Source organism: Serratia nevei (genome assembly GCF_037948395.1).
Classification (GTDB): Bacteria; Pseudomonadota; Gammaproteobacteria; order Enterobacterales; family Enterobacteriaceae; genus Serratia; species Serratia nevei.
In genome coordinates this window covers 1,886,025-1,940,748 of record NZ_CP149940.1, presented here as the reverse complement: position 1 = coordinate 1,940,748, position 54,724 = coordinate 1,886,025, and the positions used below count along the sequence as shown (strand labels likewise).

Annotated in this window: 66 protein-coding genes, 3 tRNA genes and 1 pseudogene (2 of these 70 only partly in view); 42 read left to right on the top strand and 28 right to left on the bottom strand. The window is 57.9% G+C overall.

The genetic code is table 11. The features are described from left to right. Positions 1-163 carry the end of an anaerobic C4-dicarboxylate transporter gene (locus V8N38_RS09220; protein WP_025302367.1) on the top strand. Its footprint begins 1,178 nt before the window's first position, so the window shows 163 of its 1,341 coding nt (coding positions 1,179-1,341); the start codon falls outside the window, past its left edge; it ends in the stop codon at positions 161-163. A 339-nt stretch (positions 164-502) separates the two neighbouring features. Here V8N38_RS09220 and V8N38_RS09215 read toward each other — a convergent pair whose 3' ends face one another. The 4 genes from V8N38_RS09215 to V8N38_RS09200 all read right to left on the bottom strand — a co-directional run bounded on the left by V8N38_RS09215 (position 503) and on the right by V8N38_RS09200 (position 3,362). Continuing rightward, on the bottom strand, positions 503-1,519 hold the full coding sequence (locus V8N38_RS09215) for a tyrosine-type recombinase/integrase (protein WP_149505968.1): 1,017 nt from the start codon (positions 1,517-1,519) through the stop codon (positions 503-505). A 10-nt stretch (positions 1,520-1,529) separates the two neighbouring features. Continuing rightward, positions 1,530-2,174 (bottom strand): type VI secretion system-associated protein TagO, encoded by a 645-nt coding sequence (locus V8N38_RS09210; RefSeq protein WP_149505969.1) that lies wholly within the window; start codon positions 2,172-2,174, stop codon positions 1,530-1,532. Positions 2,175-2,306: 132 nt separating this feature from the next. After that, the gene (locus V8N38_RS09205) at positions 2,307-2,951 is read right to left on the bottom strand and encodes a hypothetical protein (RefSeq protein WP_149505970.1); all 645 of its coding nucleotides are present in this window, start codon (positions 2,949-2,951) and stop codon (positions 2,307-2,309) included. 15 nt (positions 2,952-2,966) lie between these two features. Then, positions 2,967-3,362: a helix-turn-helix domain-containing protein gene (locus V8N38_RS09200; protein ID WP_149505971.1), complete on the bottom strand. Its 396-nt coding sequence runs from the start codon at positions 3,360-3,362 to the stop codon at positions 2,967-2,969. Positions 3,363-3,639: 277 nt separating this feature from the next. On the opposite strand from V8N38_RS09200, the gene V8N38_RS09195 reads away from it, so the two are divergent. From V8N38_RS09195 to V8N38_RS09130, 14 genes and pseudogenes are all read left to right on the top strand, one after another. After that, positions 3,640-3,843, top strand: a complete 204-nt coding sequence (locus tag V8N38_RS09195) for a hypothetical protein (protein ID WP_060436649.1) — start codon at positions 3,640-3,642, stop codon at positions 3,841-3,843. 9 nt (positions 3,844-3,852) lie between these two features. Then, positions 3,853-4,062, top strand: a complete 210-nt coding sequence (locus V8N38_RS09190; protein WP_060436647.1) for a DUF4761 family protein — start codon at positions 3,853-3,855, stop codon at positions 4,060-4,062. Beyond that, positions 4,059-4,307 (top strand): hypothetical protein, encoded by a 249-nt coding sequence (locus V8N38_RS09185; protein ID WP_149505972.1) that lies wholly within the window; start codon positions 4,059-4,061, stop codon positions 4,305-4,307. The genes V8N38_RS09190 and V8N38_RS09185 overlap by 4 nt, the downstream gene beginning before the upstream one ends. Next, on the top strand, positions 4,304-4,567 hold the full coding sequence (locus tag V8N38_RS09180) for a hypothetical protein (protein ID WP_149505973.1): 264 nt from the start codon (positions 4,304-4,306) through the stop codon (positions 4,565-4,567). Before V8N38_RS09185 ends, V8N38_RS09180 begins: the two co-directional genes overlap by 4 nt. 102 nt (positions 4,568-4,669) lie before the next feature. Continuing rightward, positions 4,670-4,978 carry a hypothetical protein gene (locus V8N38_RS09175; RefSeq protein WP_060447354.1) on the top strand — a complete coding sequence of 103 codons (309 nt, stop codon included), beginning with the start codon at positions 4,670-4,672 and terminating at the stop codon, positions 4,976-4,978. Between the two features lie 74 nt (positions 4,979-5,052). Further along, on the top strand, positions 5,053-5,250 hold the full coding sequence (locus V8N38_RS09170) for a hypothetical protein (RefSeq protein ID WP_149505974.1): 198 nt from the start codon (positions 5,053-5,055) through the stop codon (positions 5,248-5,250). Positions 5,251-5,411: 161 nt separating this feature from the next. After that, positions 5,412-6,260: a 3'-5' exonuclease gene (locus V8N38_RS09165; protein WP_149505975.1), complete on the top strand. Its 849-nt coding sequence runs from the start codon at positions 5,412-5,414 to the stop codon at positions 6,258-6,260. Beyond that, positions 6,257-7,078 carry a Dam family site-specific DNA-(adenine-N6)-methyltransferase gene (locus V8N38_RS09160; RefSeq protein ID WP_149505976.1) on the top strand — a complete coding sequence of 274 codons (822 nt, stop codon included), beginning with the start codon at positions 6,257-6,259 and terminating at the stop codon, positions 7,076-7,078. Before V8N38_RS09165 ends, V8N38_RS09160 begins: the two co-directional genes overlap by 4 nt. Beyond that, positions 7,075-7,992, top strand: a complete 918-nt coding sequence (locus tag V8N38_RS09155; RefSeq protein WP_149505977.1) for a DNA cytosine methyltransferase — start codon at positions 7,075-7,077, stop codon at positions 7,990-7,992. Before V8N38_RS09160 ends, V8N38_RS09155 begins: the two co-directional genes overlap by 4 nt. Further along, entirely contained in the window at positions 7,989-10,355 is a 2,367-nt protein-coding gene (locus V8N38_RS09150) for a replication endonuclease (protein ID WP_308375727.1), read from the top strand. Before V8N38_RS09155 ends, V8N38_RS09150 begins: the two co-directional genes overlap by 4 nt. A gap of 112 nt (positions 10,356-10,467) precedes the next feature. Then, the gene (locus tag V8N38_RS09145) at positions 10,468-11,163 is read left to right on the top strand and encodes a DNA adenine methylase (RefSeq protein WP_149505979.1); all 696 of its coding nucleotides are present in this window, start codon (positions 10,468-10,470) and stop codon (positions 11,161-11,163) included. Positions 11,164-11,355: 192 nt separating this feature from the next. Then, positions 11,356-11,529, top strand: a pseudogene (locus V8N38_RS09140) (ClpX C4-type zinc finger protein); the annotation flags it as partial. A gap of 105 nt (positions 11,530-11,634) precedes the next feature. Next, positions 11,635-11,910 carry a type II toxin-antitoxin system HicA family toxin gene (locus V8N38_RS09135; protein ID WP_049197967.1) on the top strand — a complete coding sequence of 92 codons (276 nt, stop codon included), beginning with the start codon at positions 11,635-11,637 and terminating at the stop codon, positions 11,908-11,910. Beyond that, positions 11,907-12,272, top strand: a complete 366-nt coding sequence (locus V8N38_RS09130) for a type II toxin-antitoxin system HicB family antitoxin (RefSeq protein ID WP_149505980.1) — start codon at positions 11,907-11,909, stop codon at positions 12,270-12,272. Before V8N38_RS09135 ends, V8N38_RS09130 begins: the two co-directional genes overlap by 4 nt. A gap of 833 nt (positions 12,273-13,105) precedes the next feature. Here V8N38_RS09130 and V8N38_RS09125 read toward each other — a convergent pair. Next, entirely contained in the window at positions 13,106-14,161 is a 1,056-nt protein-coding gene (locus tag V8N38_RS09125; RefSeq protein ID WP_149505981.1) for a phage portal protein, read from the bottom strand. Between the two features lies 1 nt (position 14,162). Beyond that, positions 14,163-15,884: a terminase large subunit domain-containing protein gene (locus V8N38_RS09120; RefSeq protein WP_033640706.1), complete on the bottom strand. Its 1,722-nt coding sequence runs from the start codon at positions 15,882-15,884 to the stop codon at positions 14,163-14,165. A gap of 159 nt (positions 15,885-16,043) precedes the next feature. Between V8N38_RS09120 and V8N38_RS09115 the strand changes: the two genes are divergently transcribed. The 18 genes from V8N38_RS09115 (at position 16,044) to V8N38_RS09030 (ending at position 28,173) form a co-directional block, all read left to right on the top strand. Beyond that, positions 16,044-16,877, top strand: a complete 834-nt coding sequence (locus V8N38_RS09115; RefSeq protein ID WP_308375726.1) for a GPO family capsid scaffolding protein — start codon at positions 16,044-16,046, stop codon at positions 16,875-16,877. A gap of 39 nt (positions 16,878-16,916) precedes the next feature. Continuing rightward, positions 16,917-17,963, top strand: coding sequence for a phage major capsid protein, P2 family (locus V8N38_RS09110; RefSeq protein ID WP_308375724.1), 1,047 nt, complete (start codon positions 16,917-16,919; stop codon positions 17,961-17,963). A 43-nt stretch (positions 17,964-18,006) separates the two neighbouring features. Continuing rightward, on the top strand, positions 18,007-18,876 hold the full coding sequence (gpM, locus tag V8N38_RS09105; protein ID WP_149505997.1) for a phage terminase small subunit: 870 nt from the start codon (positions 18,007-18,009) through the stop codon (positions 18,874-18,876). 103 nt (positions 18,877-18,979) lie between these two features. Next, positions 18,980-19,477, top strand: a complete 498-nt coding sequence (locus tag V8N38_RS09100; protein WP_149505996.1) for a head completion/stabilization protein — start codon at positions 18,980-18,982, stop codon at positions 19,475-19,477. Next, on the top strand, positions 19,477-19,677 hold the full coding sequence (locus tag V8N38_RS09095) for a tail protein X (protein ID WP_033640714.1): 201 nt from the start codon (positions 19,477-19,479) through the stop codon (positions 19,675-19,677). The genes V8N38_RS09100 and V8N38_RS09095 overlap by 1 nt, the downstream gene beginning before the upstream one ends. Next, positions 19,668-19,949 (top strand): hypothetical protein, encoded by a 282-nt coding sequence (locus tag V8N38_RS09090; protein ID WP_049200211.1) that lies wholly within the window; start codon positions 19,668-19,670, stop codon positions 19,947-19,949. Before V8N38_RS09095 ends, V8N38_RS09090 begins: the two co-directional genes overlap by 10 nt. Then, positions 19,946-20,500 (top strand): lysozyme, encoded by a 555-nt coding sequence (locus V8N38_RS09085; protein ID WP_149505995.1) that lies wholly within the window; start codon positions 19,946-19,948, stop codon positions 20,498-20,500. Before V8N38_RS09090 ends, V8N38_RS09085 begins: the two co-directional genes overlap by 4 nt. Beyond that, positions 20,497-20,880: a DUF2570 domain-containing protein gene (locus tag V8N38_RS09080; protein ID WP_149505994.1), complete on the top strand. Its 384-nt coding sequence runs from the start codon at positions 20,497-20,499 to the stop codon at positions 20,878-20,880. Before V8N38_RS09085 ends, V8N38_RS09080 begins: the two co-directional genes overlap by 4 nt. Positions 20,881-20,902: 22 nt before the next feature. Next, positions 20,903-21,025 carry a hypothetical protein gene (locus V8N38_RS09075; protein WP_255612211.1) on the top strand — a complete coding sequence of 41 codons (123 nt, stop codon included), beginning with the start codon at positions 20,903-20,905 and terminating at the stop codon, positions 21,023-21,025. Continuing rightward, entirely contained in the window at positions 21,022-21,483 is a 462-nt protein-coding gene (locus V8N38_RS09070; protein WP_149505993.1) for a phage tail protein, read from the top strand. Before V8N38_RS09075 ends, V8N38_RS09070 begins: the two co-directional genes overlap by 4 nt. After that, positions 21,480-22,118, top strand: a complete 639-nt coding sequence (locus tag V8N38_RS09065; protein ID WP_149505992.1) for a phage virion morphogenesis protein — start codon at positions 21,480-21,482, stop codon at positions 22,116-22,118. The genes V8N38_RS09070 and V8N38_RS09065 overlap by 4 nt, the downstream gene beginning before the upstream one ends. After that, positions 22,118-22,702 carry a phage baseplate assembly protein V gene (locus V8N38_RS09060; RefSeq protein ID WP_149505991.1) on the top strand — a complete coding sequence of 195 codons (585 nt, stop codon included), beginning with the start codon at positions 22,118-22,120 and terminating at the stop codon, positions 22,700-22,702. The genes V8N38_RS09065 and V8N38_RS09060 overlap by 1 nt, the downstream gene beginning before the upstream one ends. Beyond that, positions 22,699-23,067, top strand: coding sequence for a GPW/gp25 family protein (locus V8N38_RS09055; protein WP_149505990.1), 369 nt, complete (start codon positions 22,699-22,701; stop codon positions 23,065-23,067). The genes V8N38_RS09060 and V8N38_RS09055 overlap by 4 nt, the downstream gene beginning before the upstream one ends. Next, positions 23,054-23,953, top strand: a complete 900-nt coding sequence (locus V8N38_RS09050; RefSeq protein WP_149505989.1) for a baseplate J/gp47 family protein — start codon at positions 23,054-23,056, stop codon at positions 23,951-23,953. The genes V8N38_RS09055 and V8N38_RS09050 overlap by 14 nt, the downstream gene beginning before the upstream one ends. After that, positions 23,946-24,557, top strand: coding sequence for a phage tail protein I (locus tag V8N38_RS09045; RefSeq protein WP_149505988.1), 612 nt, complete (start codon positions 23,946-23,948; stop codon positions 24,555-24,557). Before V8N38_RS09050 ends, V8N38_RS09045 begins: the two co-directional genes overlap by 8 nt. Continuing rightward, a complete protein-coding gene (locus V8N38_RS09040; RefSeq protein ID WP_244952245.1) occupies positions 24,550-26,367 on the top strand; it encodes a GDSL-type esterase/lipase family protein in 1,818 nt (605 codons plus the stop codon). Before V8N38_RS09045 ends, V8N38_RS09040 begins: the two co-directional genes overlap by 8 nt. Then, a complete protein-coding gene (locus tag V8N38_RS09035) occupies positions 26,364-27,080 on the top strand; it encodes a LamG-like jellyroll fold domain-containing protein (RefSeq protein WP_149505987.1) in 717 nt (238 codons plus the stop codon). Before V8N38_RS09040 ends, V8N38_RS09035 begins: the two co-directional genes overlap by 4 nt. Positions 27,081-27,090: 10 nt before the next feature. Further along, positions 27,091-28,173: a phage tail protein gene (locus tag V8N38_RS09030; RefSeq protein WP_046687322.1), complete on the top strand. Its 1,083-nt coding sequence runs from the start codon at positions 27,091-27,093 to the stop codon at positions 28,171-28,173. 107 nt (positions 28,174-28,280) lie between these two features. Here the strand turns inward: V8N38_RS09030 and V8N38_RS09025 are convergent, their stop codons facing one another. Genes V8N38_RS09025 through V8N38_RS09000 form a run of 6 tightly spaced genes read right to left on the bottom strand, consistent with a single transcriptional unit; the run spans position 28,281 to position 33,974 of the window. Beyond that, complete coding sequence (locus tag V8N38_RS09025; protein WP_149505986.1) at positions 28,281-28,772, bottom strand: phage tail protein; 492 nt, start codon at positions 28,770-28,772, stop codon at positions 28,281-28,283. Between the two features lie 14 nt (positions 28,773-28,786). Then, positions 28,787-31,756, bottom strand: a complete 2,970-nt coding sequence (locus tag V8N38_RS09020; RefSeq protein WP_149505985.1) for a phage tail tape measure protein — start codon at positions 31,754-31,756, stop codon at positions 28,787-28,789. Beyond that, entirely contained in the window at positions 31,746-31,886 is a 141-nt protein-coding gene (locus tag V8N38_RS09015) for a GpE family phage tail protein (protein WP_071531441.1), read from the bottom strand. Before V8N38_RS09015 ends, V8N38_RS09020 begins: the two co-directional genes overlap by 11 nt. Before the next feature lie 32 nt (positions 31,887-31,918). Continuing rightward, complete coding sequence (locus V8N38_RS09010; RefSeq protein WP_048233363.1) at positions 31,919-32,218, bottom strand: tail protein; 300 nt, start codon at positions 32,216-32,218, stop codon at positions 31,919-31,921. 58 nt (positions 32,219-32,276) lie between these two features. Further along, positions 32,277-32,792, bottom strand: a complete 516-nt coding sequence (locus tag V8N38_RS09005) for a phage major tail tube protein (RefSeq protein ID WP_060436783.1) — start codon at positions 32,790-32,792, stop codon at positions 32,277-32,279. Continuing rightward, positions 32,793-33,974, bottom strand: coding sequence for a phage tail sheath subtilisin-like domain-containing protein (locus V8N38_RS09000; protein ID WP_149505984.1), 1,182 nt, complete (start codon positions 33,972-33,974; stop codon positions 32,793-32,795). It lies immediately after the preceding gene. Between the two features lie 151 nt (positions 33,975-34,125). On the opposite strand from V8N38_RS09000, the gene V8N38_RS08995 reads away from it, so the two are divergent. Further along, on the top strand, positions 34,126-35,280 hold the full coding sequence (locus V8N38_RS08995; RefSeq protein ID WP_149505999.1) for a phage late control D family protein: 1,155 nt from the start codon (positions 34,126-34,128) through the stop codon (positions 35,278-35,280). Between the two features lie 45 nt (positions 35,281-35,325). Next, a complete protein-coding gene (locus tag V8N38_RS08990; protein WP_072062302.1) occupies positions 35,326-35,574 on the top strand; it encodes an ogr/Delta-like zinc finger family protein in 249 nt (82 codons plus the stop codon). Between the two features lie 151 nt (positions 35,575-35,725). On the opposite strand, the gene V8N38_RS08985 is transcribed toward V8N38_RS08990, so the two are convergent. The 10 genes from V8N38_RS08985 to uvrY form a co-directional block, all read right to left on the bottom strand. Further along, a tRNA-Leu gene (locus tag V8N38_RS08985) sits at positions 35,726-35,811 on the bottom strand. Positions 35,812-35,821: 10 nt separating this feature from the next. Then, a tRNA-Cys gene (locus V8N38_RS08980) sits at positions 35,822-35,895 on the bottom strand. A gap of 361 nt (positions 35,896-36,256) precedes the next feature. Further along, entirely contained in the window at positions 36,257-36,709 is a 453-nt protein-coding gene (locus V8N38_RS08975; protein WP_102984888.1) for a hypothetical protein, read from the bottom strand. Between the two features lie 86 nt (positions 36,710-36,795). After that, positions 36,796-37,026, bottom strand: a complete 231-nt coding sequence (locus V8N38_RS08970) for a hypothetical protein (protein WP_147839477.1) — start codon at positions 37,024-37,026, stop codon at positions 36,796-36,798. 97 nt (positions 37,027-37,123) lie between these two features. Beyond that, a complete protein-coding gene (locus V8N38_RS08965) occupies positions 37,124-37,999 on the bottom strand; it encodes an alpha/beta fold hydrolase (protein ID WP_102984889.1) in 876 nt (291 codons plus the stop codon). A gap of 159 nt (positions 38,000-38,158) precedes the next feature. Then, positions 38,159-38,929 carry a hypothetical protein gene (locus tag V8N38_RS08960; protein ID WP_147839478.1) on the bottom strand — a complete coding sequence of 257 codons (771 nt, stop codon included), beginning with the start codon at positions 38,927-38,929 and terminating at the stop codon, positions 38,159-38,161. Positions 38,930-39,245: 316 nt separating this feature from the next. After that, a tRNA-Gly gene (locus V8N38_RS08955) sits at positions 39,246-39,321 on the bottom strand. Positions 39,322-39,465: 144 nt separating this feature from the next. Next, positions 39,466-40,014 (bottom strand): CDP-diacylglycerol--glycerol-3-phosphate 3-phosphatidyltransferase, encoded by a 549-nt coding sequence (gene pgsA, locus V8N38_RS08950; protein ID WP_033642639.1) that lies wholly within the window; start codon positions 40,012-40,014, stop codon positions 39,466-39,468. A 58-nt stretch (positions 40,015-40,072) separates the two neighbouring features. Further along, complete coding sequence (gene uvrC / locus V8N38_RS08945; protein WP_048233314.1) at positions 40,073-41,905, bottom strand: excinuclease ABC subunit UvrC; 1,833 nt, start codon at positions 41,903-41,905, stop codon at positions 40,073-40,075. Then, complete coding sequence (uvrY, locus tag V8N38_RS08940) at positions 41,898-42,554, bottom strand: UvrY/SirA/GacA family response regulator transcription factor (protein WP_004927947.1); 657 nt, start codon at positions 42,552-42,554, stop codon at positions 41,898-41,900. Before uvrY ends, uvrC begins: the two co-directional genes overlap by 8 nt. A gap of 704 nt (positions 42,555-43,258) precedes the next feature. Here uvrY and V8N38_RS08935 point away from each other — a divergent pair. After that, complete coding sequence (locus V8N38_RS08935; protein WP_004927950.1) at positions 43,259-43,483, top strand: DUF2594 family protein; 225 nt, start codon at positions 43,259-43,261, stop codon at positions 43,481-43,483. A gap of 121 nt (positions 43,484-43,604) precedes the next feature. After that, positions 43,605-43,946, top strand: a complete 342-nt coding sequence (locus V8N38_RS08930; RefSeq protein WP_038875376.1) for a GlpM family protein — start codon at positions 43,605-43,607, stop codon at positions 43,944-43,946. Between the two features lie 19 nt (positions 43,947-43,965). Here the strand turns inward: V8N38_RS08930 and V8N38_RS08925 are convergent, their stop codons facing one another. Together V8N38_RS08925 and V8N38_RS08920 are read right to left on the bottom strand one after the other, a co-directional pair. Next, positions 43,966-44,397, bottom strand: coding sequence for a hypothetical protein (locus V8N38_RS08925; protein WP_038875373.1), 432 nt, complete (start codon positions 44,395-44,397; stop codon positions 43,966-43,968). A gap of 170 nt (positions 44,398-44,567) precedes the next feature. Then, positions 44,568-44,882, bottom strand: a complete 315-nt coding sequence (locus V8N38_RS08920; protein ID WP_060419594.1) for a hypothetical protein — start codon at positions 44,880-44,882, stop codon at positions 44,568-44,570. Positions 44,883-45,422: 540 nt separating this feature from the next. On the opposite strand from V8N38_RS08920, the gene V8N38_RS08915 reads away from it, so the two are divergent. Next, positions 45,423-45,782, top strand: coding sequence for a hypothetical protein (locus V8N38_RS08915; RefSeq protein ID WP_004927961.1), 360 nt, complete (start codon positions 45,423-45,425; stop codon positions 45,780-45,782). 47 nt (positions 45,783-45,829) lie between these two features. Here V8N38_RS08915 and V8N38_RS08910 read toward each other — a convergent pair whose 3' ends face one another. The 4 genes from V8N38_RS08910 to V8N38_RS08895 are packed head-to-tail and all read right to left on the bottom strand — an operon-like array spanning position 45,830 to position 49,419. Then, on the bottom strand, positions 45,830-47,098 hold the full coding sequence (locus V8N38_RS08910) for an FAD/NAD(P)-binding oxidoreductase (protein ID WP_102984890.1): 1,269 nt from the start codon (positions 47,096-47,098) through the stop codon (positions 45,830-45,832). Then, a complete protein-coding gene (locus V8N38_RS08905) occupies positions 47,091-47,351 on the bottom strand; it encodes a (2Fe-2S)-binding protein (protein WP_072265404.1) in 261 nt (86 codons plus the stop codon). Before V8N38_RS08905 ends, V8N38_RS08910 begins: the two co-directional genes overlap by 8 nt. Then, positions 47,348-48,472 (bottom strand): NAD(P)/FAD-dependent oxidoreductase, encoded by a 1,125-nt coding sequence (locus V8N38_RS08900; protein WP_147839479.1) that lies wholly within the window; start codon positions 48,470-48,472, stop codon positions 47,348-47,350. Before V8N38_RS08900 ends, V8N38_RS08905 begins: the two co-directional genes overlap by 4 nt. After that, entirely contained in the window at positions 48,472-49,419 is a 948-nt protein-coding gene (locus V8N38_RS08895; protein ID WP_060419601.1) for a 4-hydroxyproline epimerase, read from the bottom strand. Before V8N38_RS08895 ends, V8N38_RS08900 begins: the two co-directional genes overlap by 1 nt. A gap of 389 nt (positions 49,420-49,808) precedes the next feature. Here V8N38_RS08895 and V8N38_RS08890 point away from each other — a divergent pair, with 389 nt between their 5' ends. The 4 genes from V8N38_RS08890 to V8N38_RS08875 all read left to right on the top strand — a co-directional run. Further along, positions 49,809-50,663, top strand: coding sequence for an AraC family transcriptional regulator (locus V8N38_RS08890; protein ID WP_060419604.1), 855 nt, complete (start codon positions 49,809-49,811; stop codon positions 50,661-50,663). Positions 50,664-50,872: 209 nt separating this feature from the next. Next, the gene (locus V8N38_RS08885; RefSeq protein ID WP_147839480.1) at positions 50,873-51,793 is read left to right on the top strand and encodes a dihydrodipicolinate synthase family protein; all 921 of its coding nucleotides are present in this window, start codon (positions 50,873-50,875) and stop codon (positions 51,791-51,793) included. Positions 51,794-51,848: 55 nt separating this feature from the next. After that, on the top strand, positions 51,849-53,465 hold the full coding sequence (locus V8N38_RS08880) for an aldehyde dehydrogenase (NADP(+)) (protein ID WP_147839481.1): 1,617 nt from the start codon (positions 51,849-51,851) through the stop codon (positions 53,463-53,465). Positions 53,466-53,509: 44 nt separating this feature from the next. Next, on the top strand, positions 53,510-54,724 hold the 5' portion of the coding sequence (locus tag V8N38_RS08875) for an APC family permease (protein ID WP_063989483.1). The gene runs 351 nt beyond the window's last position; the window shows 1,215 of its 1,566 coding nt (coding positions 1-1,215); the start codon lies at positions 53,510-53,512; the stop codon falls past the right edge of the window.

Here is a 54,724-nt window from a genome sequence, read left to right as displayed (position 1 = left end):
GACCTACCCCAGCGATCTGGCGGCGATCCAGTTCGACCGCTCCGGCACCACCCGCATCGGCCGCTTCGTGATCAACCACAGCTTTATTCTTCCCGGCCTGATCGGCGTCAGCGTCTCCTGCGTCTTCGGCTGGATCCTCGCCGCGGCGTTCGGTTTCTTATGAGTTGTATTTCGGAGCCCTGCGGGGCTCCTCCGTGCAGGCAGGCTGACAATCAAAGGGTATGAGCATGATAAGAAAGGAAAAAGTGCGGGTGCAATACGAATTTCAGGCACAAAAAAACCGCCTCTCGGCGGTCTACGACATTACTACTTATTGCTTTGATTATTCGGTATTTTCGTTCCCTGGTACCCGGGGCGGGACTTGAACCCGCACAGCCATAAGCCGAGGGATTTTAAAAACTATCCAAGGCTTTTAAAAATCATAACCTTATGATTTAAAAGATAAGGATGATTAGGCATAGTTGAGCTTTGTTGTGCGTATGCGATTTTTATCGCCACTGTTTTAAGCCTCCAAACGCTCAGCTCCTAGGCTGTCAAATGGATTGAGAGAAATCGCGGCCTCCAGGTGCTCAGGCGCAAAATGCGCGTATCTCATCGTCATTGTGATCGAGCTATGTCCCAGTATCTGCTGCAGCACCAGAATATTACCCCCGCGCATCATAAAATGACTTGCGAACGTGTGTCTTAAAACGTGAGTGCGCTGCCCTGCTGGAAGCTCAATGCCTGCACGCTTCAGAGCGGAACCGAAAGCCTCATAGCATGGGGTGAAAAGATTGCCTCTCTTTCTGGGTAGTAATGCCTGCACTTTGGCAGATATTGGAATGGTTCTATTCTTCTTGCTTTTTGTCTGGGTAAAGGTAAGGCGCCCGGGCATTACCTGAGATTGCTTTAAATCTTGAGCCTCACTCCAGCGCGCGCCAGTCGCTAGGCAAACGCGAACCACAGCACCAAGATCTTTATTTGCAGACTCGTCACAAGCATCAAGTAGGCGTTGAATCTCATCGTCATATAAAAATGCCAGCTCCTGATCGCCTTCGCGGAATTGACGAATGCCATCAAGTGGGTTATCCCCCTGCCACTCTCCGAGACGTTTCAATTCAGAGAATACAGCATGCAGGTATGAATATTCCCGATTAACTGTGGCCTCTTTCAGCTGTTTTTTCCCTTTCGGATTCCAATCACCGCGCAACCGACGCTCGCGGTAGATGGCAAACATGTTTTTATCGAATGTGTCGACCAGTGGATCACCAAGACGCTCACAGATGGCCTCCAGCTTAGCCTTTCTCTCTTCTCCAGAAGTGAGAGATTTGCCGTGCATTTCGTACCAACGTGAGACGAGATCAGATAGCTTTTGAGTGTTGGCCTCAATGTTTGAGCCATGAGCATCACTCATGATGCGGCGCTCATACGAGAGCGCCTCACCTTTCGTCGCTCGTGTTACCCGAATTCTCTTGCCAGAAGCACCGTAGGGGTAACACTCACAAAGCCATTTACCCGAAGGCAGTTTACGTACTGTCATATGTGTTTTGTCACCATTTGCACGCATGTCTGAGGGGTTTTATAGCCTCTGACAAGCCAGAAAGATCGAAAGTGGCATCAATGGCATTTTCACTATACGGTACAATTTGGAGATAGAGTTTCTTGCTATTCATTAGCTTCTTAATCGTGGGAATTGCATTTCCGCGGTAAAATACAGATTTATTATCTGTCGAAATTGTATACATTTTTTGAGTGGCCTTATCCGCATCAATCCGCTGAATCATCCTTGCTTGGTCTGTGCCTAAGAATACTCCCCAACTTACGAAAAGCTCTGTTTTAGCTTCTCTACAAACAGCATAAAGAGACGGGTTTAAATATTCGCCATACGGCGTTCTGATCGTATTGGTTGATGCAAGACTTACAAAAACATTCCACGAATCATCGATTTGGGACTGCATCTTCTCAATCTTCCATCCCCCAACATCTCCATCCGGAAGTCCTGACTGTAGGCCTTCGGGTTCTTTTTCTTTGGATGCATCGTTTTTAGACATCAAGTCATAGCATTGCAAGCGCTGGATGTTATCTTTTAGTGATCTGCATTCTGAAGCCGTCGGGTTCTGTGTGTCTTGTGCATAAACGTGTGAAGCATAAGAGAGGATTACCAAAGGTATAATTTTTGCTAATAATTTTTTCATTTATTCACCAATAAATAATAATGAAACTAAATTTTTCATGTGCAGTGGTTCTACGTCTTATACAATTTTGGGAGTCAGTGAAATATGAAGTTGTTCTCGGCAAAATTGTAATATCCACATTTAATCAATGAGCTAAATTCCAAGAATGATAAAGTCGATAATCACAGGGACGGAAAAGCCTAAGAGAAATAAAAATGCCGTGAAACCAGGGTTATCCCAAGCCAAACGCCCCCACTGCACAAACACGGGTACTTTTTTGGTAACCTCGTTGCTCATACCGCGTTCCTGATCCAGCCACAACAATGCTTGCTGAAGTTCGATGCGCTGAAGGTTTTTTAGGTGGCTTGAACCAAAACTTTTTCGGCAATACTGCAGAAGGTCATTGTAGCGATCTGTGTTGGCACTGATTTTTAGCAATGCAGATATCAGTTCATTCTTTTGGGATTTCTCTCGGCATAAATCCAATTGTGCCTGAAGGTAACTATAAGCAGGTTGATATTGACTAACAGTCATTTCTTCTACACTTCTGACGCCTATTTCTGCATGGACTCGATGCCATACCTCGTAACCTTCTTCATTCCCTGCTTCCGCTACAGCGAGAATCAATTGGTGGAGCTGTTTACGCTGAGCGGGAACCAATGGCCGAGTGTCTTTTTCTACAACAGGGGCAGTTATGTTGACAAAGTCCCTAGCTATATAATTTTCTGCCGTTATACGCTCTTCATGGAAATCGTTGCCAGCAACCCTGTTATGCCTACCCTTAGAATCACTCCCCATAGAGTCCCTCCTGAACTATTTATTCTTGTACTCATGAAAGTCACGTCCAGCAATCCTTTGGCCGCTTCCACCGCTTACGCTTATTGCTTTGGAATCTGCAACAGAGCTACCAGCGGTAAGAGCAGCAAGTGCAGCCGCCTTAACAGCCAGTGGGGCCGACCTGAAATGCCCAAGTAGTTCTTGCTCATCATTAGTTAAGGCTTCAGCAGACCGAACGCCAGTAACCACATACAGCACATCTAAGCCAAATTTTGACAATGCCAACAGATACTCAGCATCAGGACTGTTGTCGCCTTTTTCGTACTTGAGCTGGGTTTGTTTTCTAACGCCGCCAAGATCCCCCATGGCAACTTGTGTAAATCCTAGGCGCTCTCGTTCCTCTCTCAATCGAGTTCCGATACTTATTTTCATCTCTTTTCTCTTGACTGGTACGTTTTTTCGTACCAGAATGATTTTCACAGACACTTAGCAGATCACAATATACCACTATGAAACAAGAACTCCATGAGCCCCGCTCACGTTTGCCTCGTGGGATTGCTGCAAAAAATCCAATTCCTATGCGCTTGTCGGAGGATGAGCGCGCCGAACTCGAGGCAATCGCCACACGCGAAAGCCGATCCAGTTCAAGCATGGCGCGCCTGATCTTTCTTCGCGGGCTTGAGTCATTCACAGCTGAATGAGGCGTGGTATGGGAAACGTAACTATCAACATATCTGTACCAACCGGCTACGTCTCGCTCGAACGCTATGCCGAAATGGTTCAAATCCCGTTGGCCACCTGCCGCCGTATGGTTCGTGACGGAAGGATAATCATCCGCCCGAAAAATAAGGCAAAGGACAAGGTTGAGGTCAATCTCGTCGCCATGTTGAAAGATGCCATCGACAACAGCTGAGATCCCAATATGGACGCGCAAAACAAAGCATTGATACAGCTATCGAAACATACTTTCGTTTATCGCGGGTTCACGATTCAGAAGTGCCCGCGCCATAGCGAAACGAATCGCACGGCCTACCAGCTGGTTAGCAACGGGGATTACTTCGGTCGTGATTTCGCGCTGGCGGAAGCCATGCGCACCGTGGACAAGATGATCAACGGTAAGAGGCCAGCATGAGCGGCAACCCATTCTACGACGCAGCAAACGCCGTGATCGCTCAATACGACAAGCGCATGCAGTACATGAAACCAGCGCGCGCGGTCGGAGAATCGGCGAATGCTGTGCTCAATCTCGGACGTATCGCAGACGCCGCGCGCTATGCCGGCCACCCTGCTGCGAGCATCGTTATCGAGAACGCCGCGAAGTATTGGCAGTGCTACGGCAAAAAGCCGGCGACATTTTCAGAGGACACACCAGCATGAAACAGCCTTACCGCATTCTGATCAACACGCTGCTGCTGCAGTACCACACCAAAGCGACCAATCTGCACAGCGCTTCCGCTGTGGCGCCAGAGGTTCGCCAGGTATCACTGAACGATTACGCCTTCCGCCTGTGCATCGGCCTGACTGGCCTGTTGAGTACGGCAGAGGCTGCTGGCGATGGCCCGGCCGCCGCCGTTATCGATCACTTGATCATGCGCTGCAACAACGGCGATATTCCGCAACCTGAAATTTCAGCTTAGCCGGGTACACCCGGCCCTATCTGAGAGCGCATCTCAACCTTTAACGGTGGGTGATTGGCGTCACGGGATGCGCTCCCAGATAGGCAACAGTGTGAGGCTTTTATGAGCATGACAGTTGAGCAAATAAAATCCGGTGAGCGTTTCGTCAATAACGCCAAGTCATTACTGGCGCGCGCTAAAAACAAAAATCACACTGCCTGTTTTTATAACAAGCTGATGGCGAGTGAAAAAAAAGCCATTTGCACATTAGGTAATATTGATAGCCGCATAAAGTTAACGGCTCAACACATCGAAATGAAGTTCGAGGAAATGAGTTACGCAGAAAGGCGAGCCGTCTTCCGAGGAATAAAACTTCTACAAAAGTTAAATCGCGATATCCCGTCATTAATAAACATTACTGACTGCGATTAATTAAACCGCGTTGTTAAAAATAATGCCGCCTTCATGGTGGCGGGTTTCTTACACCCAGAAATCAGGAGGGGGATATGCAAGACGACGAATTACACAAAGCGTTTATGAATGCCCGCCGCTCTGAGCGGCTGCAACTGCTTGAGCTGTTGGAAAGCAAACTTGACCGACTGGCTGCGGATAACTTCACCCGCGACCAAGTATTAAACACGTTGAAGAACTGGATCAATATCCGCCGGTCTACCGACGCACCCAAAGTGGAGAAGCCTCAATGATGGCTTTCTGCTTCACTCTCGCCGCCATTTGGGCGGTTGTCGCATTTGGGTTGGTTGGCTGGGTTGCCTACCGCTATTGCAAATTCTGCCGCGCCTTTAATCGCGCGGCATCCGTTCCACCTGAATTACGTAATTACGATTAATTGAATCGGAGATATACCATGACACCACAACAGCAAGCACAGCAATGTTTAAATAGAAATTGCCTGGTTTTGGATACAGAAACCACGGGCCTCGATGATAAAGCCGAGATCATCGAGATAGCCGTAATTGACGCCACTGGCAAGGTACTGCTGAACACGCTGGTCAAGCCATCAAAACCTATTCCGGCAGAAGCTACCGCAATCCATGGAATCACTGATGAAATGGTAAAAGATGCCCCAACATGGCCGGAGGTCAACCCTCAGCTGTGCAGCTTAATCAGTGGAAAAACGATTGCGATTTACAATGCTGAATATGATCTCCGCTTGCTTGAACAGACAGATCGCATCTGGAAGGTAACGCCGAAAATTAGCGTAATGCCACAGATCGTATGTGCCATGCATGAATACGCCGAGTTTTACGGCCAGAAAAGCGACCGTGGCGGGTACAAGTGGCAAAAGCTGACAGCCGCCGCCGAACAGCAGGGTGTCATTATCGAAGGAACGCCGCATCGCGCCCTTTCTGACTGCCTGACAACTCTCGGCGTGATTGAGGCAATGGCAGCCGGAGGTGTTCGCCGCGCATCGCACGGATTAACGGCACAAAAAGCTGTCGATATCCTTAACGGGTTATTTCAGGTAGACCCAGATGCGATCACAGCTCTGGTTGATAATCGCGTTAAGTGCTCTGAATATTTCGCCAAAAAGACAGCGGCAACGGTAGGTATCTGCGACAGCACCTATATCATCGGCATGATTGGCGTCATCAATGCGCTGATTTCCCCTGAAGTGATAGCAGCAATTTATGATGGTAATGAACTGAAGGGTTTCGCTGTAGCTGATGTCGTTTTTGCAGGCGGTGACGCATGAACCGCACGGCGCTGAAGTGGCTCGGCAGCAAAGCCCGCATTATCGACACGCTGCGCCAGCACCTGCCGGAAGGTAAGCGCCTGGTTGAGCCGTTCGTCGGCTCCGGCGCGGTTTTTCTCAATACCGACTATGACAGCTATCTGCTGTGCGATATCAACAGCGATCTGATCAACTTCCACAACGTCGCCAAAAACCATCCCGAGGTGCTGATCCGCGAAGCGCGCCATCTGTTCAACGCACACCCAGATCAGGAGGGCTATTACGGCGTGCGCGCTGACTTCAATCTGCGCTGTGACAGCAATTTCATTTACCGTGCGGCGCAGTTTCTTTACCTGAACCGCCACGGCTTCAATGGTGTTTGCCGCTACAACCTGCGCGGCGAGTTTAATGTGCCGTTCGGTCATCGAAAAGCGCCCTACTTCCCAGAAGACGAGATCAGAGCCTTCGCGGAAAAGGCGCAGGCCAAGAAAGCCATTTTCCTGTGCTGCAGCTTCCCCGAGGCGATCAGGATGGCCCAGGCCGGCGATGTGATTTATTGCGATCCGCCGTACATTCCAGCCAGCGCATCCGCCAACTTTACCAGTTATCACACTGACGGCTTTACCAACGAGCAGCAGAGCAAGCTGGCTCGCATGCTTCGTATCGCCGCCAAGCTGGGCCGCCACGTCGTGGCCTCGAACAGCGAGACGGACGCAGCAAAAGCACTGTACGCCGATTTCGCTATCACCTCGATCACCGCCCGCCGCTCCGTCAGCGCCAAAGCTGCCAGCCGCGCAGACGCTGGCGAGATCATCGCAACTATGAGGGCTACAGCATGATTAAGGTAAGTGATCTCTTCGCTGGCCTGGGTGGTTCATCCACTGGTGCTGAAATGGCTGGCGCCAAGGTGGTTTGGGCTGGAAACCACTGGCCCGCCGCCGTCGAAGCCCATCAAGCGAATCATCCTGGCGCAATCCACGTTTGCCAAGACCTGCACCAGGCTGACTGGTCGCAGATGCCTAAGCACGATCTGATGATGGCCTCACCGTGCTGCCAGGGTCACAGCAAGGCACGCGGTAAGAAGGCTGGTAACCCGCAGCACGACGCCAGCCGCTCCACTGCGTGGGCGGTGGTATCTGCTGCCGAGTACCACAGAATGCCGAAAATCATCATCGAAAACGTGCCGGAGTTCCTCCAGTGGGGGCTATACCCAGCATGGGAAGCGGCGATGCAGGCGCTCGGCTATTCACTCGCACCGCATATCGTGGATTGTGCCGATCTCGGCGTTCCTCAAAACCGCGTGCGACTGTTCATTATCTGCACCCGCAGCAAAAATCCGCTGTTCCTCACATTACCCAAAATGCCGCATGTGCCAGCCAGCACCTTTATCGACTTCGACGCCGGCAAATGGCAACCGATTGAAAAGCCGGGGCGCGCAGTTGCAACGCTGGAGCGCGTTAAAAATGGCCGCGCACAATTCGGCGATCGGTTCCTTTTTAGCTACTACGGCAACACAAAAACAGGCCGCTCTCTTTCCCGTCCGATTGGCACGATCACCACGCGTGATCGCTGGGCAGTTGTCGACGGAGACCGCATGCGCATTTTGACCAGAGACGAAAACATGCTGGCGATGACATTCCCGGAGGACTACATCAAGCCGTCGTCGCACAAACTGTGCGTTCACATGGGAGGTAACGCCGTTCCACCAAAAGCCATGTGTGAAATTATCACTGCGCTGGAAGCACAAGCGTGAGTGAGGCACCACGCGGACGGCGCCAACCTTCCCCGCCGCTACCCTATCCGGGCAGCGGCGCGGTTGCTTTTGAATACGCGTACTCATGGAACGCCAAGCGCGATGCCATCGTCACCGAACGCGCCGACGAACCGGCATCGATCCAGTTATTCGGTGCCACCAATCACGCCGGCGAGCCGGTGCGCGTTCCCCTGTTCGATATCGCCGGTCAATCCCGCGTTGCCGATCCCGCGCCGCGTCGCCTGCGCCGGCGGCTGGCCGCTCTTCCCCAGTATGTCCGACGTTATTACACCCAGCGCCTGAACAGCCTCGAGCAAGGCAAAGGAATGAAGGCCGCCAACGGCTGGCTGGTCAATACCTTTGAGCGCCACGTCCTGCCGCGCATCGATGCAGTCAACGAACAGTACCAGATCGGCCAGGTGCCGCCGGCGCTGATCGCCTTCCGCGATGATTTCTTCCGCATCCCGTACAGCGGGAAAAAAGACCTCAAGCGCCTGGCGCACAGGCTGGCCGACTGCATGACGGGCGAGTTTGTTCGCCTCTGCGATTACTGGGCCGCCGCAGCTGACGATCTGGCCTTTGCCGTGATCTATGCCTATGGCCGCATCGGCTACTTAACCCAGCATCTGAATATGTTCGCTCCGGGCTGGCAGCAATATTGCAGCGGTCAGTTGAGCACGGAAGATGCAACGCGCGCCGTCGCGCGCCTCGAATCACCGGCATGGTGGTTGCGTCGTTTACGCCGCCTCCATGACCAGTGGCGCGAGCACCTCATGATCGCCGCGGGCTACGTCAGCGATAAGGCGACACCATACTGCAGCGATCCATGCCTGAAAGAATGGCATGCCCAGAAGAAAGCCAACCGCGAGTTTTTGAAGTCCCGGGAACTAGAAGACGTGGACACCGGCGAACGCGTTTCGCTGGTCGATAAGGTGGACGGCAGCGTCGCCAATCCGGCAGTGCGCCGCGCCGAGCTAATGAACCGCATGCGCGGCTTTGAAGATTTGGCGAAGGCCCGCGATCTTGCTGGCGAGTTTTACACCCTGACGGCGCCGTCGAAGTACCACGCGATGCAAAGCAAGACCGGACGCCGCAATAACAAATACCGCGGCGCCAGCCCGCGCGAAACCCAGCGCTATCTGTGCAAGGTATGGTCAAAGGTGCGCGCATCATGGAAGCGCGCCGGCATTCGCGTGTTCGGCTTCCGTGTCACCGAGCCGCACCACGACGAAACCCCGCACTGGCATTTGTTGCTGTTTCTCAAGCCGGAGCACATCGAAAAGGCACGCGACATATTCCGTCGCTACGCGCTGCAGGTAGATGGCGATGAGCCTGGCGCCGCCGAATACCGTTTTAAGGTAAAGCCAATGGATGAGCAATTCGGTTCCGCCACGGGCTACATCGCGAAATACATCTCGAAAAATATCGACGGGTACGCGCTGGACGGCGAGCGCGATCATGATACGGGTGAACTGTTGAAGGATATCGCCAAACGCGTCAACGCCTGGGCGTCGCGCTGGCGTATTCGTCAGTTTCAACAGATTGGCGGCGCCCCGGTCACGGTATACCGCGAGCTGCGCCGACTGCGTGATCGCGACTTGTTCCTACACCCGGAGATCTCGCCTGCGCACATCGCGGCAGATGCCGGCGACTGGGCCGGGTATACCGACGCCCAGGGCGGCCCGTTAGTCGAGCGTCGTCACATCCGCGTGCGCATCGGCTACGACATCACCGAGAACGGCAACGATTACGGCGACGACATCAGCAAGATCGCCGGCGTTTACTCGCCGTTCGCCAGGACGCAGCCGATGATTTACACCCGCCTGAACACCTACAAGATTGTCCCGGCCAGCGCCGATCCGGGTTTGGCCATTGACCTTCAGGCGGCAGCGCCGCCCCTCGGAGTTCTGTCAATAACTGTACGCGGGACGCAGCAGGAGGAAGACAGACAGGGCAGTAATTCCGGCCTTTTGCCCCCTGATATAGATGCAAATGGCTGTGCCAGCTGGCCGCCTAGGGGCGATTTTGAGGGGATGACGCGCCGAGAACGGCGGGCCTTCAACGAATACCTGATAGCAGAAGCGAAAAAAACGCGAAGCAAGCAGCCCGCGCAGCACCAACGTGCCGAAAAATCGTCGCAGCATCTCGAGCGGCTAACCGATTTCGCGGCTTCGATCGGCCTGGAACTGACCGAGCTGGAAGCGAAAAAGCTGGCCGGCGGTGATGAGTTGTCGCTGAACGGCAAGCGCTGGCGGGCTGGCGCCGATGGAACCATCCGCGAGGCGCCGGCGAGCTACGCGGAAAAACGCAGCGCCATCATGAGCCGAGTGTTTGAACTGAAAAAGCATCGAGCACAGCCATAAACGGCGATGTTGGCCGGCAGTCATAGACGCATTTATCTGTTCTGGCCATAAGCGACATAGACAAAAACAGCTGCGCTGCAGCACCGTCATTTACAACTATGGGGTACCGACAATGGGATATTTGGGGAGCAAGGCGGCGAGCGGCGCTTATCAAGCGATCATTAGCCAGATGCCGCCACACGACACCTACATCGAAACGCACCTCGGCGGCGGCGCCATTATGCTGCGTAAACCGCCGGCGGCCCGCACGATCGGATGGGATATCGATCCGGAAACCGTTGAAGCATTTTGCCAGGGAAACCCGGACTATCTGGATGAACAGGCCGATCGTCTTATGATTGAGATCGGCGACGCGGTTAAGCTGCTGCGCGCCGTTCCTTTTGAAAAATACGGACGTACGCTGATCTACGTCGACCCGCCTTACCTTCCTGAAACCCGAACCAGCCGCGCGCGGTATCGTCACGAGTATACCGTCGACGATCACCGCCGCCTGATCGACGTGCTGCGTACCGTGCCCGCCAACGTCATGATCTCCGGCTATCCGTCCGCGCTCTATGACGAGTTGCTCGGCGACTGGCGTAGCATCCAATTTCAAGTGATGACTCGCGGCGGCCCGCGCACCGAGCAGCTATGGATGAACTTTGCCGAAGGGAACGCCTACAGCCACGCCTTTGCCGGCGCGAACTACATCGATCGCCAACGAATCAAGCGTAAGGCGGAACGCTGGGCACGAAACTACAGCGCCCTGCCTGCTGCCGAGCGCGCAGCGATCATGGCCGCATTATTAGAAACGCATCAAGAACCGTAATAAGGGGGATTTATGCCACATGAACTACATCGTCACCACATTCCAGAACCAGATCATCACAGCGACCACGCCAAAAAGATGGCCGGTATCACCAGCCGCCTACAAAACGTCATGCTGACCGCGAACATCACCGCAGATGAATTAGTTGGGTGTGCCCGCATCGTGAGGAAAAATCACGAACTATTTGAAGGAATGGGAGAAAAAGAGCAACGCCAATCCCCTGCACCATCAGAAACCGGTGAAATCAAAGAGTACTTTTGCAGCTTTTGTGGAAAGAGTAATCATCAAGTTAACAGGATGATAGCTGGCCCGCGGGTATACATCTGCAATGAATGTGTCGATCTTTGCGAGGATATCATCAGTGATTTTAGAACAAGCTAATAAAGTGACTTCACAACTTGACTTCACATTATCAAACCATCAAAATGACTTCATAAAGTGACTTCATAAAGTGACTTCACGGACTGCGACATGAAAGAACAAGTTTCAGCGTTAAGGAAGCGGCAAAAAAACACGTTAGAACAGATATTTAAAACACCTGTTCTCTCTGGGATAAAATGGTCAGATGTGGAATCACTGATAAAGGCGCTGGGTGGCGAAGTCAAAGAGGGCCGCGGTTCACGTTGCAAGTTCCTGCTTAATGGCAGCATCGCCAACTTTCACCGCCCCCACCCATCGCCGGACACGGACAAAGGCGCGGTGGTCAACCTCCGCGAATGGCTGGAAAGCATAGGAGTTAAGCCATGACGAAGACAACAGCAGCAACCCCAAACACCATGGAGATCGCCGGGCAACCGGCGGTAATCAGCTTTGTGCCAGAGCTGGGCGCATTTCGCGGTAAATTCCTCGGCCTGTCCGGTTACTGCGATTTCGTTTCCGACAGCATCCAGGGGCTTAAAAAAGAGGGCGAGATCTCTTTACGCGAATATCTGGACGATTGCAGCACCGCCGGCATCGAGCCATACGCGCGCCAGGAGAAAATCAAGACGTTCACCTTGCGCTACCCAGAATCGTTCGGCGAACGGCTGAATCAGGCCGCGGCAGAACATGAGGTTTCGGTCAATGCTTTCATCGTTGAAACCCTCAATGAACGCATGAAACATGCATGAGTTTTGAATTATGCAGCGTATGCTCGTCCCTGAGCGTCAGCTATTTGAAGTGACAAAAAAGTAACAGTAAGTGGCCAAATATGACCAACAAAGCAAAAGTAAATCGGAAAATGTGCATTTGAATTCACTCATCTAACTTGGCATGTTAACGTTTACAGGATGCTAGAGAAGAAGCTATAGGACAAAGCTCATTAACAATGAGCTTTTCAATACATGGAATGAAATTTTTAAATTATGATACACAGCAGATGGTTTACACGTTTAGCCGGCGTAATATCCGTTGCCTCAGTCTCGACAGGATTCACTAAATGGCCTGATATTATGTTCATATCAAGCTGCGTGATGATTGTCATTTGGCTCCATGCTGAGTGGAACTGGTTTAGGCAACAGTGAAAATAGAATAAAGACCGCCAATAGTGTTAATCGATAACACAATTGGCGGTCTTTTTTTAATCCAGTTAACTGCAAAATTGCGCACAATTTTGCACAATAATTCGATCTACCCCATTGCGAACCTGCGCCAGTACTGGCGCAGGTTCGATCTACTTTGGATCTTGCACAAAAAAGAGGGTGTGAGGCGCGCAGGCGAGGCGGGGGAGTAAGCGCGCGCTTTGGGGTATGGGAAGGGGGTCGTGTGTTGCCTGAATGGGCCGCTGTGAGGCTCTCGCCGTCGTGGTGCTAATGAGGTGATGAACAGGCGTTAACGCGCCAGCGGCCCGCATAGCGCGGCTGGCGGTGGGGAACGGTTCGAAGTGATGGGCGTGGCGCGTGATGGGGCTACTTGTCGGGGGATGGCCGCCATAGACAGCGGCGGCCGTGCTGCAGCGCGGGGGTTACTCTACATCGAGCAGTGCATACGGGTTGAAGCGGATCACCTCCTCCCCCATCCAGTCGTTGACGTGCTTCATGGCTTCCATGATGGGCGTCAGCTCGTTGATTGCGAACACCCGCGCCGCCTTCTCCACGTCGCCGAAGGTGCCGTTACCTTCCGGCATGGCGCCCATCAGCTGCGGCGGCACGCGGTGCGCGGCGAGGATATCGTCACGCGTGGCGGACTTGACGCCCAGGAATTCATCCTTGGCCGAGATCTGGCTGAACGGCAGGATCTGCACTGAGTCCTTACCGCCGTTCGGCGCGTGCAGCAGGATGTTTTTGAATGCCCCGCCGCGGCGCGTGTCGGTCAGCGTCTTCTTGAGCTTGTCGAGGCTCTCCTGATCGGCGATGGCGCTGTTGACGTAGACGATGCAGCCGGCATGGCTGCCGTTGTCGTAGTACAGCTTGCGGAACGTGTCGGCCGAGTGCGAAAGGTTCGCGGACAGCAGGCCCGCGAAGTATTCCGGCATGCCGTAGATCTCCTGGTGAATGTCCGGGTTGATCACGTGGCAGACGGCGCCGGTAGGAAACTGATAATCATCAAACCCCGCCTGGATAAACCAGTAGGTGTCCAGGTCAGAGCCGCGGCGGGTGTACTTCGCCAGCGTGTTGTGCAGTGCCAGCGGCCCGCCTAACACGTTGCGGCGCAGCTCCAGATAGGCATTGCCGAACACCACCCAATCCATGGCGAAGGCCGAGAACGCCTGGCGCGACAGCAGCTTGTGCGGGATGAAGCAACCGGCCAGCACGTTACGTTTGAATATCAGCGCCGACTGGTGCCAGCTGGCGTGGCCGAACTGACGCGCCAGCCCGTACCAGCTGATCGGCGTGTCGTAGTAGCGGCCGTTGTCGGCGCAGTACATCGAGTCGAGCAGATCGTAGGACGAGCTGACCGGCCAGGGGCCGTCGAATGAGAAGGTACTCAGGCCAGGGAGTTTTTGCAGCTCGGTCGCCAGATCAAGCTGCGTGTCTGCGGCGGGCTGCTGGCGCTGCCGCGGTGATTTTCGTTTGCTCACGTTAATACTCCATAACCGTCATTGTGCTGCCGCCATCTTGTCCCAGCGGCTCGTTGATAATGGCCAGCATCGTCGCCCAGGCAAGGTCGCCATGGCTGACGCCGCGGCTGCGGTCGGTGTCATAGGTGATCACCCCGCCAGGCGTTACCACTTTGCGCACCGCGCTGAATGCCGTGATCAGGTCACGCTCCCCGCGGTCGAACTCCCAGCGACCGCCGCGAACCAGCTGCTGCATCTTCAATACCAGCATGCGCTTGCTGGCCGGGTTGAACTGGTAGCAGACCGCCGCCGGGAACTTCTTCTTCACCAACTGCCAGACCGCCTCACCAATCCCCTGCCCGTCAATGCCGATATGCTGCACGTTGTAGCGATCCAGCATGCCAATGATCAGATTGGCCTGCGCCTCGAACTCCATGCCGCGGATGCGCTGCGTCTCGATGGTGCGGAATTTGCCGCCGGCGACCAGCGGCACGGCGTTGACGGAGATCGCCCCGCTGTCACCTTTCCCGCTGGCGCCGTTCGGGTCGTAACCAATCCAGACAGGCCGATCGGCCAGCGGCCGCATGGCGTAGGGTTTCCAGTCGAGCCAGTCGTCATAACCATCGGCGCCGCAGGTCAGCAGCATGTTGTAGTCAAAGGCCGATTCACCGTTGCGGATAAACTGGCAGCCGTAGAGGTTGTCGTATTCCTCCGGGCTGTTCTCGTCGCGGATTTCATCGATATCTGTCAAATCCCAGCCGTGATCGATGGCGTCCTGCAACGTGACGATCTGGCGCCAGATCTTGTCAGGGCACATCAGCCCGCTGTTCAGCGTCTTCCAGGACGTGTCGAACTCCACGCGACTACTGCTGGCGCGCCCCTTGTTGAACGCCTCCCCTGTCCAAAACGGGTACGCTTCATGGCTTTCCGCCGATGGCGTGGAGAAGTAGGTACGCGTCAGCCCTTTCAGCGTCGCCATGGCGCCGGCGACTTTTTTCAGGTTGGCGAACTGGCCCACCCAGAAAAACTCGTCAAAGAACAGGTTGCCGGTGTAGGACTGCGCCGTCGCTGCAGACGTGCCGAGGAAGTGCAGCTCGGCGCCGTTGAAAAGCTGGATCATGTCGCCGCCCTTCAGCTCGACGTCGACCTCCGCCGCGGCGGAACGAATGAAGCTGCGGAACTGGTACGCCTGCCGGCGGCTGGCCGACAGAAAGATCTGGTTGAGCTGGTGCTTGTACTTCACATCGTCAGATAACGCGCGTATCAGCGCCTCGCGTGCAAAATACCAGGTCGCCCCCACCTGGCGACTCTTCAGGATCATCCGGTTGCGGTGGTGGTGATTGTCATACCAGCCTTGCTGGTGCCAGTGCAGCGACCCCAGGATGTTCTGCCGCAGCTGCGCGATCTGCGACTCAGAGAAGAAGTTTTGCTTCTTGCGCACCTTCTTTTTCGGCTGGGTGGCCGGCGTGCCGTTGTCCAGCTTCTTCAGCTGGCGCGTCAGCAGGTCGATTTCCTTGAAGTCGCCGCCGCTCTTCTTGTCCTTGCCGGTCAGCTGCACCAGGCGCGCATCAATCGAGGTGGTGACGCGCTGGATCGGTGGCGTTTCATCCCATTCGTCGCGCTTCTTCCAGGCGTAAACCGTGTTCTGATTGATACCCATCAGGCGCGCGATTTCCGCCGGCGGGTAGCCCTGCCAGTAAAGCTGTCGTGCGCGGTGCCTAGTGAATGTTTCCTGAACCGTCATTGTCTCCCCCATGTCCTGCCGGGGAGGTTAACCCGCGCGCGCGGGGGCTTTCTCGCGGTGCCGGCTGTCGCCGTTCTCCGACAACAACAACGCGTTGAGACGGGGCCGGGCGCCCTGCCATCATCACCGGGAACTCAACAGAATCGTGAGCAAGCAGACATGGCAAGCACAACGAGCACCCGTAAGAAATTCCGCGTTATGACCTCCGGCGTCACTATCGACGGCCGTCAGGTCACCCGCGATCAGATCCATGCGATGGCGGCGTCGTATAACCCGGCGGTGTATGGCGCCCGCGTCAATATCGAGCACTACCTTTCCCCGTTCCCTGACAGCACCTTCTGCGCCATGGGTGACGTGATGGCCCTATCCGCCGAAGACATTTCCGACGGCCCGCTGACTGGCGAAGCTGCGTTGTACGCAGAGATCGAGCCTACGGCACGCATGAAGACCATGACCGACGACGGGAAGAAGATTTATTCCAGCGTCGAGATCCATCCAAAGTTTTCACTGACCAACGGCCCGTACCTGGTCGGTCTGGCGATGACCGACACCCCGGCCAGTCTGGGCACTGACAAGCTGAAATTCGCCGCCGAGAAGCGCGGGGAGATCATGCGGTTCAACACCGCAGATGCCGAGCCGACGATGTTCACCGCCGCTTTCGAAGCTGAGTTGATGCAGGCAGACCAGTCGCGCTCAACCACCGGCAACGAGTGGTTCTCCCGCGTCATGGGCATCCTCGGCAAGGGCAAGAAAACCGACGATGAACGCTTCAGCCAGGTGCATCAGGCGGTAGAGGCCGTGGCGCAGTCGCAGGCCGATTTAACCGACCAGTTCAGCGCCACCGCGCAGGAAAGCGCCAGCAACACGCAGGCCATCGCGAAGTTGACCGCTGACCTGGCTGCGATGCAGCAGAAGGTTGAAACCACGGACGGCAACTTCAGCCGTCGCCCGCCGGCCGGCGGTGGTGGTAACGCGCAGTTGGCTGACTACTAAGCCAGCGCCTGACCGATATTCACTACAAGAGAAACGAACATGGAAAACATTACCCGCGAGCTGTTCGACCAGTACATCAGCCGGCAGGCCCAGCTAAACCGCGTATCGCCGGCCGCCGTCGCGGCAAAATTCGCTGTCGATCCGACGGTGCAGCAGAAGCTGGAAGCCGCCGCGCAGGAAAGCGACTCTTTCCTGAGCAAGATTAACGTCTTCGGCGTGACCCAACAGATCGGCCAGAAAGTACTGATCGGCAGCAACGCCCCGCTGGCCGGTGTGAACAACAGCACCACCACGCGCCGCAACCCGGCCGATAACAGCAAAATGGAGCCGTTCAACTACACCTGCCGCAAGGTCAACTATGACTACAGCCTGCGTTACGAGCAGTTGGATATCTGGGCGCATCAGCCTGATTTCCAGCCTCTAATCAGCAAAGCAATGGCACGCCAGATGTCGCTTGACCGCATCATGATCGGCTTCAACGGCACAAACTATGCCGATCCATCCAACCGCGCCGCTAACCCGCTGTTGCAGGACTGCGGCATCGGCTGGCTGGAAAAAATTCGCACAGAAGCCCCACACCGCATGATTTCCGGTGTGACCGTGACGGCTCGTGATGACGACAACAAGATCATCGCCAAAGGCACCTACGGCAACCTGACGTCAGCAGTTTATGACGCCAAAAACAGCCTGATGGAAGAATGGCACAAGCGTAACCCGGATAACGTGGTGATCCTGGCCGGTGACCTGCTGACCAGTAGCAATTTCCCGGCGATCAACGCCATGAGCCAGACCAACCCGAACACCGAAATGTTGGCCGGTCAGCTCATTGTTGCGCAGGAGCGCGTCGGGAACATGCCGACCTTCATCGCGCCGTACTTCCCGGTGAACGGCATCCTGATCACGCCGTTTAAAAACCTGTCGGTGTACTACCAGCGCGGGAGCCTGCGCCGCAGCATCAAGGAAGAGCCGGAGTACAACCGCGTCGCGACTTACCAGTCGTCGAACGATGACTTCGTGGTCGAGGACTACGGCAACGTCGCCTTTATCGACGGCATCACCTTCGCGCAGCCTGAGAACGGCGGTTAATCACCCGGGCGGGCACCTGCCCGCCCCCTTTGGGGACAGGACAATGCTGACACCGGCACAACGACATTTTCAGCGCGTGATGGCGGAACGCCACGGTAAGACCGAGGAGTTCACAGAAGCCGCCCGCACCGCACATGAACAAATCCTTCACCGCCTGCGCATGGATCAGAGTGCACTCAAACGCGTGCAGTCCGACCAGGCGAAAGCGGAGATGAAAAAGCAGCTGCTTCCGCACTATGAAGGCTGGATCGAAGGCACGCTCGACGGCAACAGCGGCCGGCAGGACGAGGTCATCGTCACCCTGATGATCTGGGCGATTGACGCCGGCGATTATCCGCTCGCGGTGCGTATCGGCCGCTATGTCATCGAGCACAACCTCGCGATGCCTGACCAGTTCCGCCGCACGGCCGCGACGGCACTCGTGGAAGAGCTTTGCGATCCCATTCTTGTACAGGTCAAGGCCGACGAGAGTACCGATTTGACCGCACACCTGCAGGTGCTGGACGAGCTCGCGCAAATCGTCGATGGCAAGGATATGCCTGACGTCGTGCTCGCCAAACTGTTCAAGGTGCGCGGCTTTGCCTTGCGCGGTGGCGATGATTCCGCCCAGGCGAAGGCGCTGGAACTGCTGCGCCAGGCGCTGAAACTGGACGCCAACGCCGGCGTGAAAAAAGCGATCGAGAGCCTGGCACGCCAGGTCAAGAAGGCCAGCCAGACTACCGACGGCGCAGGCGATAACGATGCCGACACATCCGGCACCGCGGCAACGACCGACGCTGCAGCAGCATCAAAAACGACTGTACCGGCCACCCAGCGCCGGCAGCGCAGCAGCACCGCGCGTAAGCCATCAGCCGCTAAAAAACCCGCCGGCAAGGGCGCCGGTAAGAAAACCAAGCAGGACGCCACCGAATAAAACGACTTGCGCCCCGTGCGCTGGCGGCGCGGGCGGAGATCTGCAGCGCTTCGCGTGTGCTTTTCCCCGTCCGCTCACCGCCACCTTTTGAGGAGATTGGGCCATGAGCCTTGTTGCCGGGCGTACCGTCACCCCCGCCGCTGACGATGTGCCAGATACCGACGATGGCGGCGAGACCATCACCGCCGGCCCCTTCTGGCCCGCGATTGCGCTCAAAGACGTGCGCCTTGAGATGCGCATCACCGGCGCGGTGACCACTACCCGCTTAAAACAGGCCGCGATTGAGGCGACAGGCCATGTGATCGACCAACTGACGGGCTGGCAAGCGAGCCAACTGAAGGCCGGCTTCACGTCGCTGGAGACCGTGCCAGCCCGCCAAATCAACGACGTGAGCGTGAAGATCCACCGCTACCGCCGCGCGGTATTCAGCATCACACGCGCGCTGCTGATCGAAAACTATCGCGACGTCGACACCACCGGCGACGCCGGCGAGAAACGCGCCGCCGGGTTGACGCTGCAGGCGGCAGATCTGTGGCGGGATGCCCGCTGGGCTATCGCCGATATTCGCGACGAAGTGCGCAATTTTGCGGAGGCATTTTAGTGAAGGTGCAAGCAATGCAGGGCGACACGCTGGATCTGCTGTGCCAGCGACACTACGGCACCACGCAAGGCGTGACCGAAATCGTGTTGGCCGCCAATCCTGGGATCGCCGAACAGATATTTTTGACTGCCGGCCAGGTGGTCGAGCTGCCGGAAATCGAACGTTCAACCCAACAGGAGACGGTGCAGCTATGGACGTAATCGACCGCCTCTGGAGCTGGGTGATCTACTCCTATTCCACCGTGCTGATGGGCATCGGCATGATGACGCAGCGCGAATGGCTGGCGACAGGCGGGCTGGTGATCGGCCTTATCGCCGCGGCGCTGGGCGAAATCCACCGCCGCCGGGTAGCGCGCAGCCAGGCGACCACCAACGCCCTGCTGGCGCAGCTGGTTGACGCGGTGCGCAGCGATGCCGAGAACCGGCAGGATGTGAAGGCGCTTATCAGCGAGTTGAAAGGGGGCCACCGGTGAGACGAAAAAGCGTTATCGCCTGCAGCGTGGCCGCCATTGTGGCGCTGGCCGGTGCCCTTTGGCCCGAGAAGGTTCGCACCAGCCAGGCGGCACAGTTAAAAATGGCGAAGTATGAGGACTGCCGCAAGACGCCCTACTACTGCCCCGCCGGGGTGCTGACCATCGGCATGGGCTCAACGACCCGCGTCGAGGATCGGCAGTACTCGGAAACGGAGATCGCCGAGCGTTGGGTAAACGACCTGGTACGCGCGGAAAAGTGTATCAACAGCAACTTTAACGGTGCCGCCGCCCCGCAATTCGTGTTTGAAGCGCTGACTGACGTCAGTTTCAACGTGGGTTGCACCGGGATCAGTTGGTTCACCGATCGCCAGGGCAAAAAGCAGCGCACCACGCTGTGGAAATACGCGCAGGGGGGCAACTGGCCCGGCGTATGCCAGCGCCTGACCGACTTTGTGAACTCCGACGGCAAACGCCTGCAAGGGCTGGTTAACCGCCGCGAAGAGTTCAAAGCCTGGTGCCTGTCTGACCCGGCACTCAGGGGCGCCGAATGAAAGCGGCCGCAGTATTGATCCTGCTGTTTCTGACGGCGCTGGCCGGGATGGGATGGCAGAAGCATCAGCGGGAACTGGCCGAACAGCGCCGCGATATTGCCGAGCGCGCCGTCAAGCAAACCGGGGATGTGCTGGCCGAAGTGCGCGCCCTGCGTGCCGACGTCGGCGAGATTGAGGCCGGAATGAAGAAGCTGAGCGAGAAGCGCGGCACCAATGGAGAGCAACGACGTGAAACCATCAAGACTGCGCTGGACGGCGAAACGTGTGCCGTTACTCCTGTGCCTGCTGCTGTCGCTGACAGCCTGCAAAAACGCGCCGCGGAAGTCCGCGCCGCAGATTATTCAGGAGCCTTTGCCGGCCAGCCTGACGGCAAACACTGATGTACCTGCAGCACCGTCACCGATGACTTACGGCAGCCTGGCGCCCTGGGCGGATCGGCTGCTGGATGCGCTGGACACCTGCAACGCCGACAAGGCGGCCATACGAGAACTCGAACTACGGCGTATCGCCCGGGGGATGAAGTGAAAAAAGCCGAACTGCTGCGCGACGCGCTGATCGCGGACTGCGACTGGTGCAAGGCCAATCCTGAACTGTTCACGGTATGGGTGGAAAAAGGCCATATCGAGATCCAGGCCACCGGCGAAAGCTCGTTCATGTACGTGTACCCGATCCAGGTGCTGGCAATGGACTTTTCCGGTCAACTGGATGACCTCATGCTGCCGCTGCTGGCGTGGATTTGGGAGAACCAGCCCGACCTGCTGCTGAACCCGGACAGCAACAAAAAGATTGAGTTTGACGCCGATATCGTGAGCGACGACAGCGCCGACATTCTGCTGAAGGTGCCGGTATGGGAACGCGTGATGGTCACTATCGAGAACGGCAAGCCCGTCGCGCAGCACCTTGCGGAAGACAAGCCCCGCATCAACGGCGGCGACTGGCAAATCGTGTTCGATCCTGATAGTGGCGGGGAGCTGGTGCCATGACCGATACCGCGCTATTTCATGAACTGGATCAGGTGTTCGCCGATATTCTCGGCGGTATGTCTCCCGCCGGGCGTATACGCACCGCGCGCGAGGTCGGCCGCATGCTGCGCCAGAGCCAGTCGCGGCGCATTGCACGCCAGGAAAACCCGGACGGCTCAAAATTCGAGAGGCGCCGCCGCAAGGTGCTGCGCTCGCAGGCCGGGATTGGCTTTATCTGGAACGGCGAAACCCGTCGCCTGAAAAACTGGCGGGCAACCAAGAGCAGCCGCGGCCGCATGCTGACCGGTTTCGATGAAGGCCGCGGCGCCGTCCGCTCCTTCTATCGCGAGGATATCGAGCATTACCTCGATATCAACTTCAGCCAGACGCGCAAGGACACCACCAAGACCGATCCGATGTTTCGCCGGTTGCGCACCGCGCGCTTCCTGAAGGCGCGCGCCGATGCCGGCGGCGCCACCGTCGGTTTTACCGGCGTTGCGGGCCGTATTGCGCGCACGCACCAGTACGGCCTGCGCGACAGGGTGAACAAGTCCGGCGCGATGGCGTCCTACCCACGCCGCGAGGTGCTGGGGATCACCAAAGCCGACCGCATGGCGATCGCCCGTTCGGTCATTGACTCGCTGGGAGTGAAATAGTGGACGCGGCCGAACTCATTCGCCTGCTGGAAAACGTGATCCGCATCGGCGTGGTCACTGAAATCGACGAAGACGCCTGGCGCGTGCGCGTTGCCAGCGGCGAGCTGGATTGCACCTGGTTGCGCTGGAATGCGCAGCGCGCCGGCGCATTCAACATCTGGATGCCGCCATCCATCGGCGAGCAGGTCTGGCTGGTGTGCATCGGCGGCAACCCGGATACGGCCATTATCGGCGGCAGCCTGTACAGCAACGATCACCCCGCCCCCGGCGGCTCGCGTAACGAGATGGTGATCACCGCCCCGGACGGCGCCAAATTCCGTTATGACGCCGACGCCGGCGCGCTGGAAGTCAGCGGCATCAAAACAGCCAAATTAACGGCCGAGGTCAAAGTGATCCTGGATTCGCCCGTCGTCGAATGCACCAACCTGCTGAAGACCCGGCAATTCGACGTCAGCGAAGGCGGCGAGATGCACGGTGATTTCAATCACACCGGCGGCGCCTTCGTGTCGAACGGCGTGAAGGTCGACAATCACGGCCACGGCGGCGTGCAGCGCGGTGGCGACTGGACGGAGGGCACCCGATGAGCGAGAAGTACCGCGGCATGAATAACAGCGGCACCGGCACGCTGACCGATGCGGATCACGTCTGGCAGTCAGCCAATGACATTCTGCTGACGCCCATCGGTTCGCGCATCATGCGCCGTAATTACGGCTCGCTTGTGCCCGATTTGCTCGACAGCCCGCAGAACGACGTCACCCGCCTGCAGCTCATGAGCGCGACCGTGATCGCGCTGGCGGCATGGGAGCCGCGTCTTGCGCTGGACACCATCAACATCAGCTATTCACCCACCGGCGCCGTCACGGCCGAGATGTCCGGCATGCTGACGGAAAGCATGGAGAAAAGCACCGGGACGATTGAGTTAAGGAGCCACAACGATGCCAACGATTGACCTGTCGCAGTTGCCATCGCCGCAGATCATCGAGCCGCTCGACTTCGAGACGATCCTCGTTGACGTCAAGGCGGTGATGATTGCCGCATTTCCTGCTGACCAGCAGGCATCGGTTGCCGCCGCCCTGTCGCTGGAGTCCGAGCCGCTCAACGTGATCGCCCAGGCGATGGCCTACCGCGAATTGCTGTTGCGCAGGCGAATCAACGAGGGGGCTGCCGCCTGCATGCTGAGCCACGCCGAAGGCACCGACCTGGACAACTTGGCCGCCAACCTCGACACCGAACGCCTGACGATCACCCCGGAGACGGACACGTCCGACGCAGTAATGGAGAGTGACGAAGCCCTGCGCCTGCGCGCGCAATCCGCGTTCGAGGGCATGAGCGTGGCCGGCCCGTCGGCGGCGTATGAATATTTTGCCCGCAGCGCCAGCGGCAAGGTTGCCGACGCAAGGGCAACCAGCCCGGCGCCGGCGGAGGTGGTGATCGCCATTCTGTCGACCGATGGTGACGGCACCGCCTCGCCCGAACTGCTGGCCGCCGTGACGGCCGCGGTTAACGATGAAGAAGTCAGACCGCTGGGCGACCGCGTGACAGTTCGCAGCGCGGATATCGTCGACTATTCGATTGATGCCGAGCTGTTCCTGTATCCGGGGCCGGAGTCGGAGCCCATCATCAACGCCGCCATGGCGTCGCTGCGTGGCTTTTTGGCCGACAACGACAAGAAGATCGGGCGTGACGTTGCCAGGTCGGCGATCTCCGCCTCACTGCATGTGCAGGGGGTGCAACGTGTGGTGCTGCGTTCGCCGGCAACTGACCTGCAGATCTCCGACACGCAAGCCGCACGCAACATTGGCTATGCAGTAGAGAACGGCGGGACGGATGAATAACACCCTGCTCCCCCCGTCCGCCGGCGCCTGGATGCGCCACACCGAAACGGTCACTGCACGGTTGTCGGCGATCACCGTCGCGCTGCGCACGCTGTGGACGCCGACTGCCTGCCCGGTTGAGTTGTTGCCATATCTCGCCTGGGCGCTATCGGTCGACCGCTGGGACAAGAACTGGCCGGCAGAGAAAAAGATAGCGGCGATCCAGCAATCCTACTGGCAGCACCGCCGCAAGGGCACCCGCGCCGCGGTGCGGCGGGTGATTGAGAGCATGGGGTTTTCGGCCACCTTTGCCGAATGGTTCGACACCGGCGATCGGCCGGGCACCTTTCGGCTTGAGGTCGACGTCAACGAAGTCGGACTAACTGAAAAAACGCTGGCCGAATTAAATCGCCTGGTGGCGGATGCCAAGCCGGTCAGCCGACACCTTGCGCAAATGAACATCGCGACAAAGGTTAGCGGTTTTATCTATTCCGCCGTCACGGTACATGACGGCGATATCGTCACTGTTTACCCGGCCGACTACGAGCCGGACGACAGCGTTAAATACAACGGCATTCCGCGTTTCGGCAGCGGATACCATTACTCCGGGGAATCAAATGGCTGACTTACAAGAGGAAGCGAAGTGGGAAGAATCGATCTACCAAATCAAGCGCGGTGATGACGTCTCCGGCGGGCGAAATGGTGTGGCGAATATCCAGGCTCGGCAGTTAGCAAACCGCACTGCATCACTCAAAAACGACGTGGATAAACTCAACACGTCCGTGATGAGCGATGCCAAGATTTACGACAGTGTCGACGAGGCGCAGGCGGCGATCAACGCCGGCACCGAAACCCGTCGGCTGTTCTCTGTTAACTCCCCCATTACCAATTATTGGGTTGAGCAATACGAGAATGTGAACGGCATCGCCACCCCGACCGGCAAGAAAATTGTCACTGCGGCATTCGTTGAAGCGGTCGAGCTGCTGGCGTCAACAACCGACAAGCGCACGCGGGGCTTGCTGACCATGCCGCGCACAAGAAAGCCGGTCGATTTTGTCAGTCGCCAAGGGGCGAGCATGTTCTCGATAAATGAGAACAGTGAAAAAGAGATGCCCGGTAAAACCTTCTCCGACTACATGAATATCTTACGCGAGCTGATTATCGGGCCGTCGGCATTGCGCCGCGCCCGTCCTGGGTATCTGTTTAATCTGGTCACGGGCGGCAAGCGCCTGCTGGCCGTGCGTGATGATGGCGCCGGCACACTTGAATATCGCGGCATACCGTTAGAAACGCATATTGGGCTGTTGCAGAACACCCTGGGCGGGTTCGGGGATTCGATATCCGACAACGGCCGCAATCCCGCCGACGCGGGCAAGCCCCGCGGCTGGACGTATAACGCGCGCTCCTGGCAGATGTGGGCGTCACTGTTCAGTAATGGCAGGATAAAATACGTCGGCCAGTGGGCGACCGGCGGTTATACCACTGCGGACATGATCCGCGATCACCTCAAACCCGCCATTGCAAAGAAGCCGCGCTTTATTACGTTTCTCGGCGGTCGTAATGATGTGATCCAGAAAAACAGCGACGGCAGTTTTAAATTCTCGATTGCTGTAATCACCAGTAATGTCAAATACATCCTGACCGAATTCAGGAAGAACGGGATTATTCCGGTCGTATGCAGCATGGCGGCACAAAATAATAGCGACCCGGCGCTTAAAAGCCGCGAGAACGCCATCAATGCGTTTTTGCGGGCTTATGCCAGCCAGCAGGGCTACCCGTTCGTAGATATGCGAGCCGCCACCGTTGACCCGGCAACTGACGGCTGGAAAGAAGGCTATAACGGCGTGCTGGAGAACGGCCAGCCGGATCCCTCTCACCCGGTCGCGCTGGGCGCTTATCACATGGGTAAAGCGCTGGCGTCGGCGCTGGAACCCTACACCATGCCGATCTACCCACAGCTGGCGATTGCCAATCCCGCGACCCAGGACGGGCCAAACGCCATCGTTAACCCCCTGTTTCTGGATAACGCCGCCGGCGCGCCGGTCGGCTGGGTGGTGATGACCGGCAGTATCGCTATTTCGACAGATCCCGCCGTTATCGGCAATGTGCTTACCGTCATCGGAACAGGGACGACCATCGCGCGCGTCTCGCAGACGGTAACGGTATCACCGGGCGAGGTGCGCACATTCAGCTTCAGGATGAAGACCGACGTTACGGATAAAAATTCAACGGCCTGTTATCTCGAAGCCAATGACGCCAATAAAACAAATCTGGCCGGGATCAGGACGTGGAATCACTCAACGGACGGATTCATGACATTTAGCTATGACGTCATCGTCCCCGCAGATGTCACGGAAATAAACGTCATTATCGCGGCCAATGCGGCAACGATCAGCGTCGGACAGATGGGCTTATTAAAACGGGAGGCAGTATGATTATTATTTGTGATGGCGTTGTTAATGCCGGTGATTTGGAATTGGCAGAGCCTGAAATGCTGCTAAATGACGATGCCAGCGTAGCAACCTACAGCATGCAGGATAAATATGACTCCAGCGGCAACGCACGCGATCTGGTAACTGAAAACGAGTTTACCAAGCGCGGCATGATCACCGTTGCTGACGCCGCGCATGGCGCTGACACGGGCATCATTGAGACGGACGAAATGACGTTCGCACTGTGCATCAACATAAACAAGCCCGACGTCAGCGGCCGCCTGTTCTCAAACTTCTATCCAGGCGTCGCACCCTTCTCAGGTATTCAGCTGCGCATCGAGCCAAACGGTGCACTGATTTTGCAAATTGCAACCGGTGATGTGACCAACGGCCAAACGGGAACCCTGGCACTGACCTCGGTCGAAAACGGGGGCGCTGTTGGAGGATGGACGCGCTTTACCGTGACGGTTTCAAAGACGGAGGCTTCAATCACCCGCGCCGGCGGCGATCGTCGTTCAGCACCGATCACAAAACGCAATAAATCGACCCGGCCGATTATCCTTAACGGCTCGCCCAGCCCAGAGCAGAACATGGGATTACCCGGCATCATGGGCGCATTCGCCGTTTATAACCGCGTCTTGACTGCCGAGGAGCAAGCCGAAAAGCGCGACATGCTGAAAACCATCATGAGCTTGCGCGGCGAGTTCGTTAACTAACGGTGGAAATATGGCTGATAAAAAGTTTCTCACGCTGATCACTGCCGCCGGCGCAGAGCGCCTGGCGAATGCAGCGGTGACGGGAACGCCGGTCGCCATCGCGGAAATGGCCGTCGGCGATGCCGGCGGTCAACTGTCCTCGCCGAACGCCGCCCATGCTGGCCTGATTAACGAGCAGTATCGGGGAATGCTGAATAAGCTGGTGATCGCTGACAGTGACGCCAGCGTCATCGAAGCTGAAATGATCATGCCACCGCAGATCGGCGGCTTCTGGCTGCGCGAGCTGGCGCTCTACGCCGACGACGGCGAATGCATCGCCGTCGGCAACATGCCGGAAACCTATAAGCCGCTGCTGGCTGAAGGCTCCGGCCGCTTCCAGATCATCAGAATGCAACTGAAAATCAGCAGCACGGCCGACGTAGAGCTGATTGCCGATCCGTCGGTAATCCTGGCTACCGCTGAGGACGTCAAGGGCGCGGAAGATGCAGCTAAGGACTACACGGACGAGGAATTGAGCAAGCTGGACGAAAGCATAAAAAATGCCATCGCTGACGCTGTGAAAGGGGCTATCCGTGACGCCTGGGAGCAGGACAACCCTGTCGGCTCGTCGCGCCTGTTCAATCAGAACGTGAACCCTAACACTGAATGGCCGTGGTCGACATGGGAGTATGCCGGCGAACACCTGACGATCAGAACGGCAAAAGCGGACGGCTCCGACGTAGGCACCCTGGATGGCAGCGACACGGTGAACATCTCACGTGCCAATCTGCCGCAGTCGGTGCTGAATGTGTCGGGAGGAACAAGCGAGCATGGGGCGCAGACGCTGCAAACAACGCCGGCGGGTAGACACAAGCATCAGGGAGGAATGTCCGCGCCCGGCGAGGCGTGGGATGGAGATTATATTGTCGGCTCCGACAACGACAGCCACAGAACGCGCAACTACACCAGCGAGGCAGAAGACCATATACACGAGGTCACTGTGCCGGCGCACGCTCATACCGTTTGGGCGCAAACCGAAGCGCTCGGCCAGGGCCAGGCGATCAGCGTTGTCGAGCGCCACAAACTGCAAATGCTGTGGCACCGCGTAGCCTGACCCAGCAGAAAAAAACAAAGCCCCTTTCGGGGCTTTTTCTTCTCCTGCAGTACAGCCGGCGCCGTCTATATCTGCCGGTATCGAGTACAGTCAGATCGCGCTATACCTCACCCGAACAAACCGTTTACCGATTTTGTCACCGAGTTGATCGCCCGGCTGGCGCTGGTGCGCAGCTCACCGAGCACATCACTCGCCGACGTCGTTTGCAGCTTCTCGCGAAAATCGCTGTCGACACGGCTCAAGCTGATAGAGAACTCGATTTTTTTCGGGTTGCCGTAGCGGTCAAACTCCGACTTCCCCCGCTCTAACCGCGTCATCACGTACATGCCGTAAATTCGCCCGCCCCCCTCAATCAGCGGCCAGGGCCGGCCGGTAAAGCCGATGGTCTCAAGGCTCGACAGCGATAGATTACCGCCGGTGATCTCCGGGTAGAGCACGCCGTCAAGCGTGATACTGTCATCCCCCGCCCCAACATACTGCCAGCCGGCAGACTGGTTAATGCGATCGTTCTTGACGTGGCGCCAGTCCTGCGAATGGCGCAGCTGCTGATACGGCGCCGTGCGCAACGTAAAAACGAACATCCCGAATACCATCATCATAATTTTGACTCCCGTTAATCTCGATCGCGGAATGACCCGCGGTTACCCCTGACTGTGCTGGCCATCGCATCGCGCACCGCGCTGCGCACCATCCGTTCCAGCTCCTGATCCGACCGCTGACCGACGTCGTTAAAGACCAACTGGAAGATAGGCCCGCCACCGCCAGGCGCGGACACAGGGGCCATCGCGGCCGGCTGTGACGCCGACGGCACCGAGAGCACCCCGCCGCCGGCAGCGGCCGCCACACGCGGCACCGGTTGCGGCATCACCCGCGCTTCCTGGTACGCCCCACGCAGTGCCAGCGCGCGCGGCAGATTTTTGAAGACGATATCCCCCGGCCCGATGCGTTTGGTGGCGTTGGTATTGTCGGCGGTCGCCTTGGTGTTGCCGGCGATCTCGTTCAGGCGGCGTAGCGTGCCCGTGTCGCCAGTCAGTGCCGGGGGTGGCGAGCCGCCCAGCTTCGGATCAACAGTTGCCGGGCCAGTAGGCAGACCGGGGCCGGCCCAGCTCCACCCCTTCTTCACCATTTTTTTCTGCTGCGGATCCCATTCCCACATCGCGGGCTGATTGCGCAGCTCTTCGGCCTTACGCCTGGCCTGCTCGATGCCATCCGGGATGAGGCCCATCTTCTCCAGCAGCCAGCCCACACCATCCATCAGTTTTGACAGCGGATACAGCAGCACCTGCAGCGCGGTGCCGAACACTCGTCCGAACGTCTCGCCGGCGCTGGCGCATTTGTCCAGCGTGTCTTTGCTGGTCTGCATCGGCGTCAGCAGCTTGGTGAACCAGTCCCACACGCGGCCGAGGGCATCGCCGATCACGCCAAAGATCGGTGCGATACGTGCAAATGCGTCACGCAGCGGCGCCAGCGCCGCCATGACGCCAGCACCAAAGCCGACAAAGAACGCCTTGATCGGCTCCCAATATTTCCAAATCAGTACGCCGGCCGCGACAAAGGCGGCGCCAATCAACCCGATCGGGCTGAGCAGGAACGACAGCGCCGCACCCATCGCCGAAAGCGCGCCGGTAAGAATCCCCCACAGCGTAGACAGGCCCGTCAGCCGTAGCGCCAGCCCCATCACACCACGCACCAATGAACCCAGCGCTGCCGACGGCGCCATAAATACGCCCATCAGCATGCCGCGCAGCGGCACCAGTGAGCCAAGCAGCCCACGGAAACCACCGGAGAGCGAAGCCAGCACGCGCGACCAGCCGCTGATCCTTGCCATGGCGCTGCCGCCGGCGCCAACGAAGCCCCGCAGTGCGCTAACGGTTCCCATCAGACCGCGCCCGCCCGTCAGCAACGTGAAGCCCAAACGCAGCTTAGCCAGTGGCCCAATCAGCAAGCCGGTCGCCAGGCTGGCGATCCCCAGCGCGGCCACCAGGGCGGTGACGGCGCCGGCGGTCAACAAAATGGATTGCGCCAGCCGCGGGTTTTCTTTCACCCACTGGCTCGCGGCGTTGATCGCTTCACTCAGCCCCTGCGTCAGTTTGCGCAGCGGGCCGTCGGCAGTTTCTTCAACCTGGATGCGGAAGCCTTCCCAGGCGGAGTCCAGCTCCTTCAGGTCGCCGCCGAGGTTATCCGCCATCACCTTGGCGGCCTTCAGCGCCTCACCCTGCGATTTCTTCAGATCGGCCAGCAACTTCTGCAACTCGCCGCTGCCGGCAGATAAAACCAGCGCCTGGAATGACTTCGCGGCTTCCTCGCCCGCGATATCCTTGAAGAACGAGAGCTGATCGGTGGCGCCGTATTTCTTGATCGATTTGTAAAGGTCAGTGAGAACGTCCTCGGCCGGACGCATCTTGCCAGTGGAGTCGGCCACGGTGACGCCCAACTCCTTAAGCGCGTCGTTGGCCTTTTTCGTTGGCGCGGCCAGGCGTGAGAACGTGGTTTGCAACCCAGTACCGGCAATACTGCCGCGCAGACCCACGTTCGCCATCACGCCGATCATCGCCGTTGTTTGCTCAACGCTGACGCCAAGGTTAGATAACCCCGTACCGGCGTACTTCATCGCCTCGCCGATGTTCTGCAGATCGGTGTTGGTGCGGGTGAACGCCCCCGTCAGCACGTCACTGACGCGATCCATCTCCTTCGGATCGAGGCGGAACTGCGAAAGGATGTTCGAACTGATATCTGCGGACTCACCGAGATCCATCCCGCCGGCCAGCGCCATGTTGAGCACGCCAGGTAACGCGGCCTGAATCGCCTGCGGCGTAAAGCCGGCCATCGCCAGGAACGCCTGCCCGCTGGCCGCGTCGCGGGTGGTAAAGGCCGTTTCGGCGCCGAGCTTTTTCGCCTGGGCGCGCAGGTCGGCCAGCTGCGAGGAGCTTTTATCCAGTCGCGTCAGCGCCTGCACGCGCGACATTTCGGCATCGAACCCCACAGCCGGCGCCAGGAAACGGCCGCCGGTATACCCGGCAACCGATGCGCCGGCAACCATCCCCATGCCAGCGCCGCGCAGTTTGCCGGCGGCATCTTTGGCGCGGGTGTAACCGGCTTGCGCCTGGGTAACAGCGGCCAGCTGCCGCCGCTCGCGCTCAAGCTGCTGGTTATATTGCTCTGTTCGTCGGATGGCGCTTTGTACCGCACCGCTGCCGGCGGACAGGTTGACGCCATGATGCCGTACCGCCTGGGCCGCCTCTCGCAGCTTGGCCGTTTGCTGGCTGTAGGTTTGCGTCAGTCGGGACAGCTTGCCGCGCAGGTTTTCCAGGTGCGCGGCCTGGGCGTCGGTCAGTTGCCCGCCCTCTCTAACGGTCTGATTCAGTCCGTTAAACTCGCGCTTCGCACGGTTGATCTTCTGTGCCGTGTCGTTGGCCTGCGAGCGCAGGCGGTCAAAGCTGGCGGCTTGCTTGTCCAGGTCTTTAACGGCGTTTTGCGTTTTCTTGAGGGAGTCAGAAAGGCCGCTAACAGCTTTGCTAGCGGCTTTAACCGGTCGGGTGAGTTTGTCGATCGCGTTAAACGCGACGCGAATACTAAGATCCATGGTCATCCTCGTCATCGTCATGGTTGCCGCTGCGGATGGCGGCGCGCTGGCGCCATGCCATCAGCTCGCGCAGCTCCATGCCGTACATCTCGGAGGGCGGCCAGTGAAAAACTACAGCAATGTCAGCGATGAGGTCGTCAACGCTGACAAAAAGCGGTTCCCTTACTTGTTCCCCGTCTCCGCCACGTTCGGTACGGACGGCGCCGCTTTGGTCAAAAAAGGCGTCATCTCTTCAATGAACGCCACAAAGTCACCGGTATCCAGCGTGGCGATCTCGGCGGCGGTCAGTGCCGGCGCAGTGACGCGCGTTAGCAGCGTTGAAACGGCGTCATAGTCGAAGTTGAGCACGTCGACCAGGCGCAGACCACGCAGCGAGCCGGCCTGCTTGATGGTGTCGGTGATAGAGACGATGGTGATCTCTTTGTCGTTGCGCTTGATCGGTGTAGTGAGCGTTACTGACATGTGCATGTTCTCCAGGCGGCCACGCGTGCCGCCTTCAAAGTATGTTAAGGGTTAACGATCAGCCGCCGAGGCCGAGGGCTGACACAATGCGATCGGGGTACAGGTTTTTCCCGTCGCGCTTGTAGATGAAGTTCAGCAGGTCAATTTCCAGCAACGCCTTATCATCAACCGACAGCTTGTAGTAGGTGTTCTTGATGGCGTAGGTATGGTTGGTGTCATCGCCCTGCTTGGCCTCACCCGGATCGATTTCAGTGATGCGGCCGCGCATTTCCACTTCCATCAGCGAACTGGTGCCGCCGCTGTAGATTTCGCCGACGAAGCGCAGACGCATGTCGTCAATATCGCCGCCGTACTTGAGGATCAGCTCTTCAACGACGCCGCCGACCACCATCGACGCATCAAGCGCGCCGCCGTCAAGGCCGAGGTCTACCGCTACGGCACCTTGCATGCCGCCGCCCTGATAGTCCTCCGTCTTGCGGGTGACCTTTGGCAAGGTGACGCTGGGGATCTTGCCGATGTGGTTGGTGCCGTCCACATACAGCGTGAACAACCGAAGCTTTTTAGGGATAGCCACTTATGCCCCTCCCAGCGACGCGAAGGCCGCTTCGTAGTATTGATCGGTGAAGGTCTGGATCATGGTCAGATCTTCGAGTGGCGGCACCGGGCTGTAGTTGTAACGCACCACAACTTTGCCTTGCCGAATGCCGGTTGTCGGGTTATCGACGATATCGAACCAGCACGCGGCGCCAATCAACCGACCGGCGGTGACCAGCCCCTGCAGTTTGGCATTGATACCGCTGACCACATCCTTGACGTTTGCCGGCGTAAGCGGACTGTCTACGGTGGTAAATTGCGCCTCAGCGATGGTATCCGCCAGGATCTGCGCGGTACGGGTGTACACCTCGAAGATGTACTCGTCTTTGTCCGTGGTGCGGTTGCCCCAGAAGCGGAAGCCATCACGCTTAATCAGCGTGGTGACTTCGTTGGCGTTTAGCTCGTTGGCGTCGGAGTCCTCCGCCTGCAGCGCCCAAAAGACGTCTTTGGAAATGCCGAGCACGTTGCTGACCGCCACGTTTGACAGCGACTTATGCCAGCCCTGCTCGTTATCGATCTTCGCACGCATCCCCAGCGCATACGCCACCGCCGGGAACTCTTCGTTCTTGCCACTCTCCGGGTTATAGGCAATGAAATTCGGCCAAATCAGCATGCCCTCACGCTCGGCAAACTGCTGGCGATAGGTTTTTGCCTCGGCAATCGTCTCGCAGCCGTCGCAATAGCTGTAGGAAAACGCCCGCAGTTGCTTGGCAATCACCCGCAGCTGTGCGGTGACTTCCTGCGTGTCATACATCGGCACGCCAAGAATGCGCGGCCGGTAGCCGACTTTCTGCTCGGCGGTCAAAAGCGCGAACATGCCGGTATAGCTGCCGTCCGCCTGGGAACCGCCGATAATCAGCTGCGACTGGGTTTTCGCGCCGTCTTCCGTGCCGGCTGCCGCTACACGTACCACGATCACGCGTGTGCTGACCTGGTCGGAAATGGCCTTCAGGGATTTATAGAGCGAACCGGTTTTACCGGCCTTGCCGAGTACGCTGATTACCCGCGTGATCAGCACCGGCGTATCTAACGGGAAGGTGGTTGCGTCAGCATCATCCGCCACCGCGACCAGACCAATGACTGTTGAGTCAACGTCATTGATCGCGGTCTGCAGGTCGGTATCCTCTTTGACGCGCGCACCATGGAAAAAATTGTCGGTCATACTGTACCGCCATCATGCTTGTGAGTTCGTGGTGATATTCGCCGAAAAACGCCGGCGCAACACGCGGCGCTGGTTGTCATCCGCCGGCGACAACAACGCGCGGTTTTCCCCGTCGCGCGCGCATGAAACCATCAGCGCCAAAGGGGGAGCCATGGCACTGACTACTGACGCGATCGACAAGGCCAAATCACTGCTGGGTGGCGGCGCCAGCACGTTCAACGATTACCAGACGGAGCTGTCGCGCGTGCCGGCGTTCAGCGTCCTGCTTGGCGGCAAGGAACTGACCAAACTGGATGAGCGCGTCTTGTCGCTGGAGATGACCGACAACCGCGGCTTTGAGGCCGACGAGCTGACGATCACCGTGGACGATACTGACGGCCAGCTGCAGCTGCCGCCGCGCGGCGCTGAAGTGTCCGCGTCGATGGGCTGGCACGGTGAAGCACTGGTTTACAAAGGCATTTTTATCGTCGATGAAGTAGCGCACGCCGGGCCGCCTGATACGCTGACGATCACCGCCAGAAGTGCCGATTTTCGCGACGAGTTCAACGTCAAGCGCGAGGTGTCCTGGCATGACGTCACCGTAGAACGGGTGGTGTCAGCGATCGCCCGGCGCTACAACCTGAAGGCCATCATCTCGCAGCAACTCATGGAGGTAGAGATTGACCACGCCGACCAGACGCAAGAAAGCGACATGTCATTCCTGACGCGCATGGCCGAAATGCTGGGCGCCATTGCCACTGTGAAAAATGGCAGTCTGCTGTTTATCCTGCCCGGTGGTGGCGTCAGCGCCAACGGTAAGGCGCTGCCCTCCTTCGCCATCACACGCAGCAGCGGCGATCGTCACGCCTTCCGCATTGCCGATCGTGATGCCTATACCGGCGTGCGCGCGTACTGGCTCGATTTGGAATTCGGGAAAAAGAAAAAGGTCACGGTGAAGGCCCGCAAGCCGGCGAAAAAGAAAGTGCAGCGCAGCAGCAGCCGCGAGGGTGATTACATCGAGGGGGCCGACGGTAACGTCTATGTCCTGCGCAAAACCTACAATAACGAAACGGCTGCCAAACGGGCCGCGGCCGCAAAATGGCAGCAGCTCAAACGCGGCGCGGCTGAATTTACCCTAACCCTGGCCTACGGCCGCGCCGATTTATACCCGGAGCAGCACGGCACGGTATCGGGATTTAAAACGGATATTGATAATCAGGATTGGATAATCGCCAGGGCGAGCCATTCGATCGACGGGAACGGCTTTACCACGCGGCTGGAACTGGAGGCTAAAATACCTGAATGGATTGCGGAAAGTGAGAAGTGACGGCCATAATAACGGGGAGTTCAACTCCCGCCATGGGAGGCCATCATGTTTGTTTGCCCGATCTGCGGTGCTATGGCCCGCACCCGTACCAGTCGCCGTCTCAGTGAAATGACGATACGCCAATATCATCAGTGTCAGAATTTCGAATGCAGTATCACGTTCACGACGCTAAACAGCGTTGAAAAGCTGGTAACAAAGCGCGGCCCGCGCGAAGAACTACCACCCGACTTTATCCCGCAAGACGCCTTCCCCACGTCCCACTATGGGCGTGATCAGCTCAACCTGTCGCTATAACAAAGAGCCCGCACAATGCGGGCTCAATATCTTTACCGCCAACCCATCGCCATTTCATCGCCACTTGGCATTTTTCAGGCACAAAAAAACCGCCTCTCGGCGGTTACGACATTACTACTTATTGCTTTGATTATTCGGTATTTTTGTTCCCTGGTACCCGGGGCGGGACTTGAACCCGCACAGCCATAAGCCGAGGGATTTTAAATCCCTTGTGTCTACCGATTTCACCACCCGGGCTCGGGAAAGTTGGAGGCGCGTTCCGGAGTCGAACCGGACTGGACGGATTTGCAATCCGCTACATAACCGCTTTGTTAACGCGCCTTTATTCTGTTTGCCTTTTCAGGCCAAAGCCGGTGATTCACCCACTTCGTTTTGTTCTTTTGGTTGGCGATGTTGAAATCGCTTATCCTAATCATCTGATTCTTAAGTAATTTATTTCGTTACCACCGAATCGATGGACTGCATTATGGACTAAACCCCCCACCTTGGCAACCCCCCGAAATAGCAAAAAGTTCTCTAACGCTTTCAACTGCTTATTTTGTGGGCGCACTGTTCACAATGCCGACGCAAAGGCAAGCGGAATGTTGATTTTATATGCATCGGCTCAGGAATTCACGGGCAAATCGGTTCTTTTTTCTCGGCAGGAACCGCTTACCCGCGCCCTCTCCGGCTTTTCATTTGCTTATGGTGATGGGGTACCGTGCATAACATCCTCATGGGGGGCATCGCGCAACCTCCGGCGCCACCATAAAAACCCAGCGATCGTGCCCGGCAAAACCGCGATCGTACCAAAAATACGCTGATCGGCATTCAGCAAACCAGGAGCAACGGCGGATAGCACCGCGCATAACAGCAGAAACCACCGCAATCGGCGAATGCCGGGATGAGCGATTCCGACGATAGCCCCCACCAAACATGCCGGCAGAAAACCGAGCGCATAGGAAAAAGCCCCAATGAACACCAGCATTCCCAGCACATCGCCGACGTTAAAGTACCCGGGATCCACATAGCCACTGATACCAAACGTCATCAGCAGCAGCATCAGCATGCCCCCCAACGGCGGGGCGACCAGCCCGAAGAACAATATGCATCCTGCCAGTCTCCTGACCAGATGCCGTATAGCGCCAGACTTCATACTCCCTCCCGTTCCCGCTTCCTTAATGATACCGGCAGGATTGCAATAATGAGGCCCCTACCCGGCGGGCGCCCCAATCCATAGGCTTAAGTGGGTTTCTTCGAGACCTTTTTCTTCGCCGCAGGCAGCTGAGCATAAGTCAGCGCGATTAATTGGGAAAGCCAGGCGCTATCGCCCCACTTCTCTTCCGGAATCACAAAACAAGGCTTTGCACCCGGATAAGGACCATACTCACCGAACATCCTCTTCGCCGAAAGCTTACCCGACGCAGAGATATTGCCGATGATAAACTCTACCGTACTCAGTTTTGAAACCATCGGGCTCCCTTCTTCGTATTCGCAGTCCATCCGTATCAGGCTGGGCCTATTTCAGCTCCTCACCATAAACGCTCTTTCATCATGCAGACAGACCACTTCACTTTGCCGATATCCCAGCAATTAGCCGCGGCCAAAGCGCAGCGCGGCTGCGCCTGAACATGTTGATATGCCCGATCGCCTGACCATCAACCTCCGCCGGCTGCAGCAAGTGGACGGCATGTCGCGCGTTAGGCAACAGCCGCAGCCAGTCAGCGATACTGCGCGGCGTTACCAGCACGTCATCGGCGGCGGCAACCACAGCGATCGGTGCCTGGAACGCGGCATAGTAATGACGTTGAATTTCCGTACCAAAGGCATTTTCCACGTAGCCCGGCCGCCGGCACCAAGCGGCCCATTGCCGGGCGACGCCGGCGGGTAAATCCTCTCCCCACCCCAGCCACTTTGCCGGCCCATAGCCGAGCAGCCGTACCGAGAGCGGAATATAGCCCCACATCAAGCCGATCGCCATCGCCCTGAACGGCCAACGGATATTGCCGATATAGCCAGAAGAAGCGGAAACCGCCGTCAGGCTGCGCACGGCATGGTGGTTCGGCATCAACCCCGCCAGCTGAGCGCCAGCGCTGTGCCCGATCACATGCGCCTGTTGCGCAGCCGTTTTCGCCAGCAGCCAGTTCAGTGCCGCCGGCATATCACACTCTCCCCAGTCCTGTTTACGGGCTTTGGAGTACCGGACATGCGCTTCCGCCAGTGAAACGCCGACGCCCCGATAATCGAACACCATCACCGGATGCCCCTGCTCGCTCAGCCACTGTGCAAAGGCATAGTAGAACCCTTGTTTAACGCCTGTGGCGGGGCAAATCAGCACCGGCGTATTGCTACCGCCCAATGCAGGAAAATAGCTGCCGCCCAACACATAGCCGTCCGCAGCGGTAAAGCGGATGGCGTCGTGCGCCGTCTTATTTTCTTCCTGCATGGCGATCCTCCCGGCCTAGCCAAAATTCTGCCGCTCATTCTTGCATCGTTCAACGGCAGCATCCAGCAGGCGAGCGCTAGCGGGAGACCACGATCGAGTTTCTGCCTCATCGGAACGGCTTTGGCCACAGAAAGAAAACGAGCGTCCAACGGCGCCTTGTTACTCGTTATGCCACAGGTAGCTATTCTCCACCTCAGGCCGCCAGGTTGCGCAGCTCTCCCCCGTTCCATGATTGGCCGAAGTCCAGGGGTTTTCGATAAACGGCCATGGCCTATTTGTGCGTGACGCCTGCTGAACGAGGACCCTCATCGAAAGCACCCCGGAGTGGCTCCAGCTCAACGGGTTCGGGATCTCCGCACAATAGTTCAGCGTGGGCCCAAATTCCCCCGGCGTTTTCGGCAGCGCGAGATTGACAGACACCGAAGCCCCCATGCTCAAAGCATGCCGGTTTTTTGCATACTCAGGTAAGGCAACCTCTGCGCGCTGCAACGCCTGTTGCACACTGGGCTGGCGCCACACAGGTTTCAGAGGCAGCACCAAAGTGACCCCATCCAGCAACGCACCACGGTGGCTGACAGGGAGATTGGAAGTAAGGCGCGTCGGCTGCTGTTCCGACGGGCCAGGTATAATCTGCGGCCGCACGGTCACCGTATGGTCTATTATGTCATCCGCAAAATGCGGTGAGGGGTAACACGTCACGCCGGTCATGCAGCGCGTAAGCTTTAAGCGCCTGCTCTGCTTCCAATAATGCCCGGTCACTCCCGAGCCCTGAATCATCGCGGCCAGCGCGGCTTGATTATCTGTCGGGCTCGCATACGGATAATGCAGCGCGTAAGTTTCAACGGTGAACGCGACGGTGTCGCCGGCTGTCGATTCCGCTGACCAAGACCACCCTATCGTTACCATGACGATCCACAAAATGCGGTGCATACCCACAGCCACCTCCTTGTTATCAGACTCACGGAAATATCCCTTCCTGCAGTCGCTTGTTCATCATCGCCGGGTGGTGACAATGCCTGATCGGTCGCTTAGATATCCAGACTATTTGTCAGGAGAGAAAAAGTACATCATTAGGAAGAGAAATGCGCGATTCTGTTGCTTCGGTATATCGAATCGACGGCCAGAAACATAGCCGCTGATTAAAGAGGGGTGAGGTACAGAAAGCGAGAGGGAGTAAAAAACGAAAAAGGGGCCGAGGCCCCTTTCGCTTACCTGCTGAATCACCGGGATTCAACAGGTTAATGTTTGGAGCGGGAAACGAGGCTCGAACTCGCGACCTCAACCTTGGCAAGGTTGCGCTCTACCAACTGAGCTATTCCCGCATTACCAGAACTGACTGATTTCTTTGCTATCTTTCGGCAATTCATCGTTGTCGTCTGATGCGATGCATTCTACTTACCTGACGTGATGAGTCAATAAAATTGTTGGCTCATCACGATCGTTTGCCGATTTTTGCAGCGCATCGATCACGGTTCCAGCAGATCGTTGCGCGCGGCATTCAAATATTGGAACATCGACCAGAAAGTCAGCACCGCCGCGATATACAGCAAACCGATCGCCACATACTCTACGGAGCGGTCCGGCCGCCACAGCAAGCCCACCAGCGACATCATCTGCGCCATGGTTTTCACTTTGCCGATCCAGGACACCGCCACGCTGCTGCGTTTGCCAATTTCCGCCATCCACTCTCGCAGCGACGAAATGATGATTTCACGGGCGATCATAGTGGCCGCCGGCAGCGTGATCCACCAACTGTGGTAGTGCTCCGCCACCAGCACCAGCGCCACCGCCACCATCACTTTGTCCGCAACCGGATCCAAAAACGCCCCGAAGCGCGTCGTTTGTTTCCAGCGGCGTGCCAGGAAGCCGTCAAACCAGTCGGTGACGGCGGCAAACACAAAGATAACGGCGCAAACCATCGGAGCCCAGCTGAACGGCAGATAAAACGCCAGCACAAAGAATGGGATCAGAACTACGCGAAACAGGGTAAGCCAAGTCGGTATATTCAATTGCATAATGCTACGGTAACTATCTGGCTAGAGTGGAAATTAAGAGTATGTTGCTACATTGCCCTCAGTGTTTCAATGCATTGTAGATCTTTTCTGCCAATGCTTGTGAAATACCCGGCACTTTTGCAATTTCCTCCACGCTGGCGTTCAACAAAGGTTGCAGTCCGCCCATATACTTCAACAGCACCTGGCGCCGTTTCGGCCCTACGCCTTCAATCAGCTCCAGTGCGCTGGTATTTCTGACTTTCGCCCTTCTCTGCCGGTGGCCGGTAATCGCATGATTGTGCGAATCATCGCGGATGTGTTGGATCACATGCAGCGCCGGCGAATCCGGCGGCAGCGAAATCCCCTCGCCTTCCGGCACGAAGAACAGCGTTTCTAACCCGGCCTTGCGATCGGCGCCTTTGGCGATGCCAATCAGCAGCGGCTTGTTCTTGTCCCAGGTAACGTTCAGCGATTTGAACACGTCGATCGCCATGCCGAGCTGCCCTTTGCCGCCGTCGATGAAGATGACATCCGGGATCTTTTTCTCTTCCAGCGCCTTACCGTAACGGCGCTTCAGCACCTGCGTCATCGCCGCGTAGTCATCGCCGGGGGTGATGCCGCTGATATTGTAGCGCCGATACTCCGCGCGTACCGGGCCGTTACCGTCGAACACCACGCACGAAGCCACGGTTTGTTCCCCCATGGTGTGGCTGATATCGAAGCACTCCATACGGTTGATTTCCGTCAGGTTCAGCACCTTGGCCAGCTCCGCCAGCCGCTGATGGATCGTTGACTGTTGCGAAAGCTTGGTGGTCAACGCCGTTGCCGCGTTGGTACGCGCCAGCTTCAGATAACGGGCGCGGTCACCGCGCGGTTTGCTTTGAATTTGAATCTTGCGTCCCGCCAGCTCGGAGAGCGACTCCGCAAGCAGGTCTTTTTCCGGCAGGCTGAAATCCAACAGGATCTCGCCGGGCAACGTACGCGCCTGGCTGCCTTGCAGGTAGAACTGGCCGACAAAGGTCTGCACCACTTCGCTCATATCCGTGCCGCCCGGCACTTTAGGGAAATAGCTGCGGCTCCCCAGCACCTTGCCCTGACGGATGAACAACACATGCAGGCACGCCATACCGGCGTCGAACGCCACGCCGATCACGTCCAGATCGTCGCTGTCGCCCGACACGAACTGCCGTTCGGTAACGCGGCGCACGGCCTGAATTTGATCGCGAATGCGCGCCGCCTCTTCGAAATTGAGCAGTTTGCTGGCTTCTTCCATGCGCGCAATCAGCTGATGCAACACCTGCTGATCTTTGCCCGAAAGGAACAGCCGCACGTAGTCCACCTGCTGCCGGTACTCTTCTTCACTCACCAGGCCGGCGACACAAGGGCCCAGGCAGCGGCCGATCTGATACTGCAGGCACGGGCGCGAGCGATTACGATACACGCTGTTTTCGCACTGGCGGATCGGGAACAGCTTCTGCAGCAGCGCCAGCGTTTCACGCACGGCGTAAGAGTTGGGAAAAGGCCCGAAATATTCGCCCTTGGCGTGTTTGGCGCCGCGGTGCACCGCCAAACGGGGATGGGTATCCGCGCTGAGAAAAATCAGCGGATAAGATTTATCGTCGCGCAAAAGAACATTATATCGCGGTTGGTACAATTTAATGTAGTTATGTTCCAACAACAGCGCTTCCGTTTCGGTGTGGGTAACCGTTACGTCTATTTGCGCGATATTTTTAACCAGCGTCTCGGTTTTACGGCTGCTGACCTGCTGCCGAAAATAGCTGGCGAGACGTTTTTTCAGATCTTTGGCTTTACCGACGTAGATCACCGTGCCCGTGGCGTCGTACATACGGTAGACGCCGGGCTGGCTGGTGACGGTACTCAGGAAGGCTTTGGCATCAAAACGGTCATTCACTGCTTAACAACGTCTCCGCATTGAACAATCCATGTCGGATGGCCAGGTGAGTCAGTTCGACGTCGCCGCTGATATTCAGTTTGCTGAACATGCGGTAACGGTAACTGTTCACCGTTTTCGGGCTGAGACTCAACTGCTCCGAGATCTCATTCACTTTTTTGCCTTTGGTGATCATCAGCATGATCTGCAACTCGCGTTCAGACAGGCAGCTGAACGGCGTTTCGGCCTGGGGCTCCAGCTGACTCAGGGCCATCTGCTGGGCGATATCAGACGCGATATAGCGCTGCCCCGCATGCACGGAGCGCAAGGCGTTAATCACTTCCTGCGGCGCGGCGCCCTTGCTCAGGTAACCGGCGGCCCCCGCCTGCATCACCTTCGCGGGCAGCGGGTTTTCAGTATGGATAGTCAACATGATGACTTTGACGTCGGGTGCATAACGCACAATCTTGCGCGTGGCTTCCAGCCCGCCAATGCCCGGCATATTCATGTCCATCAGCACGATATCGACAGCGTTGCCACGGCACCATTTTACGGCGTCTTCACCGCACTGGGCCTCACCGACAACTTTTATACCTTTGATATCTTCAAGAATGCGTCGTATCCCTGCGCGCACCAGTTCGTGGTCATCAACAAGAAGAACGCTAATCAAGGAAAAATCTCCAAAAAAAGGGAGTAACGCAATCAGCCTCTGTTTTCGCCAGAGATATTACTTGTTTTTCAGACAAGAATGAACACAGATTAATACATACTTCCGAATAACTTTGCGGAGCAGAGCTGATTTTTCAATTTTAGCCATCTATGCCGCCAATAAATCGTCACGTCGGAAAAGATCGGGCGACGAAAATAATTTCGTTGCGCCGCGTCAGACACAGGATAGCGCGATAATCATGCAGCGAGGGGGAAATCTGTGTAAGCAATCACGACATGAATAATATTAGCACGGCGGTTGGCCGTTTGTAATCATTTGATATTTAAAGACGTAGCAAAAACCACCGCCATCGCCGGCCGAACACCCGGCGTGCAGAACTATTATTCCCGGCGAACATCGGCAAAATCGGTGCCAGCCGCCTCAAATAATTATAATAACCCCAATGGTTCAACAATAACGTGCCGGACAAATACTTGTTAACCGCCCCGAAATAACTTACCGATAATGGATGATTCAGGCTGGCGGTGAACGGGCGCTGCCCACCGGCGTGAGTGGAGCAAGCCCGGTGCAGATGATGGACGCATGCTATGCTATACTCCGCGCCCAGTTAAATTCGCCGCCGCGCATGGGGCAACGTTTAGCCCGCGCGCGGTGCGCCAAAGCAGCTTGTATCAGGCTACGGCCTCAAAAAATCAGGAGAGAAAATGAGCAACGTTGATTTCACTACGTCTGCAAACCCGGAGATCTTGGCGACCGAGGTTGCCTGCCTCAAAGCCACGCTGACGCTGATCCTGAAGTCGATCGGCCAGGCCGACGCCGGGAAAGTTATCATCAACATGGAACGTTTTATCGCCCAGATTGAAGATCCCACCCAGGCGGAAATCTTCAAGAACAGCATTCAGCAAATCAAGCACGCTTACCGTCAGTAAGCGTTGCGTCTCAGACCCGCGCTTCATGCGGGTCTGCTTTTCCCCGCGTTACGCCACACCCCATTGATCTTGCACGTGCTTTCGGGCAGTGTGTTGGCTTTCCCCCACACCCGAGACCATTATGGGCATCCTTGTCAAAGCGCTGATCGGCGCACTGGTCGTGGTTCTGATCGGCCTGCTGGCCAAAACGCGCAACTATTATATCGCCGGTTTAGTTCCGCTTTTCCCCACTTTCGCCCTGATTGCGCACTACATTGTCGGCAACGAGCGTTCCATTGCGGCGCTGAAAACGACGCTAATTTTCGGCATGTGGGCAGTGCTGCCCTATCTGGTGTATTTGATTTCTCTGTATTTCCTGATTAACAGCCTGCGGCTGTCGTTGGCCCTGGGGGCGGCGGTGCTGTGCTGGATTGCGGCGGCGTGGCTATTAATTACCCTATGGGGATGGTGGCAAGGACGTTAACGCCCTTGCCCGGCCGGGGTTATGGTCGCCCCGCCTGCAAAACGAAACCGCGCTGCCGGTCACCGGCGATGCGCAGATAGCGGCTTTCACCGGCGCGCAGCGTCATCGGTATACTGCCTCCGGTATCACGCCAAATGCACAGGTGATTCTCGATCATATCTTGCCCGATACTGACCGAGATATTGCCTGGCGGCACGCGAAACTCTGCTTTTTCTTTCGCCTCCAGCGAAGCGGCAAACTCCCCATTCACATAGACGCCGGTGCGGCAGCTGCCTGCCAGCATTCCGCTGTCGCGAACCACCACCACCGTGGCGTAAGGCGTATCCGGGATATTCTGATAGAGCATCAGACGGCTCGGGGGCGGTAACTGAGCCTGTTGCGGCGGTATGGCTTGAGTCGCACATCCCGTTAACAGCGCAGAGGCAAATAACAACGCGGCGTAATGCTTCATCCTTGGCTCCTGAAGAAAATAATGCTTATCGTAACAAGAGAATAGCTGCCTCCAGTAGCATTCATGTCGCAGAGGCGAAAAAATCGGACAACTTCCCACGCCCCCACCACCCCGCAGGAATAAGAAGATTCTGCATTAAAGCTATTGAAATAAAGGAGATTCTTGCAAATTTAAAACTTGACCATGCCACGTTGGATATCTGCCGCAAACGCACCACTGACGTAACTGAAACCATCCGGCGTGACGTAAACCCGGGTATGGCCGGTCTCTGATAACACCGCCACCATATATCCCAGGCTGATCATTTCATGTGAAGGCACATTCATCGGGGTTAGAAATCCACGCCCGCGGCACCACTGATAAAAGCGAGTTCGCCCATATCCCAACACGGTGCCAACATCAGAGAGGTGCTTAAACGTATCATAATCCTCTGATGATGAAGGTAAACCGTCATGACTTTCAGGCGTTTTCTTTATCCCAGACAAAATAAACTCCTTTTTTGACTCTGTCGCTAACGGTTATCCTTCATCTGAGCTGAATTTAAAAAATCCAAATTTAAAATGCAAATGAATTCCCTGTAACTAAAAAGCCTTTCATGGATGAAATCTGAAAATAAAACCACAATAAAAAAACAGAAATAAAAAAATAAGGTATTAATACCGGGAATTAAATCTTAGGTATGGGTAAATATCCTAAATAAAAATGACATTAAAATAGAATAAGAAAATACTTAGCATGCATATTGTTTCCCTTCTCAAAATGCTGCAATGGCGATCGGTATATTGCGGCAAAAAAGAGAATGGATAAAACCAGCTCACGTCGCCCCCTCGTCGTAAGATCGCGATCCCTGCTGGCCTCCCTCAATTCGCCACATCCTCTCTCGACGCGGCGCTACCTCAATCACACCTAAACAATAACCATTATCATTTCCAATTGTTCCGTCAGTTTATTACACTTTCTCACCTCGCCAGTTAGGAACATTCCTAGGCGGCGAGCCCCAGGATAGAGAAAGAATTAGGGACACCATGAAGAATTGCCGTTGTTTGATTGTTTTGCCGTTATTGATGTTGACCGCCTGCACACAATGGGAAAGGCCCGGCGCGGTTGAGAGTACCCGGAATGCCGAATATGCCGAATGCCGTAGCCGCGGCTATGATCGCTTCCCCCCGGACGTGGTGCGGGACGTGGAGTTCAGCTACGAAAACAAATACATTCCTTGCGAGAAGAACAAGAAAGACTGCCCATCGGGATACCGCTATGACAAGGAACCGTCGATTAAAACAGTGCAGACCGATCGCAATCAGTCCGCCCGAGACGCCACCATCGAAGCCTGTATGTACGGCAAAGGCTGGCGTGAGAAAACCTACTATTGGCCGCAATGGTGATGCAGCAACGTAGGATTGGACTGAAACGTCACCGCAGCGATGCGCCATCAATTGGCATCGTCGCTGCAATGCCCTCCCAGAGCAACCAGCGTTTCCGCTCTGACCGGCGTTAAAGGCACACGCGGTGGCGGTAAAGGCCAGCCCAAAAGCTGCCTCGCCGCCGTCGCACAGACTTTGCCCTGGCAAGCCCCCATGCCACAACGGCTGCTCAGCTTGGCCGTGTTCCAATCTGGCTGATGGCTCACCTGTTCCAGCGTGACGTCTTCGCAGCGACACAGTATCGTTTGCGGTTTGGCCAACGAATTCAAGCGCTCATCAAGTGCAAAGGTGCTTGCCACCGCCGTGGCGAAACGTCGCCACTGCCGCCGCTGCGCCGCCAGGCGCTCTGCCTTTTCCCGCTGCCCAGTGGCAGCATAACCGGCGATAGCGCCTTCAGTGAGTGCCAATTCACTGCCGCCGATGCCGGTACACTCCCCGGCAGCAAAAATATGCGCCAGGCTGGTTTGCTGCCAATGATCCACCGCTACGGCGTCGTGTTCTATCCGACACCCCAGCAGCATCGCCAACTCAATATTCGCCACCAGGCCAAAACCGCAGGCCAACCTGTCGCAGGCGATCGTTCTCTCCCGCCCGCCGTTATTGACGTGCACCGAGGTTAAACGTTCCTGCCCCAACGCCGCCAGTACCCGGCTGCCGGCAAGGTAACGACGCGGCATCAGGGAAAACGCCTGACGCAGTTTGGCCGGCCAGCGCCACAGCCCGCCGGCGAACGCCGCCAACCGCCAAAGCGGCGCCTGTTCCGCCACCAGCACTACCTCGCCGCCGGCCTGTTTCACGCTGTTCGCCACCGCCAGCAACAGCGGACCACTGCCGGCGATCGCCACTCGCTCACCACGGATCGCCAGCCCCTGCTTGATTTGCGCCTGTAGACCACCGGCGCCGGTCACCCCCGGCAGCGTCCAGCCGGGAAACGGCAACAACAGTTCACGCGCGCCATTGCATAAAATCAGCTTCTGATAGCGAATCACGCCGCAGCCTTCGGCATCTTCATAGGCCAATCGGTTAGCGCCACACTGCGCCACCAGCTTGCAGCCGGACTGCAGCGCAATATTTTCCATCGTCGCCACCGCCTGCCGATAGCGGTTCGCCGTTTCAGGCAAAGCCACCTGCGGCCCATCGCGCCAGATTTGCCCGCCGGGATGCGGATTATCATCAATCATTCGCACCTGGCCACCACTTTCCGCTGCGGCCAGCGCCGCCGCCATGCCGGCCGGCCCGGCACCGACGATCAGCACCTCACAGTCGAAGTTACTCATCATCGCTCCTCTCAATGCGCATACCGGCTTGGCACAGCGTCTGGCACGCCAGACGACGCAGACCATTAATGGTCACCCGGCACTCCTGGCAAACGCCCATGCCGCAAAAGGGGGCGCGCGGTTGGTGAGAAATAGACAACCGACAACGATCGTCGCCACACAGGCTGAGTGCCGCAGCAACGCTAATGCCAACCGGCACCCGGCAGGGATCGCCATCGATGCTCAACGTAAGCGTGTTTTGTCCTTCATTCATACCGGCAGCTCCTCGGCAGCAAACGCCCGCGCCGCCAAATACGGGGTATCGTCAATCTCCGGCGTTTGCCGGCCGATCTGAGCAGTAATCAGCGCGGCGCTGCCGAGGGCAGTCGTGACGCCCAATCCCTCGTGCCCCAACGCCAGCCACAGCCAGGAATGCCGCGGATGCACGCCCAGCAGCGGCAGCCCGTCGACAGAGGCGGCGCGCAGCCCGGTCCAGCAGCGAATGATGTTCATCTGCGCCAGCGCGGGCAAGAAATGCTGCGCACGCGTGAGCATCGCCGCCAGCACTGGCATGTCCAACGCCGAATCGACGGCATCGAACTGGCGGGAAGAACCGATCAGCCATTGCCCGGTGGGCCGTGCCTGCACATTGAATGCCACCGATGTGCCGCCGCTGGCATGCGCGCTGGCACCGTATCCCAACTCCACCAACTGATGCTGCACCCGCGGCGGATAGCGATCGGTGATCGCCAGATGGCCCTTCTTGGCGTGCAGCAAAGTCTGCGGCAATAGGCTATTGGCCCTAAGGCCGCAGGCCAGGACCACCGTCGGCGCAGCCAGGCGCCTGCCGTCCGCCAGCCGCACAGCCCCCTCTTCCAGCGCTGCTGCTTCGCCATGCACCACATCGATCGCCGCGCCACCGTCGGCCAACAGCCAGCGAGCCGCGAGCGGCGCATACAGAATGCCGTCGCCCGGCACCCGCAGCCCACCGGCCAGGCCGTGCCGCAGCATCGGCTCCATGGCGGCGATCTGCTCCGCCGTCAGCAGTTCCGCGGCTACGCCCTGCTCCGCCAGCCGCGCCCGCTTTTGCTCGGCGATGGCCATTTCATCCGCTTTATCCGCCAGCCATAGCGTTCCGCAGCCGCGCCAGGCACACGCTTGCGGCATGCGCCCCGTCACTTCACGCCATAACCGCAGCGAATAAGCGCTCAACGCCAGCTCGGCCGGGTTGTCGTCCATGCACACCAGATGCCCCATGCCGGCGGCCGTAGCGCCGGCGCGGCGATCGTCCACCACCGAGACGCGATACCCTTCCCGCGCCAGCCACCAGGCGCAGGCGGCACCGATGATGCCGGCGCCGATCACGATGACATCGGCTTTCCGGCCGACGCCCATCAGCGTATTCCCCAGACAAAGGGATCGCGTTCGTCGAGCAGCAGTTGGCTATCGGCGCACACATAGGCCTGCCCACGAATAAAGGGGGTAATGCGATCGCCATTCCTGCGATAGTAGGCCTGAAATTCGCTGCCGATCACGCTGGCCTGCCGCCACTGCGTGTCCGGCGGCAGCTTGCCGTCTGCCGCCAGACACGCCAGTTTGGCACTGGTGCCGGTGCCGCATGGGGAGCGATCGTAGGCTTTTCCGGGGCACAGCACGAAGCTGCGGCTGTCGGCCTGCGGATCGTCACCGAACAGTTCGATATGGTCTATCGCTCCGCCGTCTTCACCGCAGATACCCGCCTGCTCCAACGTCTGCCGCACCGCCCAGGTGAACGCGGTCAACGCCTCCAGATTTTGTTTATCGATGGGCAACGGCGACTCGCCGATCAGGAAGAACCAGTTGCCGCCCCAGGCGATGTCACCCGTCACCGGCCCGTAACCCGCCACCTCAAGCCGCACCTGGCGGCGGTAACGATAAGCCGCCACGTTCTCCACCGTGACGCTGCCGTCCTCGTGCAGCGTGGCGTTTACCGGGCCGACCGGGGTCTCTATCAGGTGACGCCCGGCGTGGATGCGCCCCAGGTGCGCCAGCGAAGCGATCAGCCCGATGGTGCCGTGCCCGCACATGCCCAGGTAGCCGCTGTTGTTAAAGAAGATCACGCCGGCGGTGGCCTGTGGCGAACAGGGGCGGCACAGCAACGCCCCCACCAACACGTCGTTACCGCGCGGCTCGAGCATCACCGCACAGCGCCAATCGTCATAATGTTGCGCGAAACGCGCCCGCCGTTCCGCCATGCTGCCCTCGCCAAGATCGGGAAAGCCTTCCACGATCAGGCGGGTCGGCTCTCCGCCGGTATGAGAATCGATCGCCCGCAAAGCGGTGATATGCGCAGAAAGTGCCATCGGCGTCTCCTGGGTTAATGAGATGTTACCAATGGCGTTAGCCTGAACGAATGTGGCCATTACGGCTTGATGCGTTTCGGCGCGGCAAATGAAGAAATCAGCACAGTGACAAAAGTCAGGCCTGACGCGTCACGGGCGCGCCCTTAACGAAAGCCATAACAATAACTTATTTATCATAGCCTTAATTTCATGCTAAACCTCCCCGTGGCGAGAAGCGCCGCAGTTTTCAAGCAACCGCCACGCACCGCGCGGCAAAAGTATGCGGCAATCCGCATATTTGGCAGGCGGCCGGAAATAGCGCTTGATTCGTTAAAGAAAAGTTAATATTGATGCGAAGACATCAACCCGAGCCGCCTGTTTTTCCGGCTAACGACCGAAAAGGGACAGCTATGCGATTCACTTCAGACTATCAGCCTCCGGTTTCTCTCTCTCCGCCTTCGCTCGTGGGGCTGCCGGAGCAAGAGGACGTTTTCGCCGTTGAACATCTGTCGCGCCTGTGCGACGGCCTGGCGCAGCAGCGCCCGAACAACCTGCGCGATCTGCTGAATACGCTGGCGCTGATCGCGCCGCTGCTGAACGCGATCCCTAACGTGGTGTTCTTTATCAAAGACGCCCAGGCCCGCTACCTGCTGGCCAACCTGACGCTGGCCAGGCGCTGCGGTTTCAAAACCGTCACGCCGTTGCTGGGCAAGACCTCCGCCGACGTTTTTCCCGCCCAGCTCGGATCCGGCTACACCGAGCAGGATCTGCGGGTATTGCGCCACGGCGTGCTGATCCAGGATCAGCTGGAAATGCACCTGTACAACGGCCGCGAAACCGGCTGGTGCCTGACGCAAAAGCTGGCGTTGTACGACGCGCAGGGAAAAATCATCGGTATGGCGGGTATTTCTCACGATCTGCAGGAGGCCAGGGCCCATCACCCGGCCTACCAACGGCTGGCGGCGATCGACGTGCACATCCGCCGCCACTACGCACGGCCGATCGCGCTTGAGGAGCTGACGGCGCTGACCGGCTTGTCGGTGGCGCAGATCGAACGCTACTGCAAACGTATCTTCCACCTCACCCCGCGCCAGATGATCCACAAAGTGCGGTTAGAAAAGGCCACGGAACTGCTGGCCGGCGATCTGCCGATCACCGACATCGCGCTGCTGTGCGGCTACACCGATCACAGCGCCTTCAGCCGTCAATTCAAAGCGATGACCGGCTCTACGCCGCGCGATTTCCGCCTGACGCTTTCCGCTTAATGCGCTGATTTATCTGGTTAACCCCCCTCTTTTCACGGTGCACCAGCGCCCGGTTTTTTCACGCCCGCTATTCGGCGCCATTGTGCCAATTTCGTCGCGGCAATCGGCGAAAAGCGTCAAGCCTCCCCGCGCAATACCGGTCAATCTGTCGGTGAGCCTTACCAAAGATTCACTTTTCATTAACACTTTCGGACGACAGGACAAACACGATGAGCCATAAAGCCATAAGCTGGAGCGGCGTATTCCCGGCGGTGACGACCCAGTTCCGCAACGATTTCTCTCTGGACCTCGATGCCACTCATACGGTGATTAAAAACCTGGTGCGCGACGGCGTCTCCGGCCTGGTGGTGTGCGGCACCGTCGGTGAAAACACCTCGATGACGGTGCAAGAGAAGCTGGCGGTGATCGAAGTGGCAAGAGACGCCGCCGACGGTAAAGTTCCGGTGATCGCCGGCATCGCCGAGTTCACCACCGCCTTCGCGCAGAACATGGCGCGTGAAGCGCAAAAGGCCGGCGTCGACGGGATTATGGTGATGCCGGCGCTGGTCTACTCCGCCAAGCCGCACGAAACTGCCGCGCACTTCCGCAGCGTCGCCGGCGCGACCGATCTGCCGATCATGGTCTACAACAATCCTCCCATTTACAAAAATGACGTCACGCCCGACATCCTGACCTCGCTGGTCGACTGCGAAAATATCGTGTGCTTCAAAGACTCTTCGGGCGACACCCGCCGCTTTATCGATCTGCGCAACGAAGTCGGCGATCGCTTCGTGCTGTTTGCCGGGTTGGACGATGTGGTGCTGGAAAGCCTCGCCGTTGGTGCGCAAGGTTGGATCTCCGGCATGTCCAATGCCTTCCCGCGCGAAGGAGAAACGCTGTTCCGGCTGGCGAAGGAAAAACGCTATGAGGAAGCCTTGGCGCTGTACAGCTGGTTTATGCCACTGCTGCACCTCGATGCCCGCCCCGATCTGGTGCAGTGCATCAAACTCTGCGAACAGCGGGTCGGCCGCGGCAGCGCCGTCACTCGTCCGCCGCGCCTGCCGCTGCAGGGCGAGACGCTCACCGAGATCAACGCCGTGATCGATAAAGCGCTGGCCACTCGCCCTGCGCTGCCGAACGTCGGCCTGTAACGCCTTCATCGCCCGGCCATGCCGGGCGTCATGCTTTCTCTACCGGGGGGAACCGATGCCCAACGATCGCTATGCCGCCATCAGCGGCCAACAATTTATCGGCGGCCAGCGCTGCGCCACAGGAGAAGCGACGCTGCTCAGCCTGCGCGCCGACGACGGTGAGCCGACCGGCTACCGCTTCCACCAGGCCACGGCGGCAGAAACCGCCGCCGCCGCAGAAGCTGCCGCCGCGGCCTTTGCACCCTATTCGCAGCTCAGCGCGGAACAACGCGCGAACTTTCTCGACGCCATTGCCGAGGAGTTAGACGCGTTGGATGAGGATTTCTTCGCCTTCGCCATGCAGGAAACCGCCTTGCCGCCGGCGCGGTTGAGCGGCGAACGCGCCAGAACCAGCGGCCAGATGCGGCTGTTCGCTACGCTGCTGCGGCGCGGCGACGTCGAGGGCGTGCGCATCGACTGTGCGCTGCCGCAGCGCTCCCCCCTGCCGCGCCCCGATCTACGTCAATACCGCACGGCGCTCGGCCCGGTGGCGGTATTCGGCGCCAGCAACTTCCCGCTGGCGTTCTCCACCGCGGGTGGCGATACCGCCGCCGCGCTCGCCGCCGGCTGCCCGGTCGTGTTCAAGGCGCACAGCGGCCATATGATCACCGCCGAGCTGACCGCTCAGGCGATCGAGCGCGCCCGGAAACGCACGGGGATGCCTGCCGGCGTCTTCAACATGATCTTCGGCAACCGCGTGGGAGCCGACCTGGTACAACATCCGGCGATTCAGGCCGTGGGATTCACCGGCTCACTGCAAGGCGGTCGAGCGCTCTTCGATCTGGCGACGCAACGCCCTCAACCCATCCCGGTCTTCGCCGAAATGTCGAGCATCAATCCGGTCGTGATCCTGCCACAGGCGCTGGCGCGGCGCGGGCAGCACATCGCGCAGGAACTGGTCTCTTCCTTTACGCTAGGTTGCGGTCAGTTCTGCACCAAGCCCGGCGTGATCGTCGCGCTGCGTGGCGCCGCCTTCGATCGGCTGGCCGAAACGATGAGCGCCTTGGCCAACGCCGCCGAGCCGCAACCGATGCTGAATACCGGCACGCTGGAGCACTACCGTCACGGCCTGGCGGCCCTCGATGCGCACCCGGGTATGCGCCGTCTGGCGGGCCGCAGCGAAACGCCCCCTCATCGGGCGACGGCCCAGCTGTATCAAGCGGAGGAGGCGCTGCTGCTGCAGGCCGATCCGCTGCTGCAACAGGAGGTCTTCGGCCCGGCCAGCATCCTGGTCGCTGTAGATAGCGAAGCACAGCTGTACGCGGCGCTGGCGGCATTGCAAGGTCAGTTGACCGCCACGCTGCTGGCGGATGACGGCGATCTCGATATGGCCGCCGGGCTGACGACGCTGTTGGCGCGCAAAGCCGGCCGGGTGCTGTTTAACGGGTATCCGACCGGGGTAGAAGTGTGCGACGCCATGGTGCACGGCGGCCCCTATCCGGCGACCAGCGACGCACGCGGCACCTCGGTAGGCACGTTGGCCATCGAACGTTTCCTGCGGCCGGTCTGTTTACAAAACACGCCAGCGGCGCTGTTGCCGCCACCGCTGCAGGACGCCAACCCGCTCAACCTGCTGCGGCTGGTGAACGGCGTATTCACCCGAGATCCCCTGGTTTCACCTGCCAAAAATTAGCCCGGCCGCATCTGCCTGCCACTCAATAACAAAAGGGTAATACCATGACAACCCAAGGCAAATTCAAGAAGCAGCTTACGCTCACCGATCTGACGTTCATCGGTCTGGGCGCCATCTTCGGCTCCGGTTGGCTGTTCGCCGCCAGCCATGTCTCCTCCATCGCCGGCCCGGCCGGCATCTATTCCTGGCTGATCGGCGGCCTGGCGGTGCTGCTGCTCGGTATCGTCTACTGCGAACTGGGCGCCGCCCTGCCGCGCGCCGGCGGCATCATTCGCTATCCGGTGTTCTCGCACGGCGAGCTGATGGGTTATCTGCTGGGGTTTATCACGCTGATCGCCTTCTCCAGCCTGATCGCCATCGAAGTCGTCGCCGCCCGGCAATACGCCGCCGCTTGGTTCCCGTTCCTCAGCCAGCCGGGTTCCGGCGACCCTACGCCGATCGGCTGGCTGGTGCAGCTGGCGCTGCTGTGCTTTTTCTTCGCGCTCAACTACTACAGCGTCAAAACCTTCGCCAAATCCAATAACCTGATCAGCGTGCTGAAATTTCTGGTGCCGCTGCTGGTGATCGTGGTGTTGTTCAGCTTTTTCAAACCGGAAAACCTGCACAGCCAGGGCTTTGCTCCCTTCGGTTCCGCCGGGGTTGAGGCCGCCATTTCCGCCGGCGGCATCATCTTCGCCTACCTAGGCCTGACGCCGATCATTTCGGTCGCCAGCGAGGTGCAAAGGCCGCAGCGCACCATTCCCATCGCGCTGATCCTGTCGGTGGTGCTGTCCACCATCATCTATGTGCTGCTGCAGATAGCGTTTCTCGGCAGTATCCCCAGCGAGATGCTGAGCGGCGGCTGGGCCGGTATCAGCCAACAGTTCTCCCTGCCGTTCCGCGATATCGCCATCACGCTGGGCATGGGATGGCTGGCATTTCTGGTGGTCAGCGACGCGATCGTTTCACCGAGCGGCACCGGCAACATCTATATGAACGCCACGCCTCGCGTGATCTACGGTTGGGCGCGCGCCGGCACCTTCTTCAAACTGTTCACCCGGGTAGATGGCGAGTCCGGCATTCCCCGCCCGGCGCTGTGGCTGACCTTCGCTCTCTCGGTATTCTGGACGCTGCCGTTCCCGTCGTGGGAAAAGCTGATCGGCGTGGTGTCCGCCGCGCTGGTACTGAGCTACGCCATCGCCCCGGTCACCGCCGCCGGGCTGCGGCGCAATGCGCCCGATATGCCGCGTCCGTTCCGGGTGCGCGCTTTCTGCGTGCTC

Coding starts and splice junctions, on each gene's coding strand:
- V8N38_RS09215 (WP_149505968.1), bottom strand. CDS start 1,519: ATGACAGTACGTAAACTGCCTTCGGGTAAATGGCTTTGTGAGTGTTAC.
- V8N38_RS09210 (WP_149505969.1), bottom strand. CDS start 2,174: ATGAAAAAATTATTAGCAAAAATTATACCTTTGGTAATCCTCTCTTAT.
- V8N38_RS09205 (WP_149505970.1), bottom strand. CDS start 2,951: ATGGGGAGTGATTCTAAGGGTAGGCATAACAGGGTTGCTGGCAACGAT.
- V8N38_RS09200 (WP_149505971.1), bottom strand. CDS start 3,362: ATGAAAATAAGTATCGGAACTCGATTGAGAGAGGAACGAGAGCGCCTA.
- V8N38_RS09195 (WP_060436649.1), top strand. CDS start 3,640: ATGGGAAACGTAACTATCAACATATCTGTACCAACCGGCTACGTCTCG.
- V8N38_RS09190 (WP_060436647.1), top strand. CDS start 3,853: ATGGACGCGCAAAACAAAGCATTGATACAGCTATCGAAACATACTTTC.
- V8N38_RS09185 (WP_149505972.1), top strand. CDS start 4,059: ATGAGCGGCAACCCATTCTACGACGCAGCAAACGCCGTGATCGCTCAA.
- V8N38_RS09180 (WP_149505973.1), top strand. CDS start 4,304: ATGAAACAGCCTTACCGCATTCTGATCAACACGCTGCTGCTGCAGTAC.
- V8N38_RS09175 (WP_060447354.1), top strand. CDS start 4,670: ATGAGCATGACAGTTGAGCAAATAAAATCCGGTGAGCGTTTCGTCAAT.
- V8N38_RS09170 (WP_149505974.1), top strand. CDS start 5,053: ATGCAAGACGACGAATTACACAAAGCGTTTATGAATGCCCGCCGCTCT.
- V8N38_RS09165 (WP_149505975.1), top strand. CDS start 5,412: ATGACACCACAACAGCAAGCACAGCAATGTTTAAATAGAAATTGCCTG.
- V8N38_RS09160 (WP_149505976.1), top strand. CDS start 6,257: ATGAACCGCACGGCGCTGAAGTGGCTCGGCAGCAAAGCCCGCATTATC.
- V8N38_RS09155 (WP_149505977.1), top strand. CDS start 7,075: ATGATTAAGGTAAGTGATCTCTTCGCTGGCCTGGGTGGTTCATCCACT.
- V8N38_RS09145 (WP_149505979.1), top strand. CDS start 10,468: ATGGGATATTTGGGGAGCAAGGCGGCGAGCGGCGCTTATCAAGCGATC.
- V8N38_RS09135 (WP_049197967.1), top strand. CDS start 11,635: ATGAAAGAACAAGTTTCAGCGTTAAGGAAGCGGCAAAAAAACACGTTA.
- V8N38_RS09130 (WP_149505980.1), top strand. CDS start 11,907: ATGACGAAGACAACAGCAGCAACCCCAAACACCATGGAGATCGCCGGG.
- V8N38_RS09120 (WP_033640706.1), bottom strand. CDS start 15,884: ATGACGGTTCAGGAAACATTCACTAGGCACCGCGCACGACAGCTTTAC.
- V8N38_RS09115 (WP_308375726.1), top strand. CDS start 16,044: ATGGCAAGCACAACGAGCACCCGTAAGAAATTCCGCGTTATGACCTCC.
- V8N38_RS09110 (WP_308375724.1), top strand. CDS start 16,917: ATGGAAAACATTACCCGCGAGCTGTTCGACCAGTACATCAGCCGGCAG.
- gpM (WP_149505997.1), top strand. CDS start 18,007: ATGCTGACACCGGCACAACGACATTTTCAGCGCGTGATGGCGGAACGC.
- V8N38_RS09100 (WP_149505996.1), top strand. CDS start 18,980: ATGAGCCTTGTTGCCGGGCGTACCGTCACCCCCGCCGCTGACGATGTG.
- V8N38_RS09090 (WP_049200211.1), top strand. CDS start 19,668: ATGGACGTAATCGACCGCCTCTGGAGCTGGGTGATCTACTCCTATTCC.
- V8N38_RS09080 (WP_149505994.1), top strand. CDS start 20,497: ATGAAAGCGGCCGCAGTATTGATCCTGCTGTTTCTGACGGCGCTGGCC.
- V8N38_RS09075 (WP_255612211.1), top strand. CDS start 20,903: ATGACTTACGGCAGCCTGGCGCCCTGGGCGGATCGGCTGCTGGATGCG.
- V8N38_RS09065 (WP_149505992.1), top strand. CDS start 21,480: ATGACCGATACCGCGCTATTTCATGAACTGGATCAGGTGTTCGCCGAT.
- V8N38_RS09055 (WP_149505990.1), top strand. CDS start 22,699: ATGAGCGAGAAGTACCGCGGCATGAATAACAGCGGCACCGGCACGCTG.
- V8N38_RS09050 (WP_149505989.1), top strand. CDS start 23,054: ATGCCAACGATTGACCTGTCGCAGTTGCCATCGCCGCAGATCATCGAG.
- V8N38_RS09045 (WP_149505988.1), top strand. CDS start 23,946: ATGAATAACACCCTGCTCCCCCCGTCCGCCGGCGCCTGGATGCGCCAC.
- V8N38_RS09040 (WP_244952245.1), top strand. CDS start 24,550: ATGGCTGACTTACAAGAGGAAGCGAAGTGGGAAGAATCGATCTACCAA.
- V8N38_RS09035 (WP_149505987.1), top strand. CDS start 26,364: ATGATTATTATTTGTGATGGCGTTGTTAATGCCGGTGATTTGGAATTG.
- V8N38_RS09030 (WP_046687322.1), top strand. CDS start 27,091: ATGGCTGATAAAAAGTTTCTCACGCTGATCACTGCCGCCGGCGCAGAG.
- V8N38_RS09025 (WP_149505986.1), bottom strand. CDS start 28,772: ATGATGATGGTATTCGGGATGTTCGTTTTTACGTTGCGCACGGCGCCG.
- V8N38_RS09020 (WP_149505985.1), bottom strand. CDS start 31,756: ATGGATCTTAGTATTCGCGTCGCGTTTAACGCGATCGACAAACTCACC.
- V8N38_RS09010 (WP_048233363.1), bottom strand. CDS start 32,218: ATGTCAGTAACGCTCACTACACCGATCAAGCGCAACGACAAAGAGATC.
- V8N38_RS09000 (WP_149505984.1), bottom strand. CDS start 33,974: ATGACCGACAATTTTTTCCATGGTGCGCGCGTCAAAGAGGATACCGAC.
- V8N38_RS08995 (WP_149505999.1), top strand. CDS start 34,126: ATGGCACTGACTACTGACGCGATCGACAAGGCCAAATCACTGCTGGGT.
- V8N38_RS08990 (WP_072062302.1), top strand. CDS start 35,326: ATGTTTGTTTGCCCGATCTGCGGTGCTATGGCCCGCACCCGTACCAGT.
- V8N38_RS08975 (WP_102984888.1), bottom strand. CDS start 36,709: ATGAAGTCTGGCGCTATACGGCATCTGGTCAGGAGACTGGCAGGATGC.
- V8N38_RS08970 (WP_147839477.1), bottom strand. CDS start 37,026: ATGGTTTCAAAACTGAGTACGGTAGAGTTTATCATCGGCAATATCTCT.
- V8N38_RS08965 (WP_102984889.1), bottom strand. CDS start 37,999: ATGCAGGAAGAAAATAAGACGGCGCACGACGCCATCCGCTTTACCGCT.
- V8N38_RS08960 (WP_147839478.1), bottom strand. CDS start 38,929: ATGCACCGCATTTTGTGGATCGTCATGGTAACGATAGGGTGGTCTTGG.
- pgsA (WP_033642639.1), bottom strand. CDS start 40,014: ATGCAATTGAATATACCGACTTGGCTTACCCTGTTTCGCGTAGTTCTG.
- V8N38_RS08935 (WP_004927950.1), top strand. CDS start 43,259: ATGAGCAACGTTGATTTCACTACGTCTGCAAACCCGGAGATCTTGGCG.
- V8N38_RS08930 (WP_038875376.1), top strand. CDS start 43,605: ATGGGCATCCTTGTCAAAGCGCTGATCGGCGCACTGGTCGTGGTTCTG.
- V8N38_RS08925 (WP_038875373.1), bottom strand. CDS start 44,397: ATGAAGCATTACGCCGCGTTGTTATTTGCCTCTGCGCTGTTAACGGGA.
- V8N38_RS08915 (WP_004927961.1), top strand. CDS start 45,423: ATGAAGAATTGCCGTTGTTTGATTGTTTTGCCGTTATTGATGTTGACC.
- V8N38_RS08910 (WP_102984890.1), bottom strand. CDS start 47,098: ATGAGTAACTTCGACTGTGAGGTGCTGATCGTCGGTGCCGGGCCGGCC.
- V8N38_RS08905 (WP_072265404.1), bottom strand. CDS start 47,351: ATGAATGAAGGACAAAACACGCTTACGTTGAGCATCGATGGCGATCCC.
- V8N38_RS08900 (WP_147839479.1), bottom strand. CDS start 48,472: ATGGGCGTCGGCCGGAAAGCCGATGTCATCGTGATCGGCGCCGGCATC.
- V8N38_RS08895 (WP_060419601.1), bottom strand. CDS start 49,419: ATGGCACTTTCTGCGCATATCACCGCTTTGCGGGCGATCGATTCTCAT.
- V8N38_RS08890 (WP_060419604.1), top strand. CDS start 49,809: ATGCGATTCACTTCAGACTATCAGCCTCCGGTTTCTCTCTCTCCGCCT.
- V8N38_RS08885 (WP_147839480.1), top strand. CDS start 50,873: ATGAGCCATAAAGCCATAAGCTGGAGCGGCGTATTCCCGGCGGTGACG.
- V8N38_RS08880 (WP_147839481.1), top strand. CDS start 51,849: ATGCCCAACGATCGCTATGCCGCCATCAGCGGCCAACAATTTATCGGC.